Annotated in this window: 47 protein-coding genes (1 of these 47 running past the window's edge); 30 read left to right on the forward strand and 17 right to left on the reverse strand. The window is 58.2% G+C overall.

Features of this window, described 5'->3' with window-relative positions; translation table 11 throughout:
- Positions 1-439: 439 nt before the first annotated feature.
- Both yedA and rhlE1 read left to right on the forward strand, forming a co-directional pair.
- Positions 440-1,330, forward strand: coding sequence for a drug/metabolite exporter YedA (gene yedA / locus AC19YQ_RS13765; RefSeq protein WP_339476456.1), 891 nt, complete (start codon positions 440-442; stop codon positions 1,328-1,330).
- 67 nt (positions 1,331-1,397) lie between these two features.
- Complete coding sequence (rhlE1, locus tag AC19YQ_RS13770; RefSeq protein WP_133076973.1) at positions 1,398-2,735, forward strand: RNA helicase RhlE1; 1,338 nt, start codon at positions 1,398-1,400, stop codon at positions 2,733-2,735.
- 105 nt (positions 2,736-2,840) lie between these two features.
- Here rhlE1 and AC19YQ_RS13775 read toward each other — a convergent pair whose 3' ends face one another.
- Both AC19YQ_RS13775 and AC19YQ_RS13780 read right to left on the reverse strand, forming a co-directional pair.
- Positions 2,841-4,082 (reverse strand): TIGR03862 family flavoprotein, encoded by a 1,242-nt coding sequence (locus AC19YQ_RS13775; RefSeq protein WP_500595327.1) that lies wholly within the window; start codon positions 4,080-4,082, stop codon positions 2,841-2,843.
- Positions 4,083-4,409: 327 nt separating this feature from the next.
- The gene (locus tag AC19YQ_RS13780) at positions 4,410-5,330 is read right to left on the reverse strand and encodes a histone deacetylase family protein (protein WP_500595328.1); all 921 of its coding nucleotides are present in this window, start codon (positions 5,328-5,330) and stop codon (positions 4,410-4,412) included.
- A 91-nt stretch (positions 5,331-5,421) separates the two neighbouring features.
- Between AC19YQ_RS13780 and AC19YQ_RS13785 the strand changes: the two genes are divergently transcribed.
- From AC19YQ_RS13785 to AC19YQ_RS13795, 3 genes are all read left to right on the forward strand, one after another.
- Positions 5,422-5,991 carry a GNAT family N-acetyltransferase gene (locus AC19YQ_RS13785; RefSeq protein WP_500595329.1) on the forward strand — a complete coding sequence of 190 codons (570 nt, stop codon included), beginning with the start codon at positions 5,422-5,424 and terminating at the stop codon, positions 5,989-5,991.
- Between the two features lie 87 nt (positions 5,992-6,078).
- Positions 6,079-6,948, forward strand: coding sequence for an acyl-CoA thioesterase II (gene tesB / locus AC19YQ_RS13790; protein WP_133076969.1), 870 nt, complete (start codon positions 6,079-6,081; stop codon positions 6,946-6,948).
- Positions 6,945-7,535 (forward strand): HAD family hydrolase, encoded by a 591-nt coding sequence (locus AC19YQ_RS13795; RefSeq protein WP_500595330.1) that lies wholly within the window; start codon positions 6,945-6,947, stop codon positions 7,533-7,535. The genes tesB and AC19YQ_RS13795 overlap by 4 nt, the downstream gene beginning before the upstream one ends.
- 47 nt (positions 7,536-7,582) lie before the next feature.
- Here AC19YQ_RS13795 and ypfJ read toward each other — a convergent pair whose 3' ends face one another.
- Complete coding sequence (ypfJ, locus tag AC19YQ_RS13800; RefSeq protein ID WP_133076967.1) at positions 7,583-8,476, reverse strand: KPN_02809 family neutral zinc metallopeptidase; 894 nt, start codon at positions 8,474-8,476, stop codon at positions 7,583-7,585.
- 233 nt (positions 8,477-8,709) lie between these two features.
- On the opposite strand from ypfJ, the gene AC19YQ_RS13805 reads away from it, so the two are divergent.
- The 4 genes from AC19YQ_RS13805 to pcaG all read left to right on the forward strand — a co-directional run bounded on the left by AC19YQ_RS13805 (position 8,710) and on the right by pcaG (position 12,127).
- Positions 8,710-9,738 (forward strand): PDDEXK nuclease domain-containing protein, encoded by a 1,029-nt coding sequence (locus tag AC19YQ_RS13805; protein WP_339476466.1) that lies wholly within the window; start codon positions 8,710-8,712, stop codon positions 9,736-9,738.
- 24 nt (positions 9,739-9,762) lie between these two features.
- Positions 9,763-10,692: a pca operon transcription factor PcaQ gene (gene pcaQ / locus AC19YQ_RS13810; RefSeq protein WP_133076966.1), complete on the forward strand. Its 930-nt coding sequence runs from the start codon at positions 9,763-9,765 to the stop codon at positions 10,690-10,692.
- Positions 10,693-10,790: 98 nt separating this feature from the next.
- The gene (pcaH, locus tag AC19YQ_RS13815) at positions 10,791-11,510 is read left to right on the forward strand and encodes a protocatechuate 3,4-dioxygenase subunit beta (protein WP_326425221.1); all 720 of its coding nucleotides are present in this window, start codon (positions 10,791-10,793) and stop codon (positions 11,508-11,510) included.
- 11 nt (positions 11,511-11,521) lie between these two features.
- Positions 11,522-12,127, forward strand: a complete 606-nt coding sequence (gene pcaG, locus AC19YQ_RS13820) for a protocatechuate 3,4-dioxygenase subunit alpha (RefSeq protein WP_339476471.1) — start codon at positions 11,522-11,524, stop codon at positions 12,125-12,127.
- Positions 12,128-12,292: 165 nt separating this feature from the next.
- On the opposite strand, the gene AC19YQ_RS13825 is transcribed toward pcaG, so the two are convergent.
- Complete coding sequence (locus tag AC19YQ_RS13825; RefSeq protein WP_133076963.1) at positions 12,293-13,177, reverse strand: DMT family transporter; 885 nt, start codon at positions 13,175-13,177, stop codon at positions 12,293-12,295.
- Positions 13,178-13,200: 23 nt separating this feature from the next.
- Complete coding sequence (locus AC19YQ_RS13830) at positions 13,201-14,529, reverse strand: MFS transporter (RefSeq protein WP_500595331.1); 1,329 nt, start codon at positions 14,527-14,529, stop codon at positions 13,201-13,203.
- 244 nt (positions 14,530-14,773) lie between these two features.
- Here AC19YQ_RS13830 and quiC point away from each other — a divergent pair, with 244 nt between their 5' ends.
- The 9 genes from quiC to AC19YQ_RS13875 all read left to right on the forward strand — a co-directional run bounded on the left by quiC (position 14,774) and on the right by AC19YQ_RS13875 (position 27,361).
- Positions 14,774-16,684: a 3-dehydroshikimate dehydratase QuiC gene (gene quiC / locus AC19YQ_RS13835; RefSeq protein ID WP_500595332.1), complete on the forward strand. Its 1,911-nt coding sequence runs from the start codon at positions 14,774-14,776 to the stop codon at positions 16,682-16,684.
- Between the two features lie 67 nt (positions 16,685-16,751).
- Positions 16,752-17,429, forward strand: coding sequence for a TetR/AcrR family transcriptional regulator (locus AC19YQ_RS13840; RefSeq protein ID WP_500595333.1), 678 nt, complete (start codon positions 16,752-16,754; stop codon positions 17,427-17,429).
- 102 nt (positions 17,430-17,531) lie between these two features.
- A complete protein-coding gene (locus AC19YQ_RS13845; RefSeq protein ID WP_046810569.1) occupies positions 17,532-18,038 on the forward strand; it encodes an RNA polymerase sigma factor in 507 nt (168 codons plus the stop codon).
- Between the two features lie 86 nt (positions 18,039-18,124).
- A complete protein-coding gene (locus AC19YQ_RS13850; protein ID WP_500595374.1) occupies positions 18,125-19,126 on the forward strand; it encodes a FecR family protein in 1,002 nt (333 codons plus the stop codon).
- A gap of 218 nt (positions 19,127-19,344) precedes the next feature.
- Positions 19,345-22,125, forward strand: coding sequence for a TonB-dependent receptor (locus AC19YQ_RS13855; RefSeq protein WP_500595334.1), 2,781 nt, complete (start codon positions 19,345-19,347; stop codon positions 22,123-22,125).
- Between the two features lie 106 nt (positions 22,126-22,231).
- Positions 22,232-22,861, forward strand: a complete 630-nt coding sequence (locus AC19YQ_RS13860) for a heme acquisition protein HasA (RefSeq protein ID WP_500595335.1) — start codon at positions 22,232-22,234, stop codon at positions 22,859-22,861.
- Between the two features lie 113 nt (positions 22,862-22,974).
- Positions 22,975-24,720, forward strand: a complete 1,746-nt coding sequence (locus tag AC19YQ_RS13865) for a type I secretion system permease/ATPase (protein WP_500595336.1) — start codon at positions 22,975-22,977, stop codon at positions 24,718-24,720.
- Entirely contained in the window at positions 24,717-26,045 is a 1,329-nt protein-coding gene (locus AC19YQ_RS13870) for an HlyD family type I secretion periplasmic adaptor subunit (protein WP_500595337.1), read from the forward strand. The genes AC19YQ_RS13865 and AC19YQ_RS13870 overlap by 4 nt, the downstream gene beginning before the upstream one ends.
- Before the next feature lie 29 nt (positions 26,046-26,074).
- Positions 26,075-27,361 (forward strand): TolC family outer membrane protein, encoded by a 1,287-nt coding sequence (locus AC19YQ_RS13875; protein ID WP_500595375.1) that lies wholly within the window; start codon positions 26,075-26,077, stop codon positions 27,359-27,361.
- A gap of 118 nt (positions 27,362-27,479) precedes the next feature.
- Here AC19YQ_RS13875 and trmA read toward each other — a convergent pair whose 3' ends face one another.
- Complete coding sequence (gene trmA, locus AC19YQ_RS13880; protein WP_500595338.1) at positions 27,480-28,568, reverse strand: tRNA (uridine(54)-C5)-methyltransferase TrmA; 1,089 nt, start codon at positions 28,566-28,568, stop codon at positions 27,480-27,482.
- Entirely contained in the window at positions 28,565-29,860 is a 1,296-nt protein-coding gene (locus tag AC19YQ_RS13885; RefSeq protein ID WP_133078620.1) for an NCS2 family permease, read from the reverse strand. Before AC19YQ_RS13885 ends, trmA begins: the two co-directional genes overlap by 4 nt.
- A 210-nt stretch (positions 29,861-30,070) precedes the next feature.
- On the opposite strand from AC19YQ_RS13885, the gene AC19YQ_RS13890 reads away from it, so the two are divergent.
- The gene (locus tag AC19YQ_RS13890; RefSeq protein ID WP_500595339.1) at positions 30,071-30,508 is read left to right on the forward strand and encodes a DUF4879 domain-containing protein; all 438 of its coding nucleotides are present in this window, start codon (positions 30,071-30,073) and stop codon (positions 30,506-30,508) included.
- Positions 30,509-30,614: 106 nt separating this feature from the next.
- Here the strand turns inward: AC19YQ_RS13890 and AC19YQ_RS13895 are convergent, their stop codons facing one another.
- Complete coding sequence (locus tag AC19YQ_RS13895) at positions 30,615-31,838, reverse strand: MFS transporter (RefSeq protein WP_500595340.1); 1,224 nt, start codon at positions 31,836-31,838, stop codon at positions 30,615-30,617.
- A gap of 405 nt (positions 31,839-32,243) precedes the next feature.
- On the opposite strand from AC19YQ_RS13895, the gene AC19YQ_RS13900 reads away from it, so the two are divergent.
- From AC19YQ_RS13900 to AC19YQ_RS13910, 3 genes are read left to right on the forward strand one after another with little or no spacing between them, the layout of a single operon-like run.
- Complete coding sequence (locus AC19YQ_RS13900; RefSeq protein ID WP_133078617.1) at positions 32,244-33,683, forward strand: cytochrome ubiquinol oxidase subunit I; 1,440 nt, start codon at positions 32,244-32,246, stop codon at positions 33,681-33,683.
- Positions 33,684-33,686: 3 nt separating this feature from the next.
- Complete coding sequence (gene cydB / locus AC19YQ_RS13905) at positions 33,687-34,694, forward strand: cytochrome d ubiquinol oxidase subunit II (protein ID WP_133078616.1); 1,008 nt, start codon at positions 33,687-33,689, stop codon at positions 34,692-34,694.
- Positions 34,695-34,751: 57 nt separating this feature from the next.
- Positions 34,752-34,919, forward strand: a complete 168-nt coding sequence (locus AC19YQ_RS13910; protein WP_133078615.1) for a DUF2474 domain-containing protein — start codon at positions 34,752-34,754, stop codon at positions 34,917-34,919.
- Positions 34,920-35,106: 187 nt separating this feature from the next.
- On the opposite strand, the gene AC19YQ_RS13915 is transcribed toward AC19YQ_RS13910, so the two are convergent.
- Together AC19YQ_RS13915 and AC19YQ_RS13920 are read right to left on the reverse strand one after the other, a co-directional pair.
- Complete coding sequence (locus AC19YQ_RS13915; protein ID WP_500595341.1) at positions 35,107-36,231, reverse strand: methyltransferase; 1,125 nt, start codon at positions 36,229-36,231, stop codon at positions 35,107-35,109.
- A 155-nt stretch (positions 36,232-36,386) separates the two neighbouring features.
- Positions 36,387-37,100 (reverse strand): autoinducer binding domain-containing protein, encoded by a 714-nt coding sequence (locus tag AC19YQ_RS13920; RefSeq protein ID WP_500595342.1) that lies wholly within the window; start codon positions 37,098-37,100, stop codon positions 36,387-36,389.
- 368 nt (positions 37,101-37,468) lie between these two features.
- Here AC19YQ_RS13920 and AC19YQ_RS13925 point away from each other — a divergent pair, with 368 nt between their 5' ends.
- Entirely contained in the window at positions 37,469-38,245 is a 777-nt protein-coding gene (locus AC19YQ_RS13925) for a ferredoxin--NADP reductase (protein WP_500595343.1), read from the forward strand.
- Positions 38,246-38,317: 72 nt separating this feature from the next.
- Here the strand turns inward: AC19YQ_RS13925 and mscL are convergent, their stop codons facing one another.
- Complete coding sequence (gene mscL / locus AC19YQ_RS13930; RefSeq protein ID WP_133078611.1) at positions 38,318-38,731, reverse strand: large-conductance mechanosensitive channel protein MscL; 414 nt, start codon at positions 38,729-38,731, stop codon at positions 38,318-38,320.
- A gap of 122 nt (positions 38,732-38,853) precedes the next feature.
- On the opposite strand from mscL, the gene radA reads away from it, so the two are divergent.
- The 4 genes from radA to yjiA all read left to right on the forward strand — a co-directional run bounded on the left by radA (position 38,854) and on the right by yjiA (position 43,834).
- Positions 38,854-40,221 (forward strand): DNA repair protein RadA, encoded by a 1,368-nt coding sequence (radA, locus tag AC19YQ_RS13935; protein WP_019824057.1) that lies wholly within the window; start codon positions 38,854-38,856, stop codon positions 40,219-40,221.
- Between the two features lie 215 nt (positions 40,222-40,436).
- Positions 40,437-42,503, forward strand: a complete 2,067-nt coding sequence (locus AC19YQ_RS13940) for a carbon starvation CstA family protein (protein WP_500595344.1) — start codon at positions 40,437-40,439, stop codon at positions 42,501-42,503.
- Positions 42,504-42,518: 15 nt separating this feature from the next.
- The gene (locus AC19YQ_RS13945) at positions 42,519-42,716 is read left to right on the forward strand and encodes a YbdD/YjiX family protein (protein WP_007937254.1); all 198 of its coding nucleotides are present in this window, start codon (positions 42,519-42,521) and stop codon (positions 42,714-42,716) included.
- A 143-nt stretch (positions 42,717-42,859) separates the two neighbouring features.
- Positions 42,860-43,834 (forward strand): GTPase, encoded by a 975-nt coding sequence (gene yjiA / locus AC19YQ_RS13950; RefSeq protein ID WP_133078608.1) that lies wholly within the window; start codon positions 42,860-42,862, stop codon positions 43,832-43,834.
- Between the two features lie 189 nt (positions 43,835-44,023).
- Here the strand turns inward: yjiA and AC19YQ_RS13955 are convergent, their stop codons facing one another.
- The 3 genes from AC19YQ_RS13955 to AC19YQ_RS13965 form a co-directional block, all read right to left on the reverse strand.
- Positions 44,024-44,578, reverse strand: coding sequence for a hypothetical protein (locus AC19YQ_RS13955; protein ID WP_500595345.1), 555 nt, complete (start codon positions 44,576-44,578; stop codon positions 44,024-44,026).
- 143 nt (positions 44,579-44,721) lie between these two features.
- A complete protein-coding gene (glyA, locus tag AC19YQ_RS13960; protein WP_133078606.1) occupies positions 44,722-45,975 on the reverse strand; it encodes a serine hydroxymethyltransferase in 1,254 nt (417 codons plus the stop codon).
- 99 nt (positions 45,976-46,074) lie between these two features.
- Positions 46,075-49,935, reverse strand: a complete 3,861-nt coding sequence (locus AC19YQ_RS13965; RefSeq protein WP_500595346.1) for a sensor domain-containing protein — start codon at positions 49,933-49,935, stop codon at positions 46,075-46,077.
- Between the two features lie 267 nt (positions 49,936-50,202).
- Between AC19YQ_RS13965 and ettA the strand changes: the two genes are divergently transcribed.
- Both ettA and gdhA read left to right on the forward strand, forming a co-directional pair.
- A complete protein-coding gene (ettA, locus tag AC19YQ_RS13970) occupies positions 50,203-51,870 on the forward strand; it encodes an energy-dependent translational throttle protein EttA (protein WP_133078604.1) in 1,668 nt (555 codons plus the stop codon).
- 279 nt (positions 51,871-52,149) lie between these two features.
- Complete coding sequence (gdhA, locus tag AC19YQ_RS13975; protein WP_500595347.1) at positions 52,150-53,487, forward strand: NADP-specific glutamate dehydrogenase; 1,338 nt, start codon at positions 52,150-52,152, stop codon at positions 53,485-53,487.
- 113 nt (positions 53,488-53,600) lie between these two features.
- Here the strand turns inward: gdhA and AC19YQ_RS13980 are convergent, their stop codons facing one another.
- From AC19YQ_RS13980 to AC19YQ_RS13990, 3 genes are all read right to left on the reverse strand, one after another.
- Positions 53,601-53,894 (reverse strand): chorismate mutase, encoded by a 294-nt coding sequence (locus AC19YQ_RS13980; RefSeq protein ID WP_500595348.1) that lies wholly within the window; start codon positions 53,892-53,894, stop codon positions 53,601-53,603.
- 15 nt (positions 53,895-53,909) lie between these two features.
- The gene (locus tag AC19YQ_RS13985; RefSeq protein WP_500595349.1) at positions 53,910-55,763 is read right to left on the reverse strand and encodes an Lnb N-terminal periplasmic domain-containing protein; all 1,854 of its coding nucleotides are present in this window, start codon (positions 55,761-55,763) and stop codon (positions 53,910-53,912) included.
- A gap of 78 nt (positions 55,764-55,841) precedes the next feature.
- On the reverse strand, positions 55,842-56,330 hold the full coding sequence (locus tag AC19YQ_RS13990; RefSeq protein WP_019824032.1) for a DUF3015 domain-containing protein: 489 nt from the start codon (positions 56,328-56,330) through the stop codon (positions 55,842-55,844).
- 273 nt (positions 56,331-56,603) lie between these two features.
- Here AC19YQ_RS13990 and AC19YQ_RS13995 point away from each other — a divergent pair, with 273 nt between their 5' ends.
- Positions 56,604-57,671: the beginning of a Lon protease family protein gene (locus tag AC19YQ_RS13995; protein ID WP_133078599.1), read on the forward strand. Its footprint extends 1,371 nt past the window's final position; 1,068 of the gene's 2,439 nt are visible here — the first part of the coding sequence; it begins with the start codon at positions 56,604-56,606; the stop codon falls past the right edge of the window.

A 57,671-nucleotide genomic window follows, 5' to 3' on the forward strand; every position in this document is an offset into this window, starting at 1 on the left:
GGGTGTCAGTCAGACCGCGTTGCCAGCCTCGCAGGCAAGCCAGCTCCCACGGGTTTTGTAGCGCTCACTGAATTCGATGCTTGCAGAGCCATGGTGTGGGAGCGGGCTTGCTCGCGATGGCATCGCCGCGGGGTGTCAGTCAGACCGCGTTGCCAGCCTCGCAGGCAAGCCAGCTCCCACGGGTTTTGTAGCGCTCACTGAATTCGATGCTTGCAGAGCCATGGTGTGGGAGCGGGCTTGCTCGCGATGGCATCGCCACGGAGTGTCAGTCAGACCGCGTTGCCAGCCTCGCAGGCAAGCCAATCTCCCACGGGTTTTGTGTTGCCCCCTCAGGCAGGTATAAAAGTGTACGGTCACTTTTGGTGCGTTCTGTTACTTATTATTACGCACTCCCTTGTCTAAACTCCCCAGTCCCCTGCCTCTGCCCTTGAGCTGCCCCATGCCTGCCGCGCGTCGTTTTCCGCTACAACTGATCGGTGCTTTTTTTGCCTTGTACGTGATTTGGGGCTCGACCTACCTGGCCATTCGCATCGGCATTGAGTCCTGGCCTCCCTTGATGATGGCCGGGGTGCGGTTTCTGATAGCGGGCAGTTTGATGTACGCCTTCATGCGCTGGCGGGGCGCGCCTGCACCGACAGGGGTGCAATGGCGTTCGGCTGCCATGATCGGCTTTCTGCTGCTGGCCTGCGGCAATGGTGGCGTGACCCTGGCAGAGCACTCGGGGGTAGCGTCTGGCGTCGCCGCGCTGGCCGTGGCCACCGTGCCGTTGTTTACCTTGCTGTTCGGCTACTTCTGGGGCGCACGCAACACTCGCCTGGAATGGGCGGGTATCGCCCTGGGGCTGGTGGGCATCGGCATGCTCAACCTGGGCTCCAACCTGCAAGCCAGCCCGATGGGCGCGGCAATGGTGATTTTTGCCGCCGCTGCCTGGGCGTTTGGTTCGGTCTGGAGCCGGCACCTGCCGCTGCCCCCCGGGCCAATGGCCAGCGCCGCTGAAATGCTCACCGCAGGTGCGGTACTGCTGGTGGGCAGCCTGGTCAGCGGCGAGCGCATGACCCAAATGCCGACGGCCGCAGGCTGGGGCGCCTTGCTGTATCTGGTGTTCTTTGGCTCGATCATCGCCTTCAGCGCTTATATGTACCTGCTCAAAAACGTGCGCCCGGCCGCAGCCACCAGCTACGCCTACGTCAACCCGGCCGTGGCAGTGATGCTGGGGATCGCCTTTGCGGGTGAGACCATTGGTTTTGAAGAGTGCCTGGCCATGGCCGTGATCATCAGCGCCGTGGTGTTGATCGGGTTGCCGCAGTGGCGCAAGCAGAAACCCGTGTGAATTAGGGTAAACTGCGCGCCATTGCAACGTATGCACCCCTGCGCAGACCTTTTTCGACGGTATCCCCATGACATTCGCCACCCTTGGCCTGATCGAACCCCTGCTGCGCGCCCTTGAGACGCTCGGCTACAAGACCCCAACCCCGGTTCAGGCCCAAGCGATCCCCGCAGTACTGGCTGGCCGCGACCTGATGGCTGCAGCCCAGACCGGCACCGGCAAAACCGGCGGTTTCGCCCTGCCGTTGTTGCAGTCGCTGACGATGGAAGGCCCGAAAGTCGCCAGCAACTCGGTGCGTGCACTGGTGCTGGTGCCGACCCGTGAACTGGCCGAACAGGTACACGAGAGCATTCGCCAGTACGCCGAGCACCTGCCGTTGAGCACCTACGCGGTGTACGGTGGCGTCAGCATCAACCCGCAAATGATGAAAATGCGTAAAGGCGTTGATGTACTGGTTGCCACCCCTGGCCGTCTGCTGGACCTGTATCGCCAGAAGGCGATCAAGTTCAACCAGCTGCAAACCCTGATTCTCGACGAAGCGGATCGCATGCTCGATCTGGGCTTCAGTGAAGAGCTGCGCGACATCTACCGCGCCTTGCCAAAAAAGCGCCAGACCCTGCTGTTTTCGGCCACCTTTTCTGACGCGATTCGCCTGTTGGCCGAGCAGATGCTCGACAACCCGCTGAGCATCGAAGTCAGCCCGCGTAACGTGGCGGCCAGCAGCGTCAAGCAATGGGTTATCCCGGTCGACAAAAAGCGCAAGGCAGAGCTGTTTTTGCACTTGCTGCGCACCCAGCACTGGAAGCAGGTACTGGTGTTCGCTAAAACCCGCAACGGTGTGGATGAACTGGTGGGCAAGCTGCAAGCGTTGGGAATCAACGCTGACGGCATCCACGGCGACAAGCCGCAGGCCACGCGTCAACGGGCGCTGGACCGCTTCAAGGCCAGCGAAGTGCAAATCCTGGTGGCCACCGATGTCGCCGCACGCGGTCTGGACATCGAAGATCTGCCGCTGGTAGTCAACTTCGACTTGCCAATCGTGGCCGAAGACTACATTCACCGCATTGGTCGTACCGGTCGCGCCGGGCAGAAGGGCGAAGCCATTTCGCTGGTCTGTGCTGACGAAGTGAACATGCTGTCGGCGATCGAGATGCTGACCCGCCAGACCTTGAAGCGCCACGAAGAGCAAGACTTCGAGCCGGAGCACCGTGTGCCCGAGACGGATGCTTCGGGTCAGGTGGTCAAAAAGCCGAAGAAGCCGAAAAAGCCGAAAACCTCGGGCGGTGGCGGCAAGCGCAACCTGGGCAAATGGGTGGACAGCGGCGAAGCAGCACCGGCCGAGCCATCGGTCAAGCCTGTGCGTAAAGTGCCTGTGTTCAACACCGGCCCGCGCAAGCGCAAGCCTTAAGCACTCTGAACCTGTGGGAGCGGGCTTGCTCGCGATGCAGGCAACGCGGTCTGGCTGAGCCACCGTGTTGACGCCATCGCGAGCAAGCCCGCTCCCACCGTTTGATTAGCGTTGTGCTTTCAGCCAGCTTAAAACCCCCAACCCTGCGGCACGGCCACTGGCAAAACAGCCTGTGAGCAAGTAGCCGCCGGTGGGGGCTTCCCAATCAAGCATTTCGCCCGCACAGAACACCCCCGGCAATGCCTTGAGCATCAGGTTTTCATCCACAGCCTCAAACTTCACCCCACCGGCGCTGCTGATGGCTTCGTCCAGCGGGCGGGCCTTGATCAGTTTCAGGGGCAATGCCTTGATGGCCTTGGCCAATAGCGCCGGGTCGTTGAAGTGCTCCGCTGGCGCTAACTCGCGCAACAACGCGGCTTTCACGCCATCGAGCCCCAACTGGCTGTGCAAGTGCTTGCTCATCGAGCGCGAGCCACGGGGCTTGGCCAGTGTGGCCTGGATTTTATCCACAGGCTTGTTGGGCAACAGATCGATCAGGATCGTGGCTTCACCTCGTTGATTGATCGCCTCGCGAATCGGCGCCGACCAGGCGTAAATCAAACTCCCTTCAATCCCGCTGGCGGTGACCACGCACTCGCCCAGGCGCGGCGGGCTGTGCTCCAGGGCAATGGCGATGTTTTTCAGCGGGGCACCGGCAAACTTGCTGCGCAGCACCTCGCTCCAGCCAGCCACATCAAACCCGCAATTGCTCGGCTGCAACGGCGCCAGTTCAACACCGCGCTCGGCCAGTAATGGCATCCAGGCACCGTCCGATCCCAGTCTGGCCCAACTGCCGCCGCCCAGCGCCAGCAGCACCGCGTCCGGCTTCACGTGCTTCTCGCCTTCAGGGCTGTGGATCCGCAATGGGCCATCGGCGTCCCAGCCCAGCCAGCGATGGCGAGTGTGGATAACGACGCCGGAGTCGCGCAGGCGCTTGAGCCAGGCGCGCAGCAGCGGCGCGGCTTTCATATCGGTGGGGAACACCCTGCCTGAGCTGCCGACAAAAGTCTCGATGCCCAGTTCATGAATCCATTGGCACAAGGCATCGGCATTGAAGGCGCGCAGCAGCGGTGCCATCTGCGGTGCACGTTCGGCGTAGCGCGACAGGAACGCCGGGTAGGCTTCGGAGTGGGTGATATTCATCCCGCCCACCCCGGCCAGCAAGAACTTGCGGCCCACCGACGGCATGCCGTCGTACAGATCAACTCGCACGCCAGCCTGGCTCAACACTTCGGCAGCCATCAAACCGGCCGGTCCACCGCCAATAATGGCGACGTGATGGGGAAGGGAGGCAGTGGAATCAGTCATGGCAGGGCTGCAAATCGGCGAAATAGGCCGGGCATTCTACCTTAGGGGTGGGCAGATCACCCGTAGCAGCTGCCGAAGGCTGCGTCCGGCTGCGCAGCAGTCGTAAAATCATTGTTCGCGTAGAGTCAGATACAAAGCATGCTCAGGTTTTACGACCGCTTCGCACTCGAACGCAGCCTTCGTTCCTCGGCAGCTGCTACGGGGCTGCTCAAAGTTGTACGAAAAACATACAGCCCTCTGAAAGCCATGTCCCCCGTGACCTGCAGGTGTTTCCACTCAGGTTATCCACAGGCAGTTCCACAGGCATTGTGGGTAAAAAATCACACCCTAATGACAACCCGATGACAGCCAGACCTTTTGCGCACGGTGATGCAGAATGCCGTGCCGCCGGGCCAGCGCCTTGCGGTCCTTGCTGTAACCACCGCCAATCACGCCCACCACCGGAATATCGCGGCCCAGACAGTGGCGCATCACGCTCTCGTCACGGGCGCCAACCCCTTCATCGGTCAGCTTCAAATAACCCAGGGCATCGTCTTTGTGCACATCCACGCCAGCGTCGTAGAGCACCAGGTCCGGCTGATAAAGAGGCAGCAGGTAATTGAGCGCCTCGTCGACCACTTGCAAGTAGTCGGCATCACCCATCCCCATCGGCAGGCCGATATCCCAGTCACTTTGGGCCTTGCGCGCCGGAAAGTTCTTTTCGCAGTGTAGGGAAACGGTAATGGCGTCCGGGGTATGTTCAAGGATCCGCGCAGTGCCATCGCCCTGATGCACGTCACAGTCAAAAATCAGCACCCGGTTGACCCGGCCGCTTTCCAGCATATAGCGGCTGATAATGGCCAGATCATTGAAGATGCAAAAGCCTGCCGGGTGATCGTAGTGGGCGTGATGGGTACCGCCCGCCAAATGGCAGGCAAGCCCGTGCTCCAGCGCCTTCTCGGCGGCCAGCAGTGAGCCGCCTACTGCACGAATGGTGCGTCGCGCCAGCGCCTCGCTCCAGGGCAAACCCAGGCGGCGCTGATCTTCGCGGGCCAGTTCGCCCGCCATATAGCGCTCGATATAGTCGCGGTCATGGGCCAGCGCAAGGATATCCACAGGGCACAGCTCGGGCCGAAGCAGGGCCGCATCGCTGGTCAGCCCGGACTCCACAAGGTGATCGCGCAACAGGCGGAATTTATCCATAGGGAATCGATGATCCGTCGGGAACTGCGGGCTGTAGTCATCGTGGTAAATCAGCGGTACAGGCATAGGGATTTTCGCGTCGTAACGAGCGCTGGATATTAACAGCGCTGTACACTGCCGACATATGTAAAGCCCGGTAACAAATCGGAGAGAACCGATGGAGCAAATCAAAGAGCTCGAGAGTGCCCGTTTGCACTTGCGCCCCTGGCGAGACACAGACTTGCCCGAGTTCGCTGCCATGTGTGCTGACCCCCAGGTGATGCGCTATTTTCCGGCGCCCTTGAGCCGCCTCGAAAGCGCAGCGCTGATTGGGCGGATTCGCGGCCACTTTGCCGAATACGGCTACGGGTTGTGGGCGCTGGAGCGCAAGGACACGGGTGCCTTTATCGGTTTTACCGGGCTGATGAATGTCTCTTTTGACGCCTCGTTCGCCCCGGCCGTCGAAATCGGCTGGCGCCTGGCGCCCGAGCATTGGGGCCTGGGCTACGCCAGTGAGGCGGCATGGGCGGCATTGCGCTGTGCCTTCGATCGATTGGCGCTGGATCAGGTGGTGTCGTTTACCAGCCAGGTGAACCTGGCCTCCCAGAAAGTCATGCAGGCCATTGGCATGCAGCACGATCCCGGCGCTGACTTTGAACATCCACGGCTGCTTGAAGGTGACGTGTTAAAGCCCCACGTGCTGTACCGCATTTCGCGGGCGCAGTGGTTGCAAACCCTGCACGGTTAAGCAGGTGCAGTAGAGCGGCGAAAGCCGAAATTTTTGACCGACGTAACGAAGATTGCGACGGTATTGCTCTGTGTGAGGAGAATCTGAATGAGCCAAGTGTTGGATGATCTGGTCAATTTGCTGACCCTGGAACCGATCGAAGAGAACCTCTTTCGCGGCAGCAGCCAGGACTTGGGATTTCGCCAGCTGTTCGGTGGTCAGGTACTCGGTCAATCACTGTCAGCCATGAGCCAGACGGTTGAAGACGCCCGCCATGTGCACTCGATGCATGGCTATTTTTTGCGCCCGGGCGATGCAAGCTTGCCGGTGGTGTATCAGGTTGACCGGGTGCGTGACGGCGGTAGCTTCAGTACGCGCCGGGTGACCGCCATTCAAAAGGGCCAGCCGATCTTTACCAGCAGCGCTTCGTTTCAATACGACGAGGGCGGTTTTGAACATCAGATCCCTATGCCTGATGTTGTAGGACCTGAGAACCTGCCTTCGGAGCTCGACATGATTCGCCAGCGCGCGGATCTGATTCCTGAGTCGATGCGTGAAAAACTGCTGTGCGCCAAGCCCATCGAGTTTCGTCCGGTGGTGGGCGAAGACCCGTTCAACCCCAAGGTCAGCGACCCGATCAAGTACGTGTGGTTTCGCGCCGACGGCACATTGCCCGACACGCCTGCGCTGCATAAATACCTGCTGGCCTACGCCTCGGACTTTGGCTTGCTGACCACCTCCTTGCTGCCCCACGGCAAAGGCGTGTGGCAAAAGGATATGCAGGTCGCCAGTCTTGATCACGCGCTGTGGTTTCACGCTGACCTGCGCGCCGATGACTGGTTGCTCTATGCAATGGACAGCCCGTGGGCCGGTAATTCTCGCGGGTTCTCCCGTGGCAGCGTCTATAACCGCGCAGGCCAACTGGTCGCGTCGGTCACGCAGGAAGGTTTGATACGCCATCGCAAGGACTGGGCATGACACTCAAGGACGTCAAACACTGGGTCTTCGACATGGACGGCACCCTGACCGTCGCCGTGCATGATTTTGCCGTGATTCGTCGGGAGCTGGAGATCCCCGTGGGTGAAGACATCCTGACCCACCTCAACGGCTTGCCCGCCGAGGTGGCGGCGGCCAAGCACGCCTGGTTGCTGGAGCACGAACGCGAACTGGCGCTGGCCTCAACGCCTGCGCCGGGGGCGGTCGAACTGGTGCGCGATCTGGTCGCCCAGGGATGTCGTCTGGGTGTACTGACCCGTAACGCTCAGGAACTGGCATATATCACGCTCAAGGCCATTGGCCTGGACCAGTGCTTTGCGCCACAGGATGTGTTGGGCCGTGACAACGCGGCACACAAACCTGACCCCGATGGCCTGCTACAGCTGGCGCGGGCGTGGGACATATCCCCGGCTAAGATGGTGATGGTGGGGGATTATCACTTTGACCTGGCTTGTGGTCGCGCTGCCGGCAGCAAAACCGTACTGGTCAACGTCCCCGAAAATCCGTGGCCCGAACTGACTGACTGGCACGCCAAAGACTGCTTCGAGTTGCGCCAGTTGCTCGACTGACAGGACGCTGTGGGAGCGGGCTTGCCCGGCTCCCACAGGGTTGCTCGCTAAAGCCGTGCAGCCGAAAACGTATCGCACTGATTGATATTGCCTTGCGCAAAACCGGTCTTGAACCACTTCACCCGTTGCGCCGACGTGCCGTGGGTAAAGGAGTCGGGCACCACACGGCCCTGGCCTTGTTGCTGCAAGCGATCATCGCCAATGGCGTTTGCGGCATTCAAGGCCGATTCAATGTCACCGGGTTCCAGCCAGTTCAGGCGTTTTTGCGCATGATTGGCCCACACCCCTGCCAGGCAGTCGGCTTGCAACTCCTGACGCACCAGCAAGCCGCCATCGCCTTCCATGCGTTTACCCTGCTGGCGAGCCATCTGCATTTTCGACGAGACGCCCAGCAGGGTCTGCACGTGATGGCCCACCTCATGAGCGATCACATACGCCTGGGCAAAATCACCCCCGGCCTTGAAGCGTTGCGTCATTTCCTGGAAGAAACTCATGTCCAGATAGACCTTCTGGTCGGCCGGGCAATAAAACGGCCCGCTGGCTGCCGTTGCAAAGCCGCAGGCCGAATTGACCTGGCCGCGAAACAGCACCAGGGTCGGGTCTTTATAGGTGCGACCGGCCTGCTGAAAAATCTGACGCCAGGTGTCTTCCGTATCCCCCAGCACTGCGCGTACAAAATCGGCCTGTTCATCATTGGCCGCAGGCGCACGCCCGGCCTGCTGAGTGACCTGGGGTGAGGACTGCCCGGTGAACTCACCGCTTAACTGTCCGAGTATCTGCATGGGGTCCTGCCCGGTTAACAGACCGAAGCCGACAATCAGCACCACGGCCATCAGGCTCAGTCCCTTGCCGCCGCCAATCCGCATGCCGCCACCGCCACCGGTGCCTTGATCGCGCACGTCTTCGACGTTATCGCTGCGTCGGCCTTTTTTCCAAAGCATGGGGGTAATCCTCTGATGAATCGTAGTCACAAGTGTTGTTGCTGAGTCGGGGCTGCGCCAGCCCGGCTGTCAGACGCTTACTGAGCGGTGAGAGAGTATGGCATTTGAGAGTTGGGGGTTGCAGGTGAGGACTACAGAACGTATCTGCTTTTTGTGGGGCGGGGCTGACTGACGAGGGAAGAGGCGGGTCGTAGTGTGTGTTGCTCCATTTCGCACGCTTTATCGAGGTTTCAGTGAGCTCGAGCCCTTTAGATACATCGGAACAGACTCCAGTCGTTGATTTCGCCCATGTGGTGCAATTGATTAAAAACGCCCAACAAAATGCAGCGGTTGCAGTGAATACACAGCTCATCGGGCTCTACTGGCAAGTGGGGGCTTTTATCAATCAAAAGTTGGCGCGGGCTGAATGGGGTGACTCTGTAGTCGATCAATTGGCCGAACACATCGCAGCTACCCAGCCTGGGCTGCGGGGGTTTACCCGCCGAAATCTGTTTCGCATGCGTCAGTTTTACGAGGTCTATAAAAAGGATGAAAACTTTGTGTCAGCGCTGCTGACACAAATGCCATGGACTCACCATCTGATGCTGCTGAGCCAATGTAAATCATTGCAGGAGCGAGAGTTTTACATGCGCAACGCGATTGCTCAAAAGTGGTCGAGTCGTGAGTTGAACCGTCAATTGGAGAGCGCATTGTTTGAACGGATGGTGACTCGTCCAGCCAAACTTTCCCCAGCTTTACAGGCGCGTGTCGCAGGTGTGGCGGATGTATTCAAAGACGCTTATTGCATTGAGTTTCTTCAGCTCCCTAAAGGCCACAGTGAGTCTGGGTTGCATCAAGGCTTGCTTGGGCGGTTAAGGGAGTTCTTGACTGAGTTGGGCCATGATTTCTGCTTTGTGGGCTCGGAGTATCCGCTGCAGGTAGGGTGCCGGGACTTTGCAGTTGATCTGCTTTTGTTTCATCGTGGCTTGAATTCTCTTGTAGCGATTGAGCTGAAGGTGGGGCGCTTTGAACCCGAACATCTGGGCAAACTCAACTTTTATCTCGAGGCCTTGGACCGCGACCACCGCAAGTCGCACGAAAATCCGGCCATCGGTGTTTTACTGTGTGCCAGCAAGGAAGATGAAGTGGTTGAATACGCACTGAACCGTTCACTATCGCCCGCTTTGATCGCTGAGTATCAGACCAGGCTGCCGGACAAGAAAATACTGCAAGCCAAGTTGCACGAGTTTTATCTGCAAAATGTCCCCGTTGATGACGCGTAACCCCGCCCCGGAGTTGTTAGCCCTGTGAACATTGATACCCGCATCAAGTACCGCCACCTTGTGTGCTTTCTGGAAATGGCGCGCCAGGGCAGTTTGGCGCGGGCAGCCGATGTGCTGGCGGTCAGCCAGCCAGCCATGTCCAAAACCCTCAAGGAGCTTGAGGCGCTGCTGACGGTCAGCCTGTTTGTTCGCAGCAAAAGCGGGATCACCCTGACCGAAGCCGGCGTGGCGTTCCTGCGGTATGCGACGCCCTCGGTGCAGGCATTGCGCGAGGGCGTCAATGCCCTGCGCGGCGGTGAGTATGTAGGCGGCACGGTGCGGCTGGGGGTCTTGTCGACGGTCGAAAGCCTGCTGATACCCGAACTGGTGCAGCGTCTGCATGCACGGCATTCATCGCTGGTGGTCAGCGTTGTCACCGGGCCAAGTGCCTATCTGTTATCGCAGTTAAGGGTAGGCGATGTCGATCTGGTCGTAGGGCGCATGACCGACAGCCCGGAAATTCAGGGTATGAATTTTGAGCATCTCTACAGCGAATCCATGACCCTGGTAGCCCGCGCGGGTCATCCCCTGACCCAGGGCCCGCTGGACCGTACCCTGCTTGAAAACTATCCGCTGGTTTTGCCGCTGGCCAACACCACCATTCGCGCCTTTGCCGACAGCCTGTTTGTACAGTGCGGCATCAGCCAGTCCCGCCAGCGTCTGGAAACCCTGTCGATTACTTTGAGTCGGCGTTATGTGCTGCGCAACGATGCGGTGTGGATTGCACCGCTGGACGCCGTGCGTCTGGATCTGGCCAGTGGCGAACTCCAGGAAATCGACCTGGGCCAGCGCGAACCGGGCGGTTCAATCGGTATTTGCAGCAACGCCCATGTACCGATGTCGGTGGCGGCACAGGGCTGTGTGGAAGTCTTGCGCGAATTGGGGCAGGCCTACGGTGAAGGCATTTATCCATAACCATATGGTTATGTTTGGAGCTGGCCTTTTCAGTAGTCTTGCCTCACCTGTTGTTTGAAACTGGCGCCTGGCCTTTATAAAAACAACAGGAGATCGACATGTCTGATGCAGACAGCCGGCGCTTTATCATCCGTGACCGCAACTGGCACCCCAAAGCCCTGACCCCCGATTACAAGACATCCATTGCCCGTTCCCCGCGCCAGGCGCTGGTGAGCATCCCGCAATCGGTCAGTGAAACCAGCGGGCCTGACTTTTCCCATCTGAAGTTCGGCAAGTTCGACAACGACCTGCTGCTTAATTTCAACAATGGTGGTTTGCCGATAGGCGAGCGGATCATCCTGGCGGGGCGCGTGCGCGATCAGTACGGCAAGCCGATTCCTCATACCCTGGTTGAAATCTGGCAGGCCAACGCAGGCGGCCGGTATCGCCACAAAAACGACCGTTACCTGGCGCCGCTGGACCCAAACTTTGGCGGCGTGGGCCGCACCCTGACCGATAGCGAAGGGTATTACAGTTTTCGCACCGTCAAACCGGGGCCCTATCCTTGGCGCAACGGACCAAACGACTGGCGCCCGGCGCATATCCACGTCTCCATCAGTGGTCCGGCAATTGCCACGCGGCTGATTACCCAGCTGTATTTCGAAGGTGATCCGATGATCCCCATGTGCCCGATCGTCAAGTCGATTACCAACGCCGATGCCGTGCAAAGCCTGATCGCCCGGTTGGACATGGGCGCGGCCAATCCGATGGATTGTCTGGCGTATCGTTTTGACATCGTGCTGCGCGGTCAGCGCCAGACTCACTTTGAAAACTGCTGAGGAGCTCCGTCATGCCTATCGAACTGCTACCCGAAACCCCATCGCAAACGGCTGGCCCCTACGTGCATATCGGCCTGGCCCTGGCTGCGGCCGGCAACCCGTCGCGACCTGAAGAAATCTGGAGCGAGATGGCCAAGCCCGGTGCTGCGGGCGAGCCTATCGTGCTGTTTGGCAACGTCTATGACGGCAATGGCCATCTGGTGCGCGACTCCTTTCTGGAGCTGTGGCAGGCCAATCATGAAGGGGTCTATGACGAAGCGTTTGACTCGGAAAAAGCGTTCAACAGCTTTGGTCGTACCGCCACCACCTTCGATGCGGGTGAGTGGACGCTGAACACCATCAAGCCGGGGGTGGTGAACAACGCAGGCGGTGTGCCGATGGCGCCGCATATCAACGTGTCGTTGTTTGCCCGTGGCATCAACATCCATTTGCAAACTCGCCTGTACTTCAGCGACGAGCCCGAGGCGAATGCAAAGTGCCCGGTGCTCAACCTGATCGAGCAGCCGCAACGGCGCGAAACCTTGATCGCCCATCGTTGCGAACTCAATGGCAAAACAGCCTACAAGTTTGATATCCGCATTCAGGGCGAAGGGGAGACGGTGTTCTTCGACTTTTAAGCGCACCCTGCCTCTTGTGGGAGCGGGCTTGCTCGCGATTGAGCCACCTAGGTCGTTCTGACAGACCGCGGTGATGCTATCGCGAGCAAGCCCGCTCCCACAGCACACGTTGTCCTACCTCGGCGGCAATCGCCAGCCCAATACGTCGAGCAGGTCGCAGCCATCTTATGTGCGGCCGCGCCGCTGCTGCCATGCCGCCGCCAGCCCGCTGATGCAGATAATCGCAATGCCGATGCGGCTGGCCAGGTCAGGCGTATGGTCAAAAAGCAACCAGCCCAACACCCCTGAAAACACAATCTGGCAGTAGCTGAACGGCGCCAGCAATGCGGGCGCTGCCACACGAAAAGATTGGGTCAGCAGCAAATGCGCGGTCATGCCCAGGCTGCCCAGCGCCAGCATTTGCAAACCGTGGATCAGTGTCGGCGTTTGCCAGAAAAACGGCACCAGCGCACTCATCACCAGCACATTGAACAGCCCGGCAAAAAAGTTGCTGGTGGTGGGGCTGTCGTACGCACTGAGTTTGCGCGTGAGGATCTGATAGCAGCTGAAACACAGCGCTGCCGTCATGGGCAATAACACCGCAGGCGTAAACAACTCGCCTCCCGGGTGAATGATGATCACCACCCCGATAAACCCGCACACCACGGCCATCCATTGCCCGCGAGTCACTGTCTCGCCCAGTAATGGCCCGGACAATGCCGCCACCAGCAGCGGCGCCAGAAAGTTGACCGCCGTATTTTCAGCCAGTGGGATAAACAGCAACCCATAGGTGAAAAAAAGCCCTGAGCCCAGCAGGCAAATAGCCCGCAACACCTGAAGCAAAGGCCGTTTGCTGCGCAGTACACGCAATCCGGACTGGGGCAGAAAGATCCCCGCCATCAATACGGTATGCACCAGGTAACGTGCCCACACCACCATCACCACCGGGTAGAAACCACTGAGGTACTTGGACAGCGCATCGTGACTGGAGAACAGCGCTGTGGCTGTCACAATCAGCAGGATGCCCTTCAGGGGTTGGTTCACCCCCGAGAGGGGTGTGGGTAGTGTCATCGAATACCTCGTTGTTCTATGCGCTAAACCTGTGGGATTTTTCGCGGCGCCATGAAGTACATCCACACTAACGCAATGAAGTACATCGCTGGAATCATGGTGAACAGTAAGGTGTAGTTATTGTTCGTGACGGTCAGCACATAACCCACAAACTGGGTCATGAACATCCCGCCGATGGCGGCGCACATGCCGCCAAAGCCGAACACGGTGCCCATCATGTGCTTGGGCGTGTAGTCCATCACCATGCTCCACACGTTGGCCGTCCAGGCCTGGTGCGCACCCAGTGCCAGGGCAATGGCGCCCACGGCGACCCAAAGTTCGCTGGAGCCTGCGGCCATCACCACGCCGATGATGCTGATCGCGCACAACAGCATCGACACCAGTCGCGCCTTGACCGCCGCCATGCCTCGCTTGATCAGGACCGAAGACAGAATCCCGCCGCCCACACTGCCGAAGTCGGCGGTGATGTAGATGATGATCAGCGGGATGCCCATTTGGGTCACGCTGATGCCCAGGTTGTATTGCTGGTTGAGAAACGGCGGCAGCCAGTACAGGTAGAACCAGAACACGGGAGCCGTCATGGCGTAGGACAAGGCGAATGCCCAGGTGCCGCGCATCTTGAGGATGGTGCCGAAAGAGACGGTGGTTTGCTCAGGCTCTTTCTCTTGCTGGATGTAAGCCAGTTCCTCTTTGCTAACGGTTGGGTGATCTTCAGGGTTGTAGTACTTCAAGCCCCAAAAGATCAGCCAGATACCGCCCAAGGCCGCCATGCACAAAAAGGCTGCCTGCCAGCCCCACACGTGCAGCACCAATGGCAGCATCATGGGGGTGAACATGGCGCCCACGTTGGTACCTGCGTTGAAGATCCCGCTGGCCACGGCCCGCTCGCTGGCCGGGAACCACAGCCGAGTGGTTTTTACGCAGGCCGGATAATTGGCGGCTTCAGTCAGGCCGAGAATGAAGCGGCAAATCATAAAGCCCACCGCTGACGTGGCCAGGCCATGAGCACCGGTGGCCAGGCTCCACAGCAACACGGCGCAGAAGAACACGCGCTTGACCCCAACCCGGTCGATCAGGCGGCCTTGCAGCACGAAGCCAATGGCATAGCCCACCTGAAACCAGAAGTTGATGTTGGCGTAGTCCATCGCCGTCCAGCTCATCTCTTTGGCCAGGATCGGTTGCATGACGCCCAGGGCGGCGCGGTCGATAAAATTCAGTGTGGTGGCGAAAAACACCAGTGCGAGCATGCCCCAACGGGTTTTGCCAGTCGCCAGGGTGCCGCGAATCTTGTCACCCATTCCTGCGTTTGGAGCGTGGGCAGGGGTAGTGCGTGCAGTCGGAGAAGGGACCATGGATGTTTACCCGTTTCTTGGAATTTTTATGTGGTGTTGCACAACAGTTGACGCAAGAAGTACGGAGTTGATGGTGGCGAGTGGACAAAAAATCGTCAATTCAAGATAGGCCATAATGTTCGATAATCGCACGCAAAACTAACCGGTTGGTACAGATTGGTTGCTCAATAATAGGGCGCCCTTAATAATCAAGCCATTAAGAAATGCCGTCGCCTGCAGGCTGCGCCAATCCTGGGAGTTTTAAATGAAGCGTTCGATCGCCACGGTTTCCTTGAGCGGCACCCTGCCAGAGAAGCTGGACGCCATTGCGGCGGCAGGTTTTGACGGGGTCGAGATCTTTGAGAATGATCTGCTGTATTACGACGGCAGCCCCCGTGAAGTCCGTCAGATGTGCACCGATCTGGGGCTTGAAATCAGCCTGTTCCAGCCGTTTCGTGATTTCGAGGGGTGCCGCCGCGATCGCCTTGCCCGTAACCTTGATCGCGCTGAGCGTAAATTTGACCTGATGCAGGAGCTGGGCACCGACCTGGTGCTGGTGTGCAGTAACGCTTCGCCCGACTCGGTGGGCGATCGCCAGATTCTGCTGGATGACCTGAGCCTGCTCGCCGAACGTGCGGGGGCGCGCAACCTGCGCATTGGTTACGAAGCGCTGGCCTGGGGGCGTCACGTCAATACCTGGCAACAGGTCTGGGATCTGGTGCGCCAGATCGACCATCCGAATCTTGGGGTATTGCTCGACAGCTTCCACACCCTGTCGCTCAAGGGCGATCCAAGCGCCATTGCGCAGATTCCCGGCGACAAGATCTTCTTTGTACAAATGGCTGACGCACCGATTCTGGCCATGGATGTGCTGGAGTGGAGTCGTCATTTCCGTTGTTTCCCAGGGCAGGGCGAGTTTGATCTGCCGGGCTTTTTGGCCCCGATCATACAAAGTGGCTACACAGGCCCTCTGTCGCTGGAAATCTTCAATGACGGTTTTCGGGCTGCTCCGCCGCGGGCCAATGCGGCCGATGGCTTGCGTTCGTTGTTGTACCTCGAAGAGAAGACCTGCGAACGGCTTGTGCAGCAAGCGGCCCCGGCCGCGACGCTTGAACCCTTGTTTGCACCGCCTCAAGCCAGTCAGTACGACGGTATCGAGTTCCTCGAATTTGCCGTGGATGAAAGCCAGGGCGCGCAGCTGACTCACTGGCTCGAACGCCTGGGGTTCAGCAATGCCGGGCAGCACCGTTCAAAGAACGTGAGCTTGCTGCGCCAGGGCGACATCAACCTGATCCTCAACGCTGAACCCTATTCGTTCGCCCATAACTTTTTTGAGGCCCACGGTCCATCGTTGTGCGCCACTGCACTGCGTGTGCAGGACAGCAGCAGCGCCCTGGCCCGTGCCGTGGCCTACAAGGGGCAGCCCTATCGCGGGCTGGTCGGCCCCAATGAGCTGGAGCTGGCGGCGGTGCGCGCACCGGATGGCAGCCTGATTTATCTGGTGGACAAAGACGCTGCCGGCAAGCCGCTGTATGAGTCGGACTTCACCATCACGCCAACTCCGTCAGCCCAGGGCGGGCTCAAGCGCATCGACCACATGGCAATGGCTCTGCCCGCCGACAGCCTCGACAGCTGGGTACTGTTCTATAAAAGCCTTCTGGATTTCGAGGCTGATGATGAAGTGGTGCTGCCGGACCCTTATGGGCTGGTCAAGAGCCGGGCATTGCGCAGTCGATGCAGCTCGATTCGTTTGCCGTTGAATATTTCAGAGAACAGAAACACCGCCATCTCACATGCCCTGTCGAGTTATCGTGGCTCAGGTGTGCATCACATTGCCTTTGAATGTGATGACCTGTTTGCTGAAGTCAGCCGTGCCAAGGCTGCGGGCGTGCCGTTGCTGGATATCCCGCTCAACTACTACGACGACCTGGCCGCGCGGTTTGATTTCGATGATGAGTTCTTGAGCGAACTGGCCTATTTCAACGTGCTGTACGACCGGGATGCCCAAGGCGGCGAGTTGTTTCATGTGTATACGGAAGCCTTTGAGGGGCGTTTTTTCTTCGAGCTTCTGCAACGCAAAAATGGCTATGCCGGGTACGGTGCTGCAAACGTAGCGGTGCGTCTGGCCGCCATGGCCAAGTCGCGCAGTGGCGCGGCGCGTCAGGCAAAACTGTAGGGCGACTTCCTTCATTGAGCAGGGCGCCCCATAATCGCGGGCATTCCAATATGGCCGTGAACCTTACATGACCGACACTCCAGAACTCGACACCGGCGCCACGGCACCGGTCGTCGAACCGCGCAAGAGCCGTAAGAACAACCCCGAGAAGACGCGGGAAAATATCCTGCAAGAAGCGATTGTCGAGTTCGTGGAACAAGGGTTGGCGGGCGCGCGCGTGGACGCCATCGCAGAGCGTACCAAGACCTCCAAGCGCATGATCTATTACTACTTCACCAGTAAGGAGCAGCTCTACGTCGAGGTGCTGGAGAAGCTCTACGGCGAAATCCGCAGCATCGAAAGTCGCTTGAACCTGGATCAGCTCGAGCCGGTAGAAGCCATTCTGCGGCTGGTGGAGTTCACCTTCGACCACCACGACATGAGCGCGGATTTTGTGCGCATTGTCAGCATCGAAAATATCCACAAGGGTGAGTACATCAAGCGTTCGGAAGGCATCAAGGCCATGAACGACACGATTGTGCATGCCCTGGAAAACATCCTGCGACGCGGCGTTGAACAAAAGGTATTCCGTGCGGGGCTGAACCCGCTGGATGTTCATTTACTGGTCAGCTCATTCTGTTTTTATCGAGTGTCGAACCGGTACACCCTGGGTGAGATTTTCCAGGTCGACTTTTCCGATCCGCAGGTCAAGCAGCGTCAGCGCGACATGATGTGTGACGCAGTGTTGCGTTATTTACAGGCATGACCGGGCGCCACATTTCTGGAAATGAAATCCAATACCAATTGAAAATCATTCTCGACAAAAAGTAAGATAGCCGCCCCTTTCCTTCATGCTCAGGGAGTCGGTTTGTCGGATATGGATCTCAAAGGCTTGTTCCTCAAGCATGCCGGTACCCTGCGCGGGTATCTGGCGCGCAAGGTGCGAGACCCTCAGCTGGCCGCAGACCTGGTGCAGGAAAGTTTTCTGCGCATGGCCGAGCGTGGGCGCAAGGAGCACATCGACAACACCCCCGGCTATCTGTATCGCATCGCGGGCAACCTGTTGGTCGATCACATTCGCCAGGAAACCCGACGCAAGACCGACTCGGTTGCCCACGAAGCACTGGCCGAAATCGAAGATGAACTGGCAGGGCTGGAGGCCCAGGCGATGGCTGAACAACAGCGCATGGCTCTAAAGCAGGCATTGTCCGAGTTGCCCGAAAGGACTCAGGAAATCTTCCGTCTCAACCGCATCGAGGGCATGACCCATGCTCAAGTTGCGCGCCATCTTGAAATTTCTGACAGCTCAGTGCAAAAGCATCTGTCAAAAGCCTTGGCCTACGTCATGCAGCGCCTACAAGAGCCTGAGAAATAACATTCAAATATGTAGATGAATGGCTTACTGAGTTTTAGCCGGCGAGACGTCACTGCTTATATATAACGAGAAATAGAGATTCACACCTGATGAGCCAAGGCCCCGAACAGCAGATCATTACTGAAGCGGCCGCCGAGTGGGCGGTGCGTCTGCACGCGGGTGCGTTGAGCGAAGACGCCCGGGCGCAACTGGACCTGTGGCTGGCAGCCGATGAGCGCCATGCCCCGGCGTTACGTTTCGCCGAGCAGACCTGGGCGGCGTTGGGGGCGCTGGCGCTGGAGGCCAGGCCCGCCGGGCATCGGCTGTCACCGCCCGCCGTACGCCCCGTGCCGGTGACTCGACGCCGGCGCCCGCTGCGTTGGGCCGGGCGTGCGGCGGTACTGTCGCTGGTGCTGGCGGTCGGCTGGATCAGCGGCCCGACCCTGCTGCTTCAAATGCAGGCGGACTACCGCACGGGTGCAGGCGAAATCCGCACCGTTCAACTCGCCGATGGCAGCTCGGTCGAGCTGGACGCATCCAGTGCAATCAGCATCGACTACGACACCCGCGAGCGGCGGATCAGATTGCTTTCGGGGTCGGCCGTATTTGACGTGTCGCCCATGGGCGAAGCCGAAATCCGGCCTTTTGTGGTGCAGAGTGCGGGTGGGCGAACCCGGGCGCTGGGCACGCAATTTGTGGTTGGTCGGGAAAGCAGCGACCAGGCATGGGTCGGGGTGTTGCAGCACAGCGTTGCGGTCAGCCTGTTGACCTCGCCGGTTCAAGGCGCGGCGCAGCAAACCCTGGAAGAAGGCCAAAGCGCCCGCTACAGCGCACAGGAGGGTGTACAAAAACTGCCCGGTTTCGACCTCAACGCGGCCACCAGTTGGCGCCGTGGTGTACTGGTCTTTGACCGTCAACCGCTTGCCCGCGTGATCGAACAGCTCAACCGCTATCGCCCCGGCCAGATCATATTGGCCAACCCGGCACTGGCCAGTCGACAGGTCAGCGGCGTATTCCGCCTCGAAATGCTCGACAGCGCACTGCACACCCTCACCCAGGAGCTGCATGTGCAGCGCGTCGAACTGGCGGGCGTCAGCCTGGTGTATTGAGCCGCCACCCATCCTGTGGAGCTGGCTTGCCGGCGATGCAGGCGGCGCGGTGTGTCAGGCAGATTACAGTGCGGCTATCGCGAGCAAGCCCGCTCCCACAGGGCCCTCCAGCACTTTTTGAAAATTAATCGCAAAAACCTTTACTGACTTCACCCCGATGTTACGTCTTGCTATTGAGATTCATTCGCAAAGCAGCTCGTAGCCTGGGGAAAATAAAAATGATGGGTAGTCAGCGCAAAGGGGTGCAGTCCGCAAGCCGGTTAGCCTTTGCTGTTCATGTCGCACTGTTTGCGTCGCTGGCGGTGCAAGCGCCGGTACAGGCCGCTGAAAAAGTCAGCAGCGCCGTGCAACAAGAATTTATCGCCTTCCATATTCCGGCTCAGCCGCTGGACAAGGCCGTGCTGATTTTTGCCGAACAGGCTGGCCTGCAAGTGCTGTTTGACAGCCAGATGCTGCAAGGCCTGAAATCCATAGCGCTCAATGGCGACTTCGGCGTACAGGAAGGTCTGGCCCGTTTGCTGGGTGGCAATCCGGTGGAGTACCGCTTTACCGGCGAACGCCAGGTCACCCTGACCCGCGTCAGCGGCGAACACAATGGCGCACTGGCCCTAGGCACTACTTCGGTGACGGCCAGTGAAGGCAGTAGTGGGGATTGGGTGTATCAAACCCCATCCTCCGTCGCTGTCATCACCCGCGAGCAAATCAACAAACGTGCCCCCCGTCACGCCGCTGACATGCTTGAAGAAACCGCTGGCGTGTACACCGCCGTCAATCAGCGTGACCAGGGCCTGTCGGTCAACATCCGCGGTATTCAGGACTATGGCCGGGTCAACATGAACGTTGATGGCATGCGCCAGAATTTCAACGTCAACGGTCACCAGCAACGCAATGGCGTGATGTTGATCGACCCGGAAATGGTCTCCAGCGTTGAAATCGACAAAGGCGCCCAGTCCGGCATGGGCGGTGCGGGCGTATTGGGGGGTATTGCCAGCTTTAACACCCTGCAAGCCAGCGAGTTCCTGGAAGACGGCAAAGAGTACGGCGGGCGCATCCGGGCCGGCAGCGGTATCGGTAAATTGGGTAACGGCACCTATTTCAATGGTGGTGGCGTCTTCGCATTTGGCAATGATCTTGGCGATGTTTTGGTTGCTTATAGCGAACGCCATTTTGGTGACTACCGTACCGGTCGGCAAAACGCCGATAACCTGGGCGTAAATATTCGCAACAAGAACAAATATCGCGAAGCCTGGACAGACTGGCTGACCAGTGAAGTAGGCGATACCGGCAGCGTGACCCGTTCGCAGATGGTCAAGTTCGGGCTCAACCTGCCCAACGACCAACGAGCGCAGTTCACTTACCTGGAAACCGACAGCGATAGCGCTGACGCATGGACCAACCTCAATGCGACGCAGGATGGTTACGACTATGTGCGTACCGGTAAAAGCAATATCAATACCGGCAACCTGGCGCTGGATTACAGCTACAACCCGGATAACGAGCTGATCGACTTCAAAAGTAAACTTTATTACGTCAATACGCAGCTTGATCGGCGTAATGCCCCCCACAAAGCGTCGGCTAATAGTGGTAATGCATTTGATGGTTACGAAGATGAGTTTCGCACCAGCACATGGGGTTTTCAGGTAGAAAACACGTCCCGGTTTGACTTCAACAACTACGGGCAACTGAGCTGGAACTATGGCCTGGAAAGCTATCAGGACATTTTGAAATCCAAGAACAATCTGGTGCCGGCCGAGAACGAGAACGATCTGCCCTGGGTCGAGGGGGCAGACCCGGAAGGCAAACGCACCATGGCCAGCCTGTTCAATAACCTGCACTACCAGTACAGCTATTGGCTGGCGCTGGATGCCGGGTTGCGTTATGACCGCTATCGCCTGGAAGGCAAAACGGGCATGAGTTTATGGCAAGCGCCGGTCACTCCAGGGGAGAATGGTGGCGAGGTGATGACCTCGGGGACTTCTGTAAGAAATGTTTATTTCTATGATTCAGATCGTGAAGACGGCAAGTTTTCACCGACGTTTGGTATAGGGATAAAGCCCGGAGTTGACTGGTTGCAGTTCTATGGGCGATGGGGCCAAGGCTGGCGCCCGCCGGCGGTGACTGAGGTGTTTATGACCGGGCGCCCCCATGGGGGGAATGCACCGGAGCGGGTTTACCCCAATCCATACCTGAAAGCTGAGGAAAACCGGGAATGGGAGTTCGGTTTAAATATCTTTAAAGAATCCCTGTTCTTTAATAATGACCGGCTTGGAGTAAAAGTTGCTTATTTTGATAATAACATCAAGAACTTCTCATTTTTACACTATGGTGTCTCTCTTCCAGGGTCGGCGGATGTCGTCGGATCGGGTCGCTCTGCGTATGTGAATAACCAGGCGGAGACCCGGTTTCGCGGCGTTGAATATCAGTTGAATTACGATATGGGACGGTTGTATACCAACCTGAGTTACACGCATATGATTGGCAGTAATGAATTTTGCTCAAGTGGGTACTATATGGGCGGCGCCAAGAAAAGGGGCGAGGTTATTAAGATAATCAGGACGCCCTACACCCGGCCTAATGGCAAGATTGGCTACATCAATACTAGAGTTTCTGAATGGCTCGATGACCCGGACAGAAACAACAAAATCGATTGCGGATCTACTATGGGTAATGCGGCATATATGCCCGCAGATCGAGGGTCTCTAACAGTGGGGGCTCGTTTCCTTGAGCGGCGCCTGGACACGGGGATACGCTTTCGCTACAGCCCTGGTAATGGCGCGGGTCTGAATGAATGGAGTTACTCCGGTATAGAGCAAGCACACTGGCCTAAATACAGCGTGTACGACCTGTATGCAAGTTACTGGCCGACGGACACGTTGAATATTACCTTGTCATTAGAGAACGCTACCGACGAAGCCTACTTTGTGGCCATGGGTGATGCCAATAACTTGAGCATGGCGCGCGGTCTGACATTGAGTGGCATGCTCGAATATAAATTCTAAATAACGGACTGTTTGCTTCGTTATATAAAAGATTGCTCGTTGTGAGCAAAGGCGTGCATCGCTGTGCGCCACTTCACTGAAACTATCTAAGGAAGAAGTTCAAGTCATGACTATTTCAATTAACTATAGTTCGTTTGTTGGTTCTGATTCGATTGGTGACGTGCTTAGCGATTGGGCCCAGGGTTTTAAAACTGCGGGTCACGGTCTAAGCAATACCGGTGGTTTCAATAGTGGCGGCCGTGCTCAAGATGGTGAGCAGTATGCGACGTATGGTGCCAATAATTCGGACTACGCCTTTATCGCAGGAAGCGATACCAGCAATGGCCTGCATTATGTGTATGACCCTAAAGTCTCTGCTGGCGACAACATGAACCACTACCTGTGGGGTGAACTGGACAGCGTGAGTTTGGGTGAAGTGCTGACTGGTGGTTCGGGCAGCGCGTTTGGCCTGGGCGACTACACCGTCTCCTTCAACGGCCTCGACCTGTCCGCCGCCAGCGATGCCGGCCGTGCAGGCAACGCTGTTCAGGACGTGATCTACGGCCTGATGAAAGGTGACGTATCGGGTCTGGAAGGCGTGCTCAACAACCTGCTGAGCGGGTTCGGCCTGAGCACCGATTCAACCTTCGACCAACTGGCGGCAGCTGGCCTGGCTCACGCCGATGCACCGCTGGCGGCTGATATCAGCCTGGTGGGCGTGCAAGAAGTGGCTCAGGACTGGGCTCTGGCGGCGTAATTCCCGCTCACCTCAGTGAACTCCAATCCTGTGGGAGCCGGGCTTGCCCGCGATTGCATCGCAGGCAAGCCAGCTCCCACAGGGTTTTCGGCCCACTTCCTCGGAATCCTTCCATGACCCGGCCCAAAGCCAACGAGATGCTGGCTGCCTTGACGGCCTACAAACGTGCTTTCTTCAATATCGGCCTGTTCTCGGCCGTGATCAATTTACTGATGCTGGCGCCGGCGTTGTACATGTTGCAGGTGTATGACCGGGTGCTGGCATCAGGCAATCAAATGACCCTGTTGATGCTGACGCTGATGATCCTCGGCCTCTTTGGCCTGATGGGCGCGTTGGAGTGGGTGCGTAGCCAGGTGGTGATCCGCCTCGGCACGCAGATGGATATGCGCTTGAATCAGCGCGTCTACGACGCCGCGTTCGAAGCGCAATTGCGCACCGGCAACCCGGCGGCCGGGCAGGCGCTGAATGACCTCACCAGCTTGCGTCAATTTGCGACCGGCAATGCCCTGTTCGCGTTCTTCGATGCGCCGTGGTTTCCGGTGTACCTGTTTGTAATTTTTATGTTCAGCCCGTGGCTGGGGCTGCTGGCCCTGGGCGGTGCGGTGCTGTTGATGATACTGGCGTGGGTCAATCAACGCGTCTCGCAAGCCCCACTTAAAGCCGCCAGTGAGTTGTCAGTGCAAGCCACCCAGCAAGCCAGCGCCCATCTGCGCAATGCCGAAGCCATCGAGGCAATGGGCATGCTCGATACCTTGCGCGAGGGTTGGTTGGCACAGCACACGGCCTTTTTGGCGCAGCAGAATCTGGCCAGTGAAAAAACCGCCACCGTGAGCGCCTGGTCAAAAGGCGTGCGCCTGGCGCTGCAATCCCTGGTGCTTGGGTTGGGCGCGCTGCTGGCCGTGCAAGGCCAGATCACGGCCGGGATGATGATTGCCGGCTCCATTCTGATGGGCCGGGTACTGAGCCCCATCGACCAGTTGATCGGTGTATGGAAGCAATGGACGTCGGCACGGCTGGCCTATCAGCGCCTCGAAGCATTGCTGCACAGCTATCCGCCGCGAGCCCGGCGCATGGCATTGCCTGCGCCTCGGGGCGAACTGGCGGTGGAGCAATTGAGCGCCAGCGCTCCCGGCACCCGTCGCGCCACCCTGGCCAACCTGAGCTTCACCCTGCCGGCCGGGCAAGTGATGGGGGTGATCGGGCCTTCTGGCTGCGGCAAGTCGACCCTGGCCCGGCTGTTGATCGGGGTGTGGCAGCCGCTGGCGGGCAAGGTGCGGCTGGACGGGGCTGAGTTATCGCAGTGGGACAAGCATCAGCTCGGTCCGCATCTGGGGTATTTGCCCCAGGACATTCAGTTGTTTGCCGGGACCATCGCGCAAAACATCGCACGCTTTGCCGAGGTGGATGCCGACAAGGTGTTGGCCGCTGCGCAACTGGCCGGAGTGCATCAGCTGATTCTCCAATTGCCCGAGGGCTATGAAACGCGCCTGGGTGAAGGCGGCGCGGGGCTGTCCGGCGGACAGAAGCAACGCATCGGCCTGGCCCGTGCACTTTACGGCTTGCCAGCGGTGATCGTGCTCGACGAACCCAACTCCAACCTCGATGAAGCCGGGGAACAGGCCTTGTTACAGGCCATTGCCCAGCTCAAACAGCACAAGCGAACACTGATTTTGATCACCCACAAACCCAATGTGCTGACCCTCACCGACTACCTGTTGATTCTGCGCGAAGGCCAGCTCCAAGCCTTTGGCCCGACGGCCAAGGTGCTTGGGGCGCCCGCTGCAGCGAAACCTGCGGCGCCCAAGCCCGCCATGAATGTGAGCTATCGGCTCGGTACGGCAGAGGCGGGCAAGGCATGAAGTATTCGAACGCCAAGGTTCCAGGGGACAGCAATGTGCTGCAACTGGATGACACCCGCTATTCGCGTTTGGGTTGGCTGCTGATGCTCGGCGGCTTTCTCGGGTTTCTCGGCTGGGCCGCTTTGGCGCCGCTGGACAAGGGCGTCGCGGTGTCGGGCAAGGTGATGGTTTCGGGCCATCGCAAAGTGGTGCAACACCCCAGCGGCGGGATTGTTGAACGGATCGACGTGCGTGACGGCGACAAGGTGGATGCCGGTCAGGTCTTGATCCGGTTGAAGGAAACCCCGCTGCTGGGGCAGGCCCAGTCGTTGCGCAGCCAGTTTTATGGCTCGCTGGCCAGTGAGGCGCGGCTCAATGCCGAGCGCGATGGCGCCGCCAGCGTGAGCTTTCCTGTCGAGTTGACGGCCTTGGTGACCGAGCCGGAAGTGGCATCGAATCTGGTATTGCAGCGGCAACTGTTCGATAGCCGCCGTCAGGCGTTGCTGCTGGATCAGCAAGGGGTCGACGAGAGTATCGCGGGCGCCGAGGCGCAGTTGCGCGGGGTGCGTGAATCCCAGGCCAGCAAGGTGTTGCAACGCACGGCCCTTGCCGAACAACTGCAAGGTTTGCGTGAGCTGGCGCGGGAAGGGTATATCCCGCGCAATCGCCTGCTGGACAGCGAGCGGGTGTACGCCCAGGTACTGGGCTCCATCAGCGAAGACTACGGTCGCATCGGTCAATTGCAGCGACAAGTGTTGGAGATGCGTCTGAAAATTCGGCAACTTGCCGAGGAGTATCAAAAGGAAGTCCGTACCCAGCTGGCCGACACCCGAGTGCGCACCGAGGATCTGCGCAACCGGCTGGCTTCGGCCGAGTTTGAGTTGGCCAACAGCCAGTTGCGCGCTCCCGTGGCCGGAATTGTGGTGGGGCTGGATGTGTTTACGGAGGGCGGCGTGATCAAGCCCGGTCAGGCACTGATGGAAATCGTGCCCCAGGGAGAACCCCTGCTGGTCGAGGCGCGCGTGCCGGTTGAACTGGCCGACAAGGTTCACCCGGGCTTGCCGGTGGAGTTGATGTTCTCGGCCTTCAGCCAAAGCACCACGCCAAGGGTGGCGGGCGAGGTGACACTGGTGTCGGCGGATCGCCAGGTCGATGAGCGCACGGACGAGCCGTATTACACGCTGCGCGCACAGGTCAGCGATGCGGGCATGGCCCAACTGGCCGGGCTGCAGATTCGCCCGGGCATGCCGGTTGAAGCATTTGTGCGCACGGGCGAGCGTTCGATGCTCAATTATCTGTTCAAGCCGTTGCTCGACCGCACGCATATGGCGTTGGTGGAGGAATGACGGTGCGCCAGTTCTTATGTGGATTACTGATGGCGTGTGCTGGGCCGGTACAGGCGATGGGGTTGCTGGAAGCCTACGATCTGGCGATTCGCAACGACCCGACCTTCCAGGCCGCCATTGAAGAGCGGGCGGCAGGGGAGGAGAACCGCGCCCTGGGTCGCTCGGCGTTGCTGCCCACTCTGTCGTGGAACTACAACAATTCGCGCAACGAGTCCGAAGTCACCCAGGCCAGCACTCGGACCGACCGCGACTACCGCAGTTATGCGGCGACCTTGACCTTGCAGCAACCGCTGCTGGACTACGAAGCCTACGCACGATTCCGACAGGGGGCAGCGCAGGCGCTGTTTTCGGATGAGCGCTTTCGCAGCAAAAGCCAGTATCTGGCGGTGCGCGTGCTCAGTGCCTACAGCCAGGCGCTGCTGGCGCAGGAGCGGATCGAATTGAGCCGGGCGCAAAAGCGCGCCTTTGCCGAGCGCCTGCAACTCAACCAACGGCTTCTTGAAGGCGGTGAGGGTACTCGCACCGATGTGCTGGAAACCCAGGCGCGCCTGAGCATGGCGGTGGCTGAAGAAATCGAGGCGCAAGATAATCAGGACGCAGCCTTGCGTGAGCTGGAGGCGATGCTTGGTGAGCCGCTGCAGGTCGAGCAGCTTGCCCCGCTGGTGGCGCATTTTGTGATTCTGCCACTGGAACCTCAGCGCTTCGAAAGCTGGCGCGAACTGGCGTTGGCCAATAACCCGGAGCTGGCGTCGCAGCATCACGCGTTGACCTCGGCCGAGTATGAGGTGGAGCGCAAGCGGGCCGGGCATCTGCCCAAGCTCAGCTTGTATGCCAGCAGCCGTCAGACCAGCTCCGATTCGGAGAGCACCTACAACCAGAAGTACGACACCAACAGCGTGGGCATTCAGCTCACCGTGCCGTTGTTTGCAGGGGGATCGGTGTCGGCATCGACCCGTCAGGCTGCGCGGCAACTGTCCCAGGCTCAGTACGAACTGGACGCGCAAACAGCGACCACGCTGGTGGACCTGCGCAAGCAATACAACCTCAATAGCAGCGCGGCGGCCAAGGTGCGGGCGTATGAAATGGCCGTTGAGTCTGCCGGTGCCCTGGTGCAGGCGACGCAGAAAAGCGTGAGTGGGGGCGAGCGGGTCAATCTGGATGTGCTGGATGCCGAACAGCAGCTGTTCAGTGCCAAGCGGGATTTGGCTGAGGCGCGCTATGCCTATTTGCTGGCGCGGGTGCAGCTCAAGTACTACGCGGGGTTATTGAATGAAGGGGATTTGCGGCAGGTGGCGGGGTATTTTCGGGTCCATTAAACATGGCCATATTGCGGTGTGGCCATCGCGGGCAAGCCCGCTCCCACAGGTATTGCGCTGATCCTGTGGGAGCGGGCTTGCCCGCGATTCGGTCGACACGGTGTATCAGAACCTGTGTTTACCGGCGAACCAGCAACACGCCCGACTCCATGTGGTGAGTCCACGGGAATTGGTCAAATACTGCGCAGCGCTCAATCCGGTGAGTATCGTGCAGTTGGGCGATGTTCTCGGCCAATGTTGCAGGGTTGCACGAGATATACAGAATGTTATCGAAGCGGCGTGTCAGTTCGCAGGTGTCCGGGTCCATGCCCGCACGCGGCGGGTCAACGAAAACGCTGCCGAACTCGTAGCTTTTCAGGTCAATGCCCTGCAAGCGACGGAATGGGCGTACTTCATTCAGGGCTTCGGTCAGTTCTTCTGCCGACAGGCGTACCAGCGTGACGTTATCCACAGCGTTGTCGCGCAGGTTGTTGATCGCGGCGTACACCGATGTCTTGCTGATTTCGGTAGCCAGCACTTTGCGCACGCGAGTGGCCAGCGGCAGGGTGAAGTTGCCGTTGCCACAATACAGTTCCAGCAAATCATTCGAACGTTCGCCCAGCGCTTCGTATGCCCAATTGAGCATCTTCTGGTTGACCGTGCCGTTGGGCTGGGTGAACGCGCCTTCGGGCTGTTGATAAGTGAAGGTGCGACCCGCCACTTCCAGCGCTTCGACCACATGATCGCGGCCGATCACGACACGTTTGCCCTTGGAGCGGCCGATCACGCTGATATCGAGGTCTTTGGCCAACTGCTCGGCAGCGGTTTGCCAGTGCTCGTCCAGCGGGCGGTGATAGCACAGAGTGACCATCGCATCGCCTGCCAGGGTGGTCTGGAACTCAACCTGGAACAGCTTGTGGCTCAGGGCTGAGCTGGCTTTCCAGGCGGCCTTGAGTTGGGGCATCAATTGGTTGATGCGCAGGCTGGCAATCGGAAACTCTTCGATCAGGATCGGTGTGCGCTTGTCATCTTGCGCGAACATGGCGTAGTGACGCTCGCCCCCTTCGCGCCACAGGCGAAATTCGGCCCGCAGACGAAAGTGCTTCAGGGGCGAATCGAACACCTGGGGTTCTGGCGCATCGAAAGGCGCCAGCAACTCGCGCAGACGATTGGCCTTGGCCTCAAGCTCAACGGCGTAGGTAGCAGGATCAAATGGCAGAGCACTCATGCAGGAAACCAACCTAGCTTGACGACAAACAGAACCGACAGAATGATCAGCGGCGCATTCAGCTCACGGGCGCGGCCCGACAGCAGCTTGATCACGGTCCAGGAAATAAAGCCGAAGGCAATGCCGTTGGCGATGGAGTAGGTAAACGGCATGGCCAGTGCGGTGATCACCACCGGTGCGGCAACGGTGACGTCGTCCCATTCGATTTCGGCCAGGCCGCTCATCATCAGCACGGCAACAAACATCAGCGCAGGTGCGGTGGCGAAGGCTGGAACGCTGGCCGCCAATGGCGAGAAGAACAACGCCAGCAGGAACATGATGCCGACCACGATGGCCGTCAGACCGGTACGGCCACCGGCGCTCACGCCTGCCGCCGACTCGATGTAGCTGGTGGTGGTCGAGGTGCCCAGCAGCGAACCGGCCATGGCCGCGGTGCTGTCAGCGATCAGGGCACGGCCCATTTTTGGCATGTGGCCGTCTTTGCCCATCAAGCCAGCGCGCTTGGCGACGCCGATCAATGTGCCTGAGTTGTCGAACAGGTCAACGAACAGGAAGGCGAAGATCACGCTGATCAGGCCGATGTCCAGGGCGCCCTTGATGTCCAGTTGTAGGAAGGTCGGGGCCAGGGAAGGTGGCATCGACACGACGCCACCGAAATCGGTGACGCCCATTGCAATAGAAGCAATGGTCACGGCCAGAATGCCGATCAGCACTGCGCCACGGACTTTCATTGCCTCAAGGGCAACAATCAGGGCAAAGCCCAGGGAGGCCAGGATCACTTTTGGCTGAGCCAGATCGCCCATGCCGACCAGGGTTGCCTTGTTGGCAACCACGATACCGGCGTTACCCAGGGCAATCAGCGCCAGGAACAGGCCGATACCGGCGGCAATGGCCGAGCGCAGTGGCAGGGGGATGCTGTTGATGATCCATTCGCGGATGCGAAAGATCGACAACAGGAAGAACAGCACCGCCGAGATAAACACCGCACCCAGCGCTACCTGCCAGGTGTGGCCCAAGTGCAGCACCACGGTGTAGGTGAAGAAGGCGTTCAGGCCCATGCCCGGTGCCAGTGCAATCGGGTAGTTGGCGATAATGCCCATGGTCGCCGAACCGATAGCCGCCGCCAGACAAGTGGCAACAAATATGGCGCCTTTGTCCATGCCCGTCTCGCCGAGAATGCTCGGGTTGACGAACAGGATGTAGGCCATCGCCAGGAAGGTGGTGATACCCGCAAGAATCTCGGTACGCACATTGGTGTTGTGTGCTTTGAGTTGAAACAGCCTTTCCAGCATGCCAGTCCCCGTGGCGCCAAATGCGCCGTGATTAAATCGTTTTCAACAGCAAAGCACAGACGTGGACCGTCTGAAGAATTTCTGTCTGTCGGAAAAAGCCGCGCATCATACCAGCAGCTCGTACATATGGCTGCTTTGGTTACCCTGCTGGGCCTTGTTTTATAACCTTGATGTCGCAGGCATACTGCGTGCCAGTTTTAGGAGGGATCCATGAAGCACGTCATCACGTCGATTTCAGCCTGTGTCGTCTTCCTTATAAGTGCCGCGATCAGCGCCGCGCCCGCGACACCCCTGAGCACCCTGGAAATTCTCAAAGTGGCGTCTGTTTCCTGCGCTGTAGAGGATGTGTCCGATGGTCGTGAGCAGACCCGCTGCGACCACAAGGGCCCTGGTATCAAGGTCTATGTGCTGGAGCGCGGTTACGGCGGCCAGCCGAATGTCACGCTCGATGGCCAGGAAGTGGAGGGTGTACGGGCTGCGGTCTGTAACCAGGGCGAGGGGCTGGTGGCATGCAACGGTGCGGGCACCACGGTGGGGCACGTGTATACCTTTGACCTGGGTAACAAGGACGGTGGCTGGTTCGAGTTCAGCAACACCTCGTTGGTGCCGCCGCACAACCGACTGGGTGTGCGGCTATATATAAAGTGAGATTTATTGTGGGAGCGGGCTTGCTCGCGATGGGATCGCCGAGTCGTATCAGGTCAAACGCGCCGCTCCTATCGCGAGCAAGCCCGCTCCCACAAGGTCGGTGTGGCTAAGGCTTTTCTTCCACCATCCGATCCCGGTTGGCCAGCCCCGGGAACAGTTTTATCCACAGCCCGGTGACGACCAGCGTGCCAACCCCGCCCAACACCACGGCGGGCACTGTGCCCAGCCAGTGGGCCGTCACTCCGGATTCGAATTCCCCCAGCTGGTTGGACGCGCCGATAAACAATCCGTTGACCGCGCTCACCCGGCCACGCATTTCATCCGGGGTCTCCAGTTGCACGAACGAGGCGCGGATCACCATGCTGATCATGTCCGCCGCGCCAAGTACCACCAGCACTGCCATTGAAAACCAGAACGAGGTCGACAGGCCGAACGCGATGGTGGCGACTCCGAATATCCCTACCGCGGTAAACATGACGCGCCCCACCTTGCGCTCCACCGCGAATCTGGCCAGCCACAATGACATCAGCAGGGCGCCGACCGCCGGTGCCGAGCGCAGCATGCCCAGGCCCCAGGGGCCGGTTAGCAAAATATCCTTGGCAAACACAGGCAGCAGCGCCGTGGCCCCGCCCAGCAGGACGGCAAACAGATCCAGGGAGATGGCGCCAAGGACGTCAGGGCGGCTGCGAATGAAGCGAATGCCCGCGAGCAGGGAGTCCAGCGTGGCCTTGGCTTTGTTCAGCGGCAACTGGCGGGCGGGGAGGTTGCTCATCAGCAGTGCCGCAATCAGATACAGCGCAACGCTCGGGCCATACACCCAGACGCTGCCAAACGCATACAACAAGCCCCCAAACGCTGGCGCGACAATGGTGGCCGATTGTTGTGCCGCTTGTGCCGCCGCCACTGCGCGCGGGAACAGCTCAACCGGCACGATCGAAGGCAGCAGCGCCTGGGTGGCGGGCATTTCGAAGGAGCGGGCGGCACCCAGCAAAAACGCCAGGATAAAGATCATTTCCCGGGTAATGTGATCGCCAGCACTGCTGATGGCCAATGTCAGGGCAATCATTGCCTGTACCGACTGGCACAGGGCCGCCACCCTGCGACGATCATAGCGGTCGGCCACATGCCCGGTGTGCAACATAAACAGCAGGCGCGGCGCGAATTCGATCAAACCCACCCATCCCAGGTCCATCACGTTGCCAGTCAGTTGGTAGAGGTTCCAGCCAATGGCCACGGTGAGCATTTGAAATGCACTGGCGGTGAAGATACGGGCAAACCAGAAGGCCACAAATGGCCGGTGATGGCGGAGCAGAAGGGGCTGGCTGGTCATTTAAAAGAGGTCGTGGCCGAGGGTGGGGGGACGTCGAGATTATCATTGTTTTGTAACAAATAATGACTCGAAATATCACATATCCCCAGTGCCCCACGTTGGGTCAAACAGGGCTTTTGCGCGATTCCTTGTGGTTCTTGCAACGGTCTATTTCAAGGCCTGAGGCATCGTGTCACGCGACAACAAACCACATTAGCCGTGTGTCAGGAATGGACTACTCTTTCATCCATGCTTGATCCAGATCAAAGCCTTTGGGGTTTTGTCTGAGTGGCCAGCCGGCCAGATCCCTTGGTGTTGTGGTTTGAAAGCGAGCAGCGATTCGCGGTGGCCACGGCGTGCAGGGTAGTTGGATTCAGGCGCGAAGTCTGGGTCCTCAACGACCTGATACCTGATAGAGGAAGACTTATGTTCGGTTTGGATGCTCTCGAGCTCGCCCGAATTCAGTTCGCGTTTACCATATCGTTCCACATCATTTTCCCCGCCATTACCATCGGTCTCGCCAGTTATTTGATGGTGCTCGAAGGCATGTGGCTGAAAACCCGTGACGATACCTACCGCGACCTGTACCACTTTTGGTCGAAGATTTTCGCCGTCAACTTCGGCATGGGCGTGGTATCGGGCCTGGTCATGGCCTACCAGTTCGGCACGAACTGGTCGAGGTTCTCGGACTTCGCCGGTGCTGTTACCGGGCCGCTGCTGACCTATGAAGTACTGACTGCATTCTTCCTTGAAGCGGGTTTTCTGGGCGTCATGCTGTTTGGCTGGAATCGCGTGGGCCGGGGGATGCACTTCTTCTCGACCGCGATGGTGGCCCTGGGAACGCTGGTCTCTACCTTCTGGATCCTGGCCTCCAACAGCTGGATGCAAACCCCGCAAGGCTTCGAAATCATTGATGGTCGGGTGATTCCGGTGGACTGGCTGGCGGTCATTTTCAACCCGTCGTTCCCTTACCGTCTGGCGCATATGGCCACGGCTGCCTTTGTCGCTACGGCATTTTTTGTCGGCGCGTCAGCGGCCTGGCATCTGTTGCGCGGTCGTAACACGCCGGCCATTCGCCGCATGTTCTCGATGGCCATGTGGATGGCCCTGGTGGTTGCGCCGGTACAGGCGCTGATCGGTGATGCCCACGGTTTGAATACCCTCAAGTATCAGCCAGCAAAAATCGCGGCCATGGAAGGTCACTGGGAAAACAAACCCGGTGAGCCAACGCCGCTGATTCTGTTTGGTATCCCGAACATGAAGACCGAAACCACGGACTACAAGATTCAGATCCCGTACCTGGGAAGCCTGATTCTGACGCACAGCCTGGACAAGCAAATCCCTGCGTTGAAGGAGTTCCCGCCAGAGGATCGCCCCAACTCGACCATCGTGTTCTTTAGCTTCCGCATCATGGTGGCGCTGGGCATGTTGATGATCTTCGTCGGGCTTTGGAGCGTATGGCTGCGCAGGCGCGGCACCCTGTACGAGAACCGCTGGTTCCTGCGTATGGTGCTGTGGATGGGACCATCGGGTCTGATCGCGATCCTTGCGGGTTGGTTCACCACCGAGATCGGTCGCCAGCCGTGGGTGGTTTACGGGCTGATGCGCACTTCGGATGCGTCGTCCAACCACAGCGTCATGCAAATGAGCGTCACGCTGGTCATGTTTGTCGTGGTGTATTTCGCGCTGTTTGGTGCGGGTCTGGGTTACATGATGCGTCTGGTACGCAAAGGTCCGATTACCCACGAAGGCGAAGAAGACACCCACGGTGGCCCAGGCCAGCAACGCACGCCTGCCCGTCCTCTGTCTGCGGCCCATGAGGGTACAGATGAAGGCCACAGCGACAGCCTGACTAAGGGGAATTGAGTCATGGGTATTGATCTGCCACTTATCTGGGCAATCATCATCATCTTCGGGATCATGATGTATGTGGTCATGGATGGTTTCGATCTAGGGATCGGCATCCTCTTTCCCTTTATCAAGGGCGAGAGCGACCGCGATGTGATGATGAACACGGTCGCCCCTGTCTGGGACGGTAACGAAACCTGGCTGGTACTGGGCGGCGCGGCATTGTTTGGTGCCTTCCCGCTGGCCTACTCGGTCGTGTTGTCGGCACTGTACCTGCCACTGATGCTGATGCTGATGGGGTTGATCTTTCGGGGCGTCGCCTTTGAGTTCCGCTTCAAGGCACGGCCAGAAAAACGCCATCTCTGGGACAAGTCCTTTATTGGTGGCTCGCTGGTGGCAACCTTCTTCCAGGGGGTGGCGCTGGGGGCCTTCATTGATGGGATCCCGGTGGTTAACCGTCAGTATGCGGGGGGCGGGCTGGACTGGCTTTCACCGTTCACTGTGTTCTGCGGGATTGCCCTGATCGTGGCCTATGCATTGCTTGGCTGCACCTGGCTGATCATGAAAACCGAAGGCCACTTGCAGGAGCGCATGCACAAGTTGGGTCGCCCGCTGGCGTTGGCCGTACTGGTGCTGATGGGCATCGTCAGCCTGTGGACGCCACTGGCGCACACTGACATTGCTGCACGCTGGTTCACACTGCCGAACCTGTTCTGGTTCTTGCCGGTGCCGATCCTGGTGTTGGTGACGATGTATGGCCTGCTCAAGGCGATAGCGCGCAAGGCTCACTACACGCCGTTTCTGTTGACCCTGGTGTTGATCTTCCTGGGTTACAGCGGTCTGGGTATCAGCTTGTGGCCGAACATCATTCCGCCTTCGATCTCGATCTGGGATGCAGCGGCACCGCCTCAAAGCCAGGGCTTCATGCTGGTAGGCACCTTGTTTATCATCCCGTTTATTCTCGGTTACACCTTCTGGAGCTACTACGTGTTCCGCGGCAAGGTGACTCACGAAGACGGTTATCACTAGTCGTACATGCCGCTGTGGCCTGAGGGCCACAGCCTTTTCCCCAGAGGAGGCCCGAACATGGCTGGCAAGGATTATCTAAACGACGTTCAAGAGTGCGAAAAAAAGCCCTTGTGGCAACGCATTGGCTGGTTGCTGGTGATCTGGACCGCCAGTGTGGCGAGCCTGGCAGTATTTGCCTGGCTGATCCGCCTGTTCATGACCGCCGCAGGCATGAAGAGCCACTGACTTTCCATCCCGTAGCCTTGCGGCTACGGTTTTATGACCCGCCTTGGCTAATGCCATTCGGTTAAGCGGGGAGGTTTGATCCTGGTGGGAGCGGGCTTGCTCGCGACTGGAGCGGCGCGGTTTGACTATCTGACCGCGTCGCCTGCATCGCGAGCAAGCCCGCTCCCTCAGCTCTCATTTCCAGTGATTACTTGCGCGCCTTGAGGATCACAAACTTGGGAGTGGCGGCCACTTGTTCGACGCCCCGAAACAGTTTGGCCAACTTGCTGTGATAGCCCAGGTGACGGTTGCCGACGATGTACAGCGCACCCCCCACTACCAGCGCCTCACGGGCTTGCTGGAACATGCGCCAGGCCAGAAAGTCTCCCACCACTTGTTGCTGATGGAACGGCGGATTGCACAGCACTACGTCCAGTGAGTCCGGTGCCTGGCTCGCCAAACCGTCGTCAGCCCGCACAATGACCTCGCGATCACCCAATGCGGCCTGCCAGTTTTCGCGGGCAGACTGCACGGCCATGAACGACTCATCGACCAGCGTGTACTGCGCTTGCGGGTTATTCAGCGCGCTGGCAATGGCCAGTACACCATTGCCGCAGCCCAGGTCGGCAACCCGTGCAGTGCCCAGGTTTTTTGGCAGGTGGGGCAGGAATGCCCGAGTGCCGATATCGAGGTCTTCGCGGCAGAACACGTTGGCGTGGTTGAGCAGCTCGATGGCCGGTTTTTCCAGCCGATAGCGCGTGGGGTACGGCGATGTAAATGGCCCCAGGGCCTGGGACGTGGACACCAGCAAACGGGCTTTTTTGACCGCCAGCGAGGCCTGTACCGGGCCAATGTAGCGCTCCAGCAGATCGCCTGCGGCGCGGGGCAAGTGTTTGACCATTGCGACTGCGATGACCTGTGCTCCGGGTGCCAATTGGCCTTGCAGGCGGATCAGTTGCTCTTCAAGCAGCGCCAGGGTCTTGGGAACACGCACCAGTACACAGTCGAAAGGCCCGACCAGAGGCTGGCTGGCAGGGATGATCGATACCGCATCGTAAGCATGGCCATTGCGCACCAGATTCTTTTCCAGCGCCTGAATGGCGAGAAAGGAGTCGCTGCTGCTGGTGACATGCAGGGTGTTGACCAGACTGACCGCCAGGGCACCAAAACTGTCATTGAGCACCAGCACCCGGCTGTTTGCGGGCAACGCCTGCTCAGCCAAGTGATTAAGCAAATACTCATCCGCCGCATCAAAGGCCTGCAAGGGCTCGTTTTGCTGCTCGGGTTGGCGGATCAGGCGAAGTTGGGCGAAGGGGCTTTCTAGCACAGGCATTTATACAAACTCTGAGGAATCGACAACTGCATGTCTTGCCCCTGAGGGGGGAGGCTGGCAAACAGAGGAGTCCGTGGTTTTACAGGTAGGCGTGATTTTACTTTTTTTTGCCGCAGATTGCCTGACGGGTTTATCTACTTTAGCGCAGTGTCCGTTTACAGCAGTCCAAACCTGGCCGCCATGACCACGGCCGAGGTTTTGTTGCTGGCCCCCAGTTTTTTCATTGCACCACTGATATGGAAGTTCACGGTGCGGGTGCTCAGGCTCAGAATCATGGCAATGTCGGAAGCGATTTTGCCTTCTGCAGTCCACTTGAGAACTTCTAACTCACGTTCGGACAAACGCATGATGTTGATCGTCAGCCTGTGGCGCAGGTGGAAGCGTTCGAGCATGGCGCTGTGTAACTGATTGCACAGCCAGAGCACGCTGGCAGCTTTGCCCGAAAACTCGTCCTGCGACACAGGAGGGTCTTTTCTGGCAAGGCTCAACATGCTCACTGCGCCATTGGGGTCATGCACCGACTGCGACCAGCCATAGGTCAGCCCGCAGGTTTGGGTGGCTTTCCACTGGTCGGGAGCATCACGAAAAACATCGGCGCTCCAAATAATGGGCAGGATCGAGAGTTGGCAGTGAGTCATGAGTGGGTTTTTTTGCGTAAGAGGGCCTTTTTCATACCGCTCGACATAATCATTTGGATAGTTGGTTATTACCTTGCTATTTGTTGTTATGTTTCCATGTCGAGGGATCATACGAAAGAAAAAATAATTAAAGCCGCACTCTTCTATTCGTTTGAGTGTGTCGGAACCCAATTCAGCTTCGCTTCTGCAGGCGAGGTGTTGGTTCTGGCTGATTAAATGATGTGCGGTCATAAGGCGCTCCGGCGGCCCGACAGTAAGTGGGTGGCACTAGATGGTGTGATAATAAGTTTATTCTAGATGGTGTTTGAGATGTTGTTGTTGATTAAAAAATATAAATGGGGGGCAGGTAGTAGGGTGTGTTTATAAATGCAGACGATAATTTAAACAGTAAGTTTAATTATGCTTTTTCGGGTTTATATATATAGCTGTTGTGCGGTTTTAGATAAATTGGATCCGGGAACTGTGTGCGTTAATTAGCACGCACCTTGTCGGCGACCCCTTGTTTGCCCCTGAAGGGTGTCTTAAAGCCATCACAAACCATCGGTGTTTCTCCTGGCGTCTTTGGGCGACACTAGAGGCATTCGTCAATGGAGTGCCCCATGACTGCCAGCGCAGAAAAATTTACCCAGCAGACGCTTCTCGATGTCACACCGCTGACCCCCAGCCTGTTCACATTGCGTACCACTCGCGACCCGGGCTTTCGCTTTACCGCGGGCCAGTTTGCAAGGCTTGGCGTGACCAAGGCGGATGGCAGTACGGTTTGGCGCGCCTATTCCATGGTCTCTTCACCCCATGACGAGTTCTTGGAGTTCTTTTCGATTGTGGTGCCCGGGGGAGAGTTCACCAGTGAGCTCAGTCGTCTTGAGGTCGGTGACACCTTGCTGGTGGAGCGCCAGGCCTTTGGTTTTTTGACCCTGGATCGTTTTGTTGACGGGCGTGATCTGTGGTTGCTGGCAACGGGGACCGGCATCGCACCGTTCCTGTCGATCCTCCAGGATTTTGAAGTCTGGGAAAAATTCGAGCGCATTGTGCTGGTTTACAGTGCCCGCGAAGCGCGCGAACTGGCCTATCAGGATCTCATCGCCGGCTTATGTTCCCGTGATTACCTTGCTGAGTATGCACACAAGTTTGTGTATGTTCCGATCGTCACCCGTGAGCGAGTGCCCGGTGCATTGAACGGACGCATGACCACCTTGATCGAAAACGGTGAACTTGAGCAGGCGGCGGGTGTTGAACTGACCTGCGAACATTCGCGGGTGATGTTATGTGGCAATCCGCAAATGATTGATGACACACGCAAGTTGTTGAAGGCCCGTGACATGCAGTTGAGCCTGAGTCGTCGGCCCGGGCAAGTTGCTGTTGAGAACTACTGGTAGTGTAAATTTTATATGTCGAACAGCATGAAATAAATAACGGCGCCCTGGGGCGCCGTTATTCATGTCGGGCAGTTAAGGTCGGTTGTTTTGAACTTTAAGCAGGTCACGAATTTCGCCCAGCAGTTCTTCTTCTTTAGACGGAAGAGGCGGGGCACTTGGTGCGACCGCTTCTTCGCGCTTCAGGCGGTTGATTGCCTTTACACCCATAAAGATGGCAAACGCGACGATGATAAAGTCGATCACGCTCTGGATGAATTTGCCATATGCCACCACCACGGCCGGGGCATCGCCAACGGCGGCTTTCAGCGTAATGGCCAGGTCACTGAAGTCCACACCGCCAATCAACAGCCCCAGCGGTGGCATGACCACGTCACCCACGAAGGACGAAACGATTTTGCCAAATGCCGCGCCGATGATGATACCGACGGCCATATCGACCACGTTCCCTTTGACCGCGAAGGCCTTGAACTCACTTATCACGCTCATTGGATATTCCTTGTTACAGATGAAGTTGGTGGGTGCAGTGTAATTCAGCATGGCAGATCATGCCCGCGCCGCACTGATCAAAGCTCAGTGGGCTATCATCGCGTTTTTTCCCTGGAGTTCAGATGGCCAAGCCCAAGCGCATTTACGGCTGCACAGAGTGCGGCGCAACCTTTCCCAAGTGGGCAGGGCAGTGCGGCGAGTGCGGCGTCTGGAACACCCTGGTCGAGACCATTGTAGAAAGCGGCGCCGCCGCGCCGCCCAGTGGCCGTACCGGCTGGACAGGGCAACAGGCCCAGATCAAAACCCTGGCCGAAGTCAGCATTGCAGAGATCCCGCGCTTCTCCACCGCTTCCGGTGAGCTGGATCGGGTGCTCGGGGGCGGTCTGGTCGATGGTTCGGTGGTGTTGATCGGCGGTGATCCGGGTATCGGCAAGTCCACTATCTTGCTGCAAACCTTGTGTCAGATGGCTACGCGCATGCCTGCGCTGTATGTCACCGGCGAAGAGTCCCAGCAGCAAGTGGCCATGCGCGCCCGACGCCTGGGGTTGCCCCAGGATCAGCTCAAGGTGATGACCGAAACCTGTATCGAAAACATCATCGCCACCGCCAAGCTCGAAAAACCCAAGGTCATGGTGATCGACTCAATCCAGACCATCTTCACCGAGCAACTGCAGTCGGCGCCGGGCGGAGTGTCCCAGGTGCGAGAAAGTGCGGCATTGCTGGTGCGCTATGCCAAGTCGAGCGGCACGGCCATTTTCCTGGTGGGCCACGTGACCAAAGAGGGTGCGCTGGCCGGACCGCGGGTGCTGGAGCATATGGTCGACACCGTGCTGTATTTCGAGGGGGAGTCTGACGGTCGCTTGCGTCTGTTGCGCGCAGTGAAAAACCGTTTTGGCGCGGTCAACGAGCTGGGTGTGTTCGGCATGACCGACAAAGGCCTGAAAGAAGTCTCTAACCCGTCAGCTATTTTTCTTACCCGTGCTCAGGAAGAAGTGCCGGGCAGCGTCGTCATGGCCACCTGGGAGGGCACCCGTCCTATGCTGGTGGAAGTGCAGGCACTGGTGGACGACAGCCATATGTCCAACCCGCGCCGTGTGACGCTGGGTCTGGATCAGAATCGACTGGCCATGCTGCTGGCTGTCCTGCATCGCCACGGCGGTATTCCCACTCATGATCAGGATGTATTCCTTAACGTGGTGGGCGGGGTCAAGGTGCTGGAAACCGCGTCCGACCTGGCGCTGATGGCGGCGGTGATGTCCAGTCTGCGCAATCGCCCGCTGCCCCATGATCTGCTGGTGTTTGGTGAGGTTGGCTTGTCCGGCGAAGTGCGCCCGGTACCCAGCGGTCAGGAGCGGCTTAAAGAAGCGGCCAAGCATGGTTTCAAGCGTGCCATCGTGCCCAAGGGCAACGCCCCCAAAGAGTCTCCGCCGGGCTTGAAGGTCATCGGTGTGACCCGCCTTGAGCAGGCACTGGATGCGTTGTTTGAATAGGGCCTCATATCTGTAAAAAAATCTGCAGGGTTTGATCGCGGGGCTTGGCCAGGAGGCCGGAACTGACAGTGGCGTTGCACGGGACAACTATGCAGCGCCATCCAGCACAAACCCACAAAAGAAGGCTCTAGACCAACGTTAGGGGCTGGTCTTTAGAGCCAAGAGCGCTAAACTCCGGGGGCAGTCTTTCTTGTCCAACTGGCCGGAATTAAAAAATGAATAATAAAAATAGCCTGCTACGCCACATTCCGTGGCTGGTGCTGGCAATTGTAGGAGCCTGCGCCCTTGGCGTAGTTGCGTTACGCCGGGGCGAGGCGATCAACGCCTTGTGGATCGTAGTGGCAGCGGTTGCCATTTATCTGGTTGCTTACCGTTATTACAGTCTGTTTATTGCCACCAAGGTGATGCAGCTCGACCCCAGTCGCGCTACCCCTGCAGTGCTCAACAACGATGGTCTGGACTATGTGCCGACCAACAAGCACATTCTTTTTGGTCACCACTTTGCCGCCATCGCTGGCGCCGGACCGTTGGTGGGGCCGGTTTTGGCCGCGCAAATGGGCTATCTGCCGGGCACACTCTGGCTGATCGCCGGTGTTGTTCTGGCCGGTGCGGTGCAGGACTTCATGGTCCTGTTCATGTCCACCCGCCGCAACGGTCGCTCTTTGGGCGACATGGTGCGTGAGGAAATGGGCAAGATCCCGGGCACCATCGCGCTGTTTGGTTGCTTCCTGATTATGATCATCATCCTTGCGGTGCTGGCGCTGATCGTGGTCAAGGCCCTGGCCGAAAGCCCGTGGGGCATGTTCACCGTGATGGCGACCATCCCGATTGCGATGTTCATGGGCATTTACATGCGCTACATCCGCCCGGGCCGCATCGGTGAAATCTCCATTGTCGGTGTGCTGCTGTTGCTCGGCTCGATCTGGCTGGGGGGCCAGATTGCGGCAAGCCCTGAATGGGCTCCGGTGTTTACCTTCACCGGTACGCAGATCACCTGGATGCTGATCGGTTATGGTTTTGTTGCAGCCGTGCTGCCGGTGTGGCTGGTTCTGGCACCGCGTGACTACCTGTCGACCTTCCTTAAAATCGGCACCATCGTGGCACTGGCCATCGGCATTCTGGTCACCATGCCTGAGCTGAAAATGCCAGCATTGACCCAGTTCACCGACGGTACTGGCCCCGTCTGGAAAGGCGGTCTGTTCCCGTTCCTGTTCATCACCATTGCCTGCGGTGCGGTATCGGGTTTCCACGCACTGATTTCTTCGGGTACTACACCCAAGTTGCTGGATAACGAATGCAACTCCCGTTACATCGGCTACGGCGCGATGTTGATGGAGTCCTTCGTGGCCATCATGGCGATGGTTGCCGCCTCGGTCATCGAGCCGGGCGTGTACTTCGCCATGAACAGCCCGGCGGCCATCGTCGGCGGTGATGTGGTGACTGTTGCGCAAACCGTAAGCAGCTGGGGCTTTGCAATTACCCCGGATGCACTGACCGCACTGGCCAAGGATATTGGTGAAACCACCGTTCTGGCCCGTGCCGGCGGCGCACCGACACTGGCTGTGGGTATCGCTCAGATCCTGCATAACGTGTTGCCGGGCGAGAACACAATGGCGTTCTGGTATCACTTCGCCATTTTGTTTGAAGCCCTGTTTATCTTGACGGCGGTTGACGCCGGTACCCGTGCCGGTCGCTTTATGCTGCAAGACTTGCTGGGCAGCTTTGTGCCTGCACTCAAGCGGACCGAGTCCTGGGGCGCCAACATGCTGGCAACAGGCCTTTGTGTGGTGATGTGGGGTTACCTGCTGTATCAGGGCGTGATCGATCCATTGGGCGGCATCAACACCCTGTGGCCGCTGTTCGGTATCTCTAACCAGATGCTGGCGGGTATCGCGCTGATGCTGGCAACCGTTGTGCTGATCAAAATGAAGCGTCAACGCTACATTTGGGTGACCATGCTGCCAGCGATCTGGCTGCTGATCTGCACCACCGTTGCAGGTTTTATCAAGCTGTTCGACGCCAACCCTGCGGTCGGCTTCCTGGCCCTGGCCAACAAGTACAGCACTGCGCTGGAAGCGGGCCAAGTCATTGCCCCAGCGAAAAACATCGACCAGATGCAGCACGTGATCATCAACGCCTACACCAACGCCGGTCTGACCGTGCTGTTCCTGTTCGTGGTGTTCAGCATTCTGTTCTTTGCGATCAAGGTGGGCGTGGCAGCATGGGGCAGTAAAGTACGTACGGATAAAGAGTCGCCGTACCAAGTCATGCCGGATGCATAACAGAGGGTTGCAATCATGTTCAATGACCTGAGTCGCCTCGGTAAATACCTCGGTCAGGCCGCGCGTCTGATGGTCGGCATGCCCGACTACGACAACTACGTCGAGCATATGCAAACCAAGCACCCGGACAAGCCTGTCATGAGCTACGAGGCGTTCTTCCGCGAACGCCAGGAAGCCCGTTACGGCGGCAAGGGTGGGCCCAAGTGCTGCTAGCCCGTCAGGGCTAAGTTGCATCTGACTGTGGGAGCGGGCTTGCTCGCGATGAGTGCTCTGCGGTGTATCCGTTACACCGCGTTGCTTGAGTCGCGGGCAAGCACGCTCCCACTTTTTTTTGCGTCATTTCAAGGAGACTGTGCATGTCCTCTCCAATCCCCGTCACCATCCTCAGTGGCTTTTTGGGTGCCGGTAAAACAACCTTGTTGCGTTACCTGCTCAAGGCCGAACATGGCCTGAAAATCGCCGTGATCGAGAACGAATTCAGCGATGCCGGGATCGATACCCAGTTGTTGGGTGATGAGCCCGTGCAAGTCATGACACTGGCCAATGGCTGTGTGTGCTGCACCATTCACACCGACCTGACCAAGGCGCTGTACCTGCTGCTGGAGCGTCTGGACAGTGGCGAAATAGCGTTCGACCGCCTGGTGATCGAATGCACCGGCCTGGCCGACCCGGCACCGGTGGCGCAAACCTTTTTCATCGACGAAGAACTGCGCGAGCGTTACCTGCTGGACGGCATCATCACCCTGGTGGACGCCGCGCACGCCGATGTACACCTGAGCCAAACCATCGCCCAGGCACAAATCGGTTTTGCTGACCGCCTGTTGGTGAGCAAGCGCGACCTGGTGGATGACGCCACCTTTGATGCCTTAAGCGAACGCTTGACCCGTATCAACCGCCGGGCGCCGATACGTGTGGTTGAGCACGGCAAGATAGATCTGGCCGAGTTGCTGGATGTCCGAGGGTTCAACCTCAACGCAGACTTGGGTGGTGGCCTGAATTTGCGTCCGGTGCAACCAGCGTCATCTATCGACCGCATCTCAAGCCTTGTGCTGCGCACCGAAACACCGCTGGATATCGACAGCCTCAGCGCGTTCATGAACGAACTGCTGGAAGATCACGGCAAGCAATTGTTGCGTTACAAAGGCGTGCTGAGCATTGCCGGTGAAGATCGACGACTGGTGTTTCAGGGCGTGCTCAAGCTCTACGGCTTCGACTGGGACACTGAGTGGGCTGAGGGTGAGGTGCGCGACAGCGTGATGGTGTTTATTGCAGATGACTTGCCTGAAGCCAAGATTCGCGAGGGGTTTGATGTTCTTGCCTCACGAAAATAGTGGGTTTTTCGCGCCAGTTGTGACCTGCTGAACGTATTGGGCTGGCGTTTGCTACCCGAATAAAAACGTCACGTACTACCTGTGTGGGAGCGGGCTTGCTCGCGATGATATCGACACGGTGTGTCTGAAAGACCGCATTGCCTGAATCGCGAGCAAGCCCGCTCCCACATAAAAATGAACCGGAGTGGGTTAATAAGCCCCGTTTCTTTCTATCACACTTAAAAGAAATACCATTTTGTAGTTTTCAGCGGTTTCCCCCAAGTATGAGTGAGGCGATCCCTTGGCTCTTTTAACCCCTATATACTTATTGTTGTGAGTTTTTAGCGTGATCAGTGTATGAGCTTGACTTAAGTTGTCCGCTGTAACGGCTATATTGTTTTCATCAAGCAGCGTGAAGGTAAGTGGGTGTTTTAGTGTCGGACTTCTCGCATAGAGTATATCCATATGGTTTTTGGCCAGCCGGTGCCGATCATACTGGCCAGCGTGTTTGATATGTATTTCATACCCTTTTACGGTATGCCGGAAATAAAGTTTGACTACCGCCTTGACCCCGCCTGTGGCGTGGGCCTGAATGCCCAAGGCTGCGGAGTCGTCTCTGGTCTGCGGTCGGCCGGTGAAGAAACCGCCGCTGGCAAATACGTCTGTGACTGTTACAGGCTGGCCGTGAAGCGTCCCTAATAGATGAAGGTTATGGTTCGGTACTTGTAAGGTGGCGATGAATGATTGTTGTGTATCGTTAGTCATTGTCTGAACTCTGTTGTTGGTGAAAAGCATAAAGTTCAGATTAGGTCGTTATCACCCATGGACATATGGCGATATGTTTCAAAATAACTGGGGCAATAAAAAGCCCGGCTCAAGAGCCGGGCTTTTTATTCAGCTATTTACACTTAGTTGCCGTATACCGGCAGCTTGGCGCAGATGGCTTTGACTTTTTCGCGAACGGCGTCGATAACGGCTTCGTTGTTGATATCAGCCAGGATGTCGCAGATCCAGTTAGCCAGTTCACGGCACTCTTCTACTTTGAAGCCGCGAGTGGTAACAGCCGGAGTACCGAAACGCAGACCCGAGGTCACGAACGGGGAGCGTGGATCGTTCGGCACGGAGTTTTTGTTCACGGTGATGAACGCTTTGCCCAGTGCGGCGTCAGCGTCTTTGCCGGAGATTTCCTGCTTGATCAGCGACAGCAGGAACAGGTGGTTTTCAGTACCGCCCGATACCACGTCAAAGCCGCGCTCGATAAACACCGATGCCATGGCTTGGGCGTTTTTCACAACTTGTTGCTGGTAAGCCTTGAACTCTGGTTGCAGAGCTTCTTTGAAGCACACGGCCTTGGCGGCGATGACGTGCTCCAGTGGGCCGCCTTGCGAACCCGGGAAGACAGCCGAGTTCAGCTTCTTCTCGATGTCGGCGTTGGCCTTGGCCAGGATCAGGCCGCCACGTGGACCGCGCAGGGTTTTGTGAGTGGTGGTGGTGACCACGTCAGCAAACGGAACCGGGTTAGGGTAAACGCCAGCCGCTACCAGACCGGCTACGTGAGCCATGTCGACGAACAGGTAGGCGCCAACCTTGTCAGCGATAGCGCGGAAACGCGGGAAGTCCAGGATCTGCGAGTAGGCAGAGAAACCGGCCACGATCATTTTTGGCTTGTGCTCAACGGCCAGACGCTCTACTTCGTCGTAGTCGATCAGGCCGTTGGCGTCGATGCCATACTGGATGGCGTTGTACAGCTTGCCCGAGGACGAGACGCTGGCGCCGTGGGTCAGGTGACCGCCGTGTGCCAGGCTCATGCCCAGGATGGTGTCGCCAGCCGACAACAGGGCCAGGTAGACAGCGCTGTTGGCCTGGGAACCGGCGTGTGGCTGAACGTTGGCGTAATCGGCGCCGAACAGCTCTTTTGCACGGTCGATAGCCAGTTGCTCAACGACGTCGACGTATTCGCAGCCGCCGTAGTAGCGCTTACCCGGGTAGCCTTCGGCGTATTTGTTGGTCAGAACCGAGCCTTGAGCTTCCATGACCGCTGGGCTGGTGTAGTTTTCCGAAGCGATCAGCTCAATATGTTCTTCCTGGCGCTGAGCTTCTTGCTCCATGGCGGCAAAAAGGTCGGCGTCGAACTTGGCAAGTGTCAAATCACGGCTGAACATGGCGGTCCTCAGGGATCGGGGGGCAGAAAAGGAGGGCATTCTAACTCAATGGGTTTTATCTGGCATATGAATGCGATTCACGGTGATGAGAGGCAGGATTCACATGTGCAGTTCATCACTGGCCGCTTGCAGTTGCTTGACCAGTAGATGTGCTGGCATCGGGCGACCAAACAGATAGCCTTGCACTTCATCGCACCCATGCTCGCGCAAGAAATCCAACTGCTCCTGGGTCTCCACGCCTTCGGCGATGACGGCCAGGTTTAGGCTATGGGCCATTGCAATGATTGCACGGGCAATCTGCGCGTCCTGTTCGCCTGAGGGCAGGCCATCGACAAAGGTACGGTCGATTTTCAAGACATCGATCGGGAATTGCTTGAGGTAGTTGAGCGATGAATAACCGGTGCCAAAGTCGTCCACGGCAATGCTGAGGCCGAGGTTTTTCAGACTGGCCAGAATGTGCAGGGCTTCGCTGACTTCGCGCATCAGGATACTTTCGGTCAGCTCAAGCTCCAGGCAGGCAGGGGACAGGCCGGTCTCCTTGAGGATCGTTGCGATGCGCGTGCCCAGTTGGCCATCGGAAAACTGGCGCGCCGAGATGTTGACCGAGACTTTGGGCACGCGCACTTTGGCCTGGTGCCAGAGCTTGAGCTGGCGACAGGCCTCGGCCAGCACCCAGTCACCCACTTCGACCACCAGGCCCAGCTCTTCGAGTACCGGGATAAAGTCACCGGGCGGCACCAGTCCGCGCCTGGAGTGGTTCCAGCGCAACAGTGCTTCAACCCCGGTCAGCCGTTTGCCGTCGCCGCTGAATTGCGGCTGGTAAAAAAGGATGAACTCTTGCTGTTCAAGGGCGTGGCGCAGGTCGCTCTCAAGTTCCAGGCGCTCAAGGGCGCTGGCGTTCATGTCGGCCTGATAGAACTGGAAGTTGTTTTTGCCGCGCTCTTTGGCGTGGTACATCGCGGTGTCGGCGTTCTTCATCAACTGGCTGAGTTCGTTGCCGTCTTGCGGGCTCAAGGCAATGCCAATACTGGCGGTTACAAAGAACTCGCGACTTTCTAGTACAAAGGGTTTTACCAGGCTGGCAAGGATGTGCTCGGCCACGCTGATGGCCCGGTTCAAGGCCAGTTGACGGGTGGCTCGTGGTTGCAGGAGCAGGGTGAATTCGTCACCGCCCATACGCGCCACGGTGTCGTCGTCACCGACGCAGGCCAGCAAGCGGATGGCCATGTCCTTGAGCATTCGATCGCCTGCGGCGTGGCCCAGGGAATCGTTGATCGGCTTGAAACGGTCGAGGTCGAGGAACATCAGCACAACCCACGACTTGTTGCGTTCGGCCTGTTGCAACGCAGTGTGCAGGCGATCCTGAAACAGCGTCCGGTTAGGCAGGTGGGTCAGGGCGTCGTAGTAAGCCAGGCGGTGAATTCGCTGTTCACTGGCTTTGCGCTCGCTGATGTCACTGAAGAAGCACACGTAGCTGGCCAGATCACCCTCGTCATCGAGCACGGCAGTGATGCCGACCCACGCCGGGTAGTGTTCGCCGTTGAGACGCTTGAGCCAGACTTCGCCCTCCCATGTGCCATTGACATGCAGTTGCTTGAGCACATAGGTCAGGTGCGCGCGTTGTTGGGCATCAACGGTCAACATGCTCGGCAATTGGTCGAGCACCTGGGCCACGGCGTAGCCGCTGACCCGGCTAAAGGCTTCGTTGGCCTGCACGATATAACCGGCGGGGTCGGTAATCAGGATGGCCGAGGTGGAGTGCTCAAACACCGTAGCGGCCATGCGCAGGTCTTTTTCAGCACGACGTTGCTGACTGATATCACGGCCAACGCCCAGAATGCCTTCGAAGCCATCGTTTTCATCCCACACCAGTACCAGCCGCAGCTCGATGGGGACTTTATGCCCGTCGGCGCGCAAGCAGTCGAACAGGAACAACTGGGTTTGCACCTGGGCGCGCAGGGCCGAGAGTTGTCGAGGTGTGTGCAGGGCGGCGCGGATACGTTCGATCAGGCTGTAGATACCCTCCAGTTGTTGCGGGGTCGCGATAATTGACTGCCAGCCATTGTCGAACACCCATTGTGCGTCGTACCCCAGCACGGTCTGGATGGAGGGGCTGAGGTAGTTCATGCGCAACGTGCTGTCGGTGGAGAAAATCACATCGCTGATGCTTTCGGCCAGCATCCGGTAGCGCTGCTCGCTGTCACGCAGTGACTCACTGGCTTCGATCTGGTCGGTGATGTCTTTGGCCACCCCGACAATGCGCGTGACTTGATCCCCGGTGTCACGGGCAAAGGCCTGTTCACGGATGTCAAAGCGCCGCCAGGTGCCTTGCTGATGGCGAAAGCGCAACTGGCACTGCATCAAGTGCTTATAGCCATCTTCCCGTTGCTGCTGGCGCAGCTGGTGATAACGTTCGGCGTCATCCGGGTGCAGCAACAGTTCCCAGAAATACGCGCCCATTTCCTGAAGTTCGATGGCGCTGTAGCCCAGGGTCTGCCCAAGGTGATGGTTGCTGAATATGATCCGCTGGCTGATTACATTTTGCACATAGAGGTGGTCAGGTACGGTGCGTACGACATCCGACCAGAAACTTTCGCGCTCTTGCAGGGACAATTCGATCAGCTTGCGGCTTGTGATGTCGCTGATGCTCAGGATGACCGCGTGATAGTCCTGAGGGTCTTCAGGCAGGCGCAGTACCAGCCACACATGTTGATCCCGGCCGCTGGCATCGCTCAGCTTTACTTCCAGTTCAAGTTGCTGCTGTTGATCCAGTACGGTTTCGACGATTTGATAGCCAATGGCCGAACTGGTTTGGGGGCAGCCGTTAATCAGCTTCAGCCAGGCACCGTCCCCGGATTCGACCTCCAGCAGCTGCATGGCGACCTGATTGACTTCAGTGATGCGCAGTTGCGCAAATAATTGACTACGAAGCTGGGGGTGATCGCTTAGCCATTGCTTGAGGTCACTGCTGTCGTGGAGTTTTTCGCGCTCAAGAAATCCCGGCAAGCTGGACAGGTCGAGCACGCACAGGGCAACCCCGGTGCCTTCGAAAATATCGTGATAACGGCGGCGGCCTTCATGCAGTTGGCGTTGGCGGCGGCGCATGTTCAGCAGCGCAATGATCGGCAGCAACGAAAACAGCAAGCCGAGCAGGCATTTGACGATCAGTCCGGGCAGCAGTCGTTCAACTGCCTGGCGTTCATTGAACAGCCCGCGCAACTGCCAGTCGCTGTGATTGATGGGGCTCAGTTGTACGGTGTCGCTTTCATCCTGCTGGCTCAGGGTTGAGCCTGGCGAAACGGGGCTGTAGGCACGCTTCAGGACCTTGCGGGTTTTGACGTTTTCAATCAGCCATTGTGGCCGACTGCTGCTGGCGTTCTGGTGTGTCATGTTTTGCAGCAGTTCCGGGCTCATGCGCAGCAGCCAGTAACCACCGATATCGCCTGCGGGCTGGCGCAGTAACAAATAGAACACGCTGGCGTCAGCGTTATTGCTGAAGTAATAGCCGTCGGTACGTTTTCGCGAGGGGATCAGGCTTGCCCATTCAGCCAGGAATGCGGCGTCGGGGGTGGTGCCAGCGCTGTCGAACACGACCTGCCCGGCAGTGCTGAGCAAGACCAGGCTCTGGAGCGAGGGTACGTATTGATGCAGTTGATTGACCAGTGCCTGCTGTTGGCGCAGGGTTTTCGGCAGCGTATCGACAGGAAGCAGATTAAGGGCGGTTTCGGCCCGTACTTCCATGCTCAGGCTGATGTGGTCGGCCAGATCGGCACTGTAGTTGATGCTGTTTTGACGCTCTTGCTGGAGCGTTTCCTGGAACTGCTCAATCAACAACCAGAACAACATCGCCAGCAGCAACAGAACCAGAGTGGCCAACGCACTTTTCAACGTTCCGCGCACAGGCGTCCCAAGAAGTGGGTTGGACGCTTTATTCAGAGTGGGCGGCGTGACATTGGGCAACGTGTGATCCTGCAATTTGGCGGCATTGGCGCCAGGCCCCCTAAAGACGCCCAGAGGGCGCCTAGCATGCCTTGGGTTGTGGCAAAGTGCCAGCCCTCTGGTCTGCACTGGTTTGCCCTGTTCAGCGCATTCAGGTAGATTCGGGCGTCTACATTTATGCATTTTCTGCGAGCAGGCATTGATTTCGATCAGTCCCTGACTTTCTGCTATGGCCTGATCCGGGCATTGCTCGCACCTTATTCACTCGTCTCTGACCCTAGGTTCTCCATGGCTCAATACGTTTTCACCATGCATCGGCTGAGCAAAGTTGTTCCGCCGAAGCGGGAAATCCTGAAAAACATCTCCCTGTCGTTTTTCCCAGGCGCCAAGATTGGCGTACTCGGCTTGAACGGTTCGGGTAAATCCACCCTGTTGAAAATCATGGCGGGTGTCGATACCGAGTTCGACGGCGAAGCCCGTCCGATGCCCGACCTGAACATCGGTTACCTGCCCCAGGAACCGCAGCTGGATCCGAGCAAGACCGTGCGCGAAGTGGTTGAAGAAGCCGTGAGCGTCATCAAGGACGCTCAAGCGCGCCTGGATCAGGTTTACGCCGAATACGCAGACCCGGATGCCGATTTTGACAAGCTGGCTGCTGAACAGGCCAAGCTTGAGTCGATCCTGCAAGCGAGCGACGGTCACAACCTGGAGCGCCAGCTGGAAGTCGCTGCCGACGCCCTGCGTTTGCCAGCCTGGGATGCCAAGGTTGAGCACCTGTCGGGTGGTGAGAAGCGCCGTGTGGCCTTGTGCCGCTTGCTGCTGTCGGCCCCGGACATGCTGCTGCTCGACGAACCAACCAACCACCTGGATGCCGACTCGGTAGCCTGGCTTGAGCACTTCCTGCACGACTTCCCGGGTACCGTGGTTGCGATTACGCACGACCGTTACTTCCTGGATAACGTGGCGGGCTGGATCCTTGAGCTTGACCGTGGCGCGGGCATTCCTTACGAGGGCAACTATTCGGGTTGGCTTGAAGCCAAGTCCGATCGTCTGGCTGCCGAATCCAAGCAGCAGTCGGCCCATGAAAAGGCCATGAAAGACGAGCTGGAATGGGTCCGTAAAGGTGCCAAGGCGCGTCAGTCGAAGTCCAAGGCTCGTCTGCAGCGTTTCGAGGAACTGCAATCGCAGGAATTCCAGAAGCGCAGCGAGACCAACGAAATCTACATCCCGGCCGGTCCGCGCCTGGGTGACAAGGTTATCGAGTTCAAGAACGTGTCCAAGGGTTACGGCGATCGCGTGTTGATCGACAACCTGTCGTTCGCGATGCCTAAAGGCGCCATCGTTGGCGTGATCGGCGGTAACGGTGCCGGTAAGTCGACCTTGTTCCGCATGCTGATGGGCAAGGAACAGCCGGATTCAGGCAGCATCGAAGTCGGTGAAACCGTGCAACTGGCGTGCGTGGACCAGAGCCGTGACGATCTGGACGGCAGCAAGACTGTATTCCAGGCGATTTCTGACGGTTCCGATGTGATCCGCATCGGTAACTATGAAATCCCGTCGCGTACCTATGTAGGTCGTTTCAACTTCAAAGGGGGCGATCAGCAGAAGTTCGTCAAGGACCTGTCCGGTGGTGAGCGTGGTCGCCTGCACCTGGCCCTGACCTTGAAAGAGGGCGCCAACGTGCTGCTGCTCGACGAACCGTCCAACGACCTTGACGTTGAGACGCTGCGTTCGCTTGAAGAAGCTCTGCTGGACTTCCCTGGCGCCGCCATTGTGATCTCTCACGATCGGTGGTTCCTTGATCGCGTTGCGACTCACATCCTGGCGTACGAAGACGACTCGCAAGCTATCTTCTTTGAAGGTAACTACACCGAGTACGAAGCTGATCGTAAAAAGCGCCTCGGCGAAGCGGCCACTCAGCCGCACCGTGTGCGTCACAAAAAACTGGCCCAGTAAGGCCGGTTCGCAAGAAAAGACGGAGCCCCTCGGGGCTCCGTTTTTTTTTGGCAGAGCAATACTGTCCCTGTGGGAACAGTAGGTGGGTTTTTAGTGGTGCAAAAGTGGGTACAAGAAGCTTTTTTTTGGTGCGCAAAAGCCCGTGAAATCGGTTTAATTTATATAAATGCACCATTTAAATTCAGAACTGCGACATTTTGCGCTGTCGCGGTGCCACATGAATTGATAAAGTCCCGGTCAATCTCTGTTTAACGACAATAAATTTGCCGAGAATTAACCATGATCGAATCCGTCGACCAGTTCCTTGCCCGCCTGAAAAAACGTGACCCGGACCAGCCTGAATTCCACCAGGCAGTAGAAGAAGTCCTGCGCAGTTTGTGGCCGTTTCTTGAAGCCAATCCCCATTACCTCACTTCAGGCATTCTTGAGCGCATTTGTGAACCTGAGCGCGCGATCGTGTTCCGCGTATCCTGGGTTGATGATGAAGGCAAAGTGCGGGTTAACCGTGGTTTCCGTATCCAGATGAACAGCGCCATTGGCCCTTACAAGGGTGGTCTGCGGTTCCATCCGTCGGTGAACCTGGGCGTTCTGAAGTTCCTGGCGTTCGAGCAAACCTTCAAGAACTCCCTGACCTCGTTGCCTATGGGCGGCGGCAAGGGCGGCTCTGACTTCAACCCCAAGGGCAAGAGCGACGCTGAAGTCATGCGTTTCTGTCAGGCCTTCATGAGCGAGCTGTACCGCCACATTGGTTCGGACGTTGACGTGCCGGCAGGCGATATCGGTGTAGGCGCCCGTGAAATCGGCTTTATGTTTGGCCAGTACAAGCGCCTGAGCAACCAGTTCACTTCGGTGCTGACCGGCAAGGGCATGAGCTACGGCGGCAGCCTGATCCGCCCTGAAGCCACCGGCTTTGGTTGTGTGTACTTCGCGCAGGAAATGCTCAAGCGCAGCGGCCAACGTATCGATGGCAAGCGCGTAGCGATCTCTGGCTCCGGTAACGTGGCGCAGTATGCGGCGCGCAAAGTCATGGACCTGGGCGGCAAAGTGATCTCGCTGTCGGACTCCGAAGGCACGTTGTACTGCGAAGCTGGTTTGAGCGAGGAGCAGTGGGAAGCGCTGATGGACCTCAAAAACGTCAGGCGCGGTCGTATCAGCGAATTGGCCGGGCAGTTTGGTCTGGAGTTTCTGGCGGGCCAGCATCCGTGGAGTCTGGCGTGCGACATCGCATTGCCATGCGCCACTCAGAACGAACTGGACGCTGATGCGGCCCGTACACTGTTGAGCAATGGCTGTGTGTGCGTGGCAGAAGGCGCGAACATGCCGACTACCCTCGAAGCGGTCGATCTGTTTATCGAGGCCGGTATCTTGTTTGCACCGGGCAAGGCATCCAATGCCGGCGGCGTGGCGGTGAGCGGTCTGGAAATGTCGCAAAACGCCATGCGCCTGCTGTGGACGGCAGGAGAGGTCGACAGCAAACTGCATAACATCATGCAGTCGATCCACCATGCGTGCGTTCACTACGGCGAAGAAAACGGTCGGATCAACTACGTCAAAGGCGCGAACATTGCGGGCTTCGTCAAAGTCGCTGACGCCATGCTGGCCCAGGGCGTGGTGTAAGCCGGTTCCGTTCTTCTGTGGGAGCGGGCTTGCTCGCGATGCAAGCGACGCGGTGTATCTGTTGCGTCACGTCGATCCAATCGCGAGCAAGCCCGCTCCCACACGGTCTCTATCTAGTTGGCAAGCGCCTTGTGCTCAGCCAGTTCCTGCTCGATAAAGGCTGCAATCATGGCGCGGTAAACTGCTTCGGTGACGTTCGGGTTAGCGCCCAGTTCTGAGGCCAGCGCCCGGACTTTTGCAATCACCTGCTCAACCCGTTGCGGCGCCCTGACCGCATCGCTGTCTTTTTTGAACCGCGCCGCTTGCGATACGCAGGCACCCCGTTCGGCGATCAAGCCGACAATCTTGCGATCCAGCCCGTCGATTTTCTCGCGCACCTGTTCAAGGGAATCGTAGTTAACAGCCATGTCTTAAACCTCCTTTCAGTAGTGATACCACTTCAACTCCAGCATCACTTCGTTGACGGGTGAGGTCAACTTACTGAACTCACGTTGTGCACTCAGTCGCAGGCCCAGATTGCGCGAAACTTCCCATTGCTGGTTCAGGCTGAGGCTGCGGCGGACTTCACCGTTGGTGAAGTAATCACCTTTGGCTTCAAGACTCAGGTTACCCACCGGATTGCGCCAGAGAAGCCCTGTGTTAAACCCCGCTGCCGGTGAAACAAAGGCGGCGAAATCGTTGTTGTGCTCCACGCGCAGGGTGCCGAGGGTAAAGCCCAGCAGGTTTTCGCCCAACTGCCAGGTGCCGCCCGCGCCCCCATTGACGTGGCTGACCAGGCTTTCGTCGCCATGCTTGCCCAGCACCCGTTCCAGCCCGCCGCCCACTTGCCAGGACCAGGGTTGCAGCAAGTCGTTACGCGGGGTCAGGGAGCGAATGTTGGCCAGGTCCAGTTGCTGAACTTGCCACTTGTTACCTTCGTACTGGCGCAGCTTGAGTTGCAGGATTTCAATCTGCGCGCCCAGCGGAAAGCCGGGCGCGTTGTCGTTCAAGTCGTGGTAAGCCATGCGCAGGCCGTACTCGGCAAAGGCCTTGTCGTCACGGCTACCGGCCCCCAGTTGCCAGGTGCGCGATTCGTGGCCGTTTTCGGGCAACTCGGGTTGTTCGACCTGCAGTTCAGGAGCTGGATTCTGGTTGATGGCGCGCAGCAGTTCGAAGCTGCGCTGGGAGCGCGCCGGGTCACGTTCGAGACCGTTTGCCCGGTAGCGTTCAAGACGATAAGCGGCGTCGATAATCAGCGCCTGGCGTTCTTTTGGCAGCGCCTTGAAGGTCGGTTTTTGCAATTGGGCCTGATCGGCGCTGATCTGCAGCACCCATTGCTGTTCCTCAGGATCGAGGATTTTGGCGCGATCCAGCAGTTCACGTTCCCGGGAAGGACGGTATTCGATACTTTCAACCAAGCCCGCTTCCTTGACCGCTTTCACGGTGTCGGTGGGGATCGCGGTCAGCGGGAACTGGGTGGTCAGTTGCAAGCCGGGACGTGCCACTTGCAACAACTCCAGCAGGCGATACGAGCAGTTTTCGTCAAAGAAGAAATAGTCGAACTGGATCTGTTTGAGCTCCCACACATGCTCGACCATGCGCTGGGTTTCTTCAGGAGTCAGATTGAGTCGGTATTCCCACAGGTCACGGTTTTCGAGGCTGCGGTACTCGGAGAGCTTTTCCTGGTAGGGCACCAGCGCGAACAGGCCGGGATAGCCACCGGCCAACCCCTTCCATGCATACAAAATGCTGTTGTCGGAACCCTCAATGTAGGCGCCGAAATTGATCGCGTAGCTGAGCAGGGCGGTCTTGTTGTTCTGCACATCGGCCTGGTCGATACGCAACAAGGTGTGGCCGAACATCGAGGACGGGCTGTTCAGGTAGGCCGCCGGGAAAATCATCACCGTGCTGTGCGGTGCAACGTCCTTGAACCATTGCGTGAACTCTGCGCATTCGGCCTTGGGCAGGTCGGTCAGGTTCAACTGGGCCTTGAGCCATCGGGTGCGGGCCGGGTACACGCACTGCGGGTGTTTGTCCCCCAGGCTCAAGGGCGAATACAAGGCCTGGACGGTGGCACGCAGTTCGGCGTCCGGGTGATGGGCGCCGTCGGGGGCCAGAAAGAATTTGTCGTCGCTGACATAGCTGCGCCAGCCGCTCAACTTGCCGGCTTCATAGTGTCCCAGAGAGATCCAGAACGGGTCGTTGGCCAACTGCTGAACACGTTGATCGTCGATATGGGGTGCGGCATACAGCGGGGCGCAGGCACAGAGCGCCAGATAGGCAAGGCGTTTGAGCATGTTCGGCAACTGTTGTCAGACGAAGAGGGGTGACGCAGGAGAATACCCGCTCCCGGAGGAGCGGGCAGATCTCATTTACTACGCAGCAGTGGCGTATTTGGCCAGGCGGGCATCGCCTTTGAGGATAGCCAGGGTGTTGTTGTGAACATCTTCAGCCGTTACATCGGCCTTGCTGAAGATTTGCTGGAAGTGCTCGTGGGTGACGGCGGCAAAATGCGCGCGATCTTCAGGGGCGACGCCCAGTACCACCGCGTAGGTGGTCAGTGCTTCGCCATTGCCTTTGGCCATGTCTTCGGACAGTTCGTTGATCATGCCATTCATGGCAATCCACGATTTGCCGCCGTAGGTCAGGGCGTCCTTGGTCGTACAGCCGTTGGTGCCGGAGGTCATGCCGAAGGTTGCGTTACCGGACGTGCCGTTGGTGGTGGATGCCAGGAAGTGAGCAGGGGTGCCGCGCTGACCTTCAAACAGCATGTTGCCCCAACCGCAGTTCGGACCGCCCGGGGCTTGCGCCATGGCATTGAGGGAAACAACTGTAAAGAGAGTACCGAGAAGAATCCGTTTCATAAGCTTTGTTCTCTATATGTGTGCAACCAATGGACAAGGGTTTCTGGCCCTGAAGCGCCAGTACGAGCCGGTTATGCCTTCCAGCCGCGTAACAGCTTGGAGTCTAGGCTCGATCGGCAGGTTCCGTGGTTTTTTGTAAAACAATCTCTGTTGGCGCACATTTTTTGCCCGTAAACACGATGGGGTGAGCTTTACCGTGTTGTACGCCTTGCCAGTGATGTACAGCCAGCGCCAGAATGCTGCCATCTGCCCCGCCCGATGTAAGGAAGCCCGATGCCTGATTCTGTTGCCACCAGCTTGCGTCTAGCGCCTGATGCGCTAACCCGTCCTTTCTCTGCTGAACAGTTCAGCTTCTCGAATACCAATGATTTAGAACCTTTTCGCGGCATTCTCGGCCAGGAGCGTGCGGTCGAAGCCCTGCAGTTTGGCGTGGCCATGCCACGTCCGGGTTACAACGTTTTTGTGATGGGCGAGCCGGGTACGGGCCGCTTCTCATTCGTCAAACGCTACCTCAAGGCCGAGGGCAAGCGCCTGAAGTCCCCGAGCGATTGGGTGTACGTCAATAATTTTGACGAGCCCCGTGAGCCACGTGCCCTGGAATTGCCTTCGAGCAGCGCGGGTGCATTTATTGCCGATATCAACCACCTGATCGACAACCTGCTGGCGACCTTTCCGGCGGTGTTTGAGCACCCGACGTATCAACAGCGCAAGAGCGCGATCGATCGTGGCTTCAATCAGCGGTACGACCGTGCGCTGGATGTGATCGAGCGGCTGGCGCTGGAAAAAGGCGTTGCGTTGTATCGCGACAGCAGCAACGTGGCCTTCACGCCGATGAGTGATGGCAAGGCCCTGGATGAGGCCGAGTTTTCGCAATTGCCTGAGGTTGAGCGAGAGCGCTTCCATGAGGATATTTCCGGACTGGAAGAGCGGCTGAACGAAGAACTGGCCAGCCTGCCGCAATGGAAGCGCGAGTCGAACAATCAACTGCGCCAACTGAACGAAGAAACCATCACCCTGGCGTTGCAGCCGTTGCTGTCGCCGTTATCGCAGAAGTACGCCGAAAATGGTGCGGTCTGCGGTTATCTGCAAGCCATGCAGGTGTACTTGCTGAAAACCGTGGTCGAGCAATTGGTCGACGACAGCAAGACCGACGCCCAGGCCCGCAAGTTGCTCGAAGAGCAGTACCTGCCCAGCCTGGTGGTAGGCCAGCCGCTGAGCGGTGGTGCGCCGGTAGTGTTTGAGCCGCACCCCACGTATGACAATCTGTTCGGCCGTATTGAGTACAGCACCGACCAGGGCGCGCTTTACACCACGTACCGGCAGTTGCGGCCGGGCGCGCTG

The organism is Pseudomonas sp. MF06569 (assembly GCF_059862735.1).

Bases quoted from the DNA above. Each gene is read 5' to 3' on its own strand.
- AC19YQ_RS13985 (WP_500595349.1), bottom strand. From the start codon at position 55,763: ATGCTCAAACGCCTTGCCTATCTGGCGCTCTGTGCCTGCGCCCCGCTG.
- AC19YQ_RS13925 (WP_500595343.1), top strand. From the start codon at position 37,469: ATGACTGCCAGCGCAGAAAAATTTACCCAGCAGACGCTTCTCGATGTC.
- pcaH (WP_326425221.1), top strand. From the start codon at position 10,791: ATGTCTGATGCAGACAGCCGGCGCTTTATCATCCGTGACCGCAACTGG.
- AC19YQ_RS13885 (WP_133078620.1), bottom strand. From the start codon at position 29,860: ATGCTGGAAAGGCTGTTTCAACTCAAAGCACACAACACCAATGTGCGT.
- AC19YQ_RS13890 (WP_500595339.1), top strand. From the start codon at position 30,071: ATGAAGCACGTCATCACGTCGATTTCAGCCTGTGTCGTCTTCCTTATA.
- AC19YQ_RS13955 (WP_500595345.1), bottom strand. From the start codon at position 44,578: ATGACTAACGATACACAACAATCATTCATCGCCACCTTACAAGTACCG.
- mscL (WP_133078611.1), bottom strand. From the start codon at position 38,731: ATGAGCGTGATAAGTGAGTTCAAGGCCTTCGCGGTCAAAGGGAACGTG.
- AC19YQ_RS13795 (WP_500595330.1), top strand. From the start codon at position 6,945: ATGACACTCAAGGACGTCAAACACTGGGTCTTCGACATGGACGGCACC.
- trmA (WP_500595338.1), bottom strand. From the start codon at position 28,568: ATGAGTGCTCTGCCATTTGATCCTGCTACCTACGCCGTTGAGCTTGAG.
- AC19YQ_RS13915 (WP_500595341.1), bottom strand. From the start codon at position 36,231: ATGCCTGTGCTAGAAAGCCCCTTCGCCCAACTTCGCCTGATCCGCCAA.
- AC19YQ_RS13825 (WP_133076963.1), bottom strand. From the start codon at position 13,177: ATGACACTACCCACACCCCTCTCGGGGGTGAACCAACCCCTGAAGGGC.
- AC19YQ_RS13940 (WP_500595344.1), top strand. From the start codon at position 40,437: ATGAATAATAAAAATAGCCTGCTACGCCACATTCCGTGGCTGGTGCTG.
- AC19YQ_RS13910 (WP_133078615.1), top strand. From the start codon at position 34,752: ATGGCTGGCAAGGATTATCTAAACGACGTTCAAGAGTGCGAAAAAAAG.
- tesB (WP_133076969.1), top strand. From the start codon at position 6,079: ATGAGCCAAGTGTTGGATGATCTGGTCAATTTGCTGACCCTGGAACCG.
- gdhA (WP_500595347.1), top strand. From the start codon at position 52,150: ATGATCGAATCCGTCGACCAGTTCCTTGCCCGCCTGAAAAAACGTGAC.
- AC19YQ_RS13920 (WP_500595342.1), bottom strand. From the start codon at position 37,100: ATGACCGCACATCATTTAATCAGCCAGAACCAACACCTCGCCTGCAGA.
- AC19YQ_RS13990 (WP_019824032.1), bottom strand. From the start codon at position 56,330: ATGAAACGGATTCTTCTCGGTACTCTCTTTACAGTTGTTTCCCTCAAT.
- AC19YQ_RS13780 (WP_500595328.1), bottom strand. From the start codon at position 5,330: ATGCCTGTACCGCTGATTTACCACGATGACTACAGCCCGCAGTTCCCG.
- ypfJ (WP_133076967.1), bottom strand. From the start codon at position 8,476: ATGCTTTGGAAAAAAGGCCGACGCAGCGATAACGTCGAAGACGTGCGC.
- AC19YQ_RS13855 (WP_500595334.1), top strand. From the start codon at position 19,345: ATGATGGGTAGTCAGCGCAAAGGGGTGCAGTCCGCAAGCCGGTTAGCC.
- ettA (WP_133078604.1), top strand. From the start codon at position 50,203: ATGGCTCAATACGTTTTCACCATGCATCGGCTGAGCAAAGTTGTTCCG.
- AC19YQ_RS13785 (WP_500595329.1), top strand. From the start codon at position 5,422: ATGGAGCAAATCAAAGAGCTCGAGAGTGCCCGTTTGCACTTGCGCCCC.
- glyA (WP_133078606.1), bottom strand. From the start codon at position 45,975: ATGTTCAGCCGTGATTTGACACTTGCCAAGTTCGACGCCGACCTTTTT.
- rhlE1 (WP_133076973.1), top strand. From the start codon at position 1,398: ATGACATTCGCCACCCTTGGCCTGATCGAACCCCTGCTGCGCGCCCTT.
- AC19YQ_RS13860 (WP_500595335.1), top strand. From the start codon at position 22,232: ATGACTATTTCAATTAACTATAGTTCGTTTGTTGGTTCTGATTCGATT.
- AC19YQ_RS13945 (WP_007937254.1), top strand. From the start codon at position 42,519: ATGTTCAATGACCTGAGTCGCCTCGGTAAATACCTCGGTCAGGCCGCG.
- AC19YQ_RS13900 (WP_133078617.1), top strand. From the start codon at position 32,244: ATGTTCGGTTTGGATGCTCTCGAGCTCGCCCGAATTCAGTTCGCGTTT.
- AC19YQ_RS13840 (WP_500595333.1), top strand. From the start codon at position 16,752: ATGACCGACACTCCAGAACTCGACACCGGCGCCACGGCACCGGTCGTC.
- AC19YQ_RS13895 (WP_500595340.1), bottom strand. From the start codon at position 31,838: ATGACCAGCCAGCCCCTTCTGCTCCGCCATCACCGGCCATTTGTGGCC.
- AC19YQ_RS13830 (WP_500595331.1), bottom strand. From the start codon at position 14,529: ATGGTCCCTTCTCCGACTGCACGCACTACCCCTGCCCACGCTCCAAAC.
- AC19YQ_RS13865 (WP_500595336.1), top strand. From the start codon at position 22,975: ATGACCCGGCCCAAAGCCAACGAGATGCTGGCTGCCTTGACGGCCTAC.
- yjiA (WP_133078608.1), top strand. From the start codon at position 42,860: ATGTCCTCTCCAATCCCCGTCACCATCCTCAGTGGCTTTTTGGGTGCC.
- AC19YQ_RS13980 (WP_500595348.1), bottom strand. From the start codon at position 53,894: ATGGCTGTTAACTACGATTCCCTTGAACAGGTGCGCGAGAAAATCGAC.
- radA (WP_019824057.1), top strand. From the start codon at position 38,854: ATGGCCAAGCCCAAGCGCATTTACGGCTGCACAGAGTGCGGCGCAACC.
- yedA (WP_339476456.1), top strand. From the start codon at position 440: ATGCCTGCCGCGCGTCGTTTTCCGCTACAACTGATCGGTGCTTTTTTT.
- cydB (WP_133078616.1), top strand. From the start codon at position 33,687: ATGGGTATTGATCTGCCACTTATCTGGGCAATCATCATCATCTTCGGG.
- AC19YQ_RS13775 (WP_500595327.1), bottom strand. From the start codon at position 4,082: ATGACTGATTCCACTGCCTCCCTTCCCCATCACGTCGCCATTATTGGC.
- pcaG (WP_339476471.1), top strand. From the start codon at position 11,522: ATGCCTATCGAACTGCTACCCGAAACCCCATCGCAAACGGCTGGCCCC.
- AC19YQ_RS13870 (WP_500595337.1), top strand. From the start codon at position 24,717: ATGAAGTATTCGAACGCCAAGGTTCCAGGGGACAGCAATGTGCTGCAA.
- quiC (WP_500595332.1), top strand. From the start codon at position 14,774: ATGAAGCGTTCGATCGCCACGGTTTCCTTGAGCGGCACCCTGCCAGAG.
- AC19YQ_RS13875 (WP_500595375.1), top strand. From the start codon at position 26,075: ATGGCGTGTGCTGGGCCGGTACAGGCGATGGGGTTGCTGGAAGCCTAC.